54 protein-coding genes and 2 riboswitches (2 of these 56 only partly in view) are annotated in these 55,894 nt (G+C 76.2%); of the genes, 20 read left to right on the top strand and 34 right to left on the bottom strand.

The genetic code is table 11. The features are described 5' to 3' along the window. Both DQ240_RS05065 and DQ240_RS05060 read left to right on the top strand, forming a co-directional pair. Positions 1–206, top strand: partial view of a MerR family transcriptional regulator gene (locus DQ240_RS05065; RefSeq protein WP_113838507.1) — the 3' portion only. It extends 190 nt beyond the left edge of the window; only the last 206 of its 396 coding nucleotides appear in the window; its start codon lies off the left edge, out of view; its stop codon occupies positions 204–206. Between the two features lie 121 nt (positions 207–327). Further along, positions 328–1,338: an ATP-dependent DNA ligase gene (locus tag DQ240_RS05060; RefSeq protein ID WP_113838592.1), complete on the top strand. Its 1,011-nt coding sequence runs from the start codon at positions 328–330 to the stop codon at positions 1,336–1,338. Positions 1,339–1,364: 26 nt separating this feature from the next. On the opposite strand, the gene DQ240_RS05055 is transcribed toward DQ240_RS05060, so the two are convergent. From DQ240_RS05055 to aceB, 7 genes are all read right to left on the bottom strand, one after another. Further along, entirely contained in the window at positions 1,365–1,877 is a 513-nt protein-coding gene (locus tag DQ240_RS05055; RefSeq protein WP_113838506.1) for a MarR family winged helix-turn-helix transcriptional regulator, read from the bottom strand. Between the two features lie 7 nt (positions 1,878–1,884). Beyond that, positions 1,885–2,718, bottom strand: a complete 834-nt coding sequence (locus tag DQ240_RS05050; RefSeq protein ID WP_113838505.1) for an SDR family oxidoreductase — start codon at positions 2,716–2,718, stop codon at positions 1,885–1,887. A 63-nt stretch (positions 2,719–2,781) separates the two neighbouring features. Further along, complete coding sequence (locus tag DQ240_RS05045) at positions 2,782–3,801, bottom strand: sensor histidine kinase (RefSeq protein WP_158548537.1); 1,020 nt, start codon at positions 3,799–3,801, stop codon at positions 2,782–2,784. Positions 3,802–3,966: 165 nt separating this feature from the next. After that, complete coding sequence (locus tag DQ240_RS05040) at positions 3,967–9,069, bottom strand: SpoIIE family protein phosphatase (protein ID WP_113838503.1); 5,103 nt, start codon at positions 9,067–9,069, stop codon at positions 3,967–3,969. A 60-nt stretch (positions 9,070–9,129) separates the two neighbouring features. Next, the gene (locus DQ240_RS05035) at positions 9,130–9,810 is read right to left on the bottom strand and encodes a DUF5701 family protein (protein ID WP_113838502.1); all 681 of its coding nucleotides are present in this window, start codon (positions 9,808–9,810) and stop codon (positions 9,130–9,132) included. Between the two features lie 113 nt (positions 9,811–9,923). Then, on the bottom strand, positions 9,924–11,138 hold the full coding sequence (locus DQ240_RS05030; RefSeq protein ID WP_113838501.1) for an aldolase: 1,215 nt from the start codon (positions 11,136–11,138) through the stop codon (positions 9,924–9,926). Next, positions 11,138–12,709 (bottom strand): malate synthase A, encoded by a 1,572-nt coding sequence (aceB, locus tag DQ240_RS05025; protein WP_113838500.1) that lies wholly within the window; start codon positions 12,707–12,709, stop codon positions 11,138–11,140. Before aceB ends, DQ240_RS05030 begins: the two co-directional genes overlap by 1 nt. Positions 12,710–12,750: 41 nt before the next feature. On the opposite strand from aceB, the gene uraD reads away from it, so the two are divergent. The 3 genes from uraD to pucL all read left to right on the top strand — a co-directional run bounded on the left by uraD (position 12,751) and on the right by pucL (position 14,544). Next, positions 12,751–13,251 (top strand): 2-oxo-4-hydroxy-4-carboxy-5-ureidoimidazoline decarboxylase, encoded by a 501-nt coding sequence (gene uraD / locus DQ240_RS05020; protein ID WP_113838499.1) that lies wholly within the window; start codon positions 12,751–12,753, stop codon positions 13,249–13,251. Beyond that, a complete protein-coding gene (gene uraH / locus DQ240_RS05015; RefSeq protein WP_113838498.1) occupies positions 13,248–13,565 on the top strand; it encodes a hydroxyisourate hydrolase in 318 nt (105 codons plus the stop codon). Before uraD ends, uraH begins: the two co-directional genes overlap by 4 nt. Before the next feature lie 88 nt (positions 13,566–13,653). Continuing rightward, positions 13,654–14,544, top strand: coding sequence for a factor-independent urate hydroxylase (pucL, locus tag DQ240_RS05010; protein WP_113838591.1), 891 nt, complete (start codon positions 13,654–13,656; stop codon positions 14,542–14,544). 1 nt (position 14,545) lies between these two features. On the opposite strand, the gene DQ240_RS05005 is transcribed toward pucL, so the two are convergent. Next, the gene (locus tag DQ240_RS05005; RefSeq protein WP_147261940.1) at positions 14,546–15,007 is read right to left on the bottom strand and encodes a hypothetical protein; all 462 of its coding nucleotides are present in this window, start codon (positions 15,005–15,007) and stop codon (positions 14,546–14,548) included. 83 nt (positions 15,008–15,090) lie between these two features. On the opposite strand from DQ240_RS05005, the gene DQ240_RS05000 reads away from it, so the two are divergent. Together DQ240_RS05000 and DQ240_RS04995 are read left to right on the top strand one after the other, a co-directional pair. After that, the gene (locus tag DQ240_RS05000; protein WP_113838496.1) at positions 15,091–15,630 is read left to right on the top strand and encodes a dihydrofolate reductase family protein; all 540 of its coding nucleotides are present in this window, start codon (positions 15,091–15,093) and stop codon (positions 15,628–15,630) included. 46 nt (positions 15,631–15,676) lie between these two features. After that, a complete protein-coding gene (locus tag DQ240_RS04995; protein ID WP_113838495.1) occupies positions 15,677–16,171 on the top strand; it encodes a phosphoribosyltransferase in 495 nt (164 codons plus the stop codon). 57 nt (positions 16,172–16,228) lie between these two features. On the opposite strand, the gene DQ240_RS04990 is transcribed toward DQ240_RS04995, so the two are convergent. From DQ240_RS04990 to msrA, 3 genes are all read right to left on the bottom strand, one after another. Then, positions 16,229–17,812, bottom strand: a complete 1,584-nt coding sequence (locus tag DQ240_RS04990) for a methyl-accepting chemotaxis protein (protein WP_113838494.1) — start codon at positions 17,810–17,812, stop codon at positions 16,229–16,231. Between the two features lie 115 nt (positions 17,813–17,927). Further along, the gene (locus DQ240_RS04985) at positions 17,928–19,055 is read right to left on the bottom strand and encodes a class I SAM-dependent methyltransferase (RefSeq protein ID WP_113838493.1); all 1,128 of its coding nucleotides are present in this window, start codon (positions 19,053–19,055) and stop codon (positions 17,928–17,930) included. Between the two features lie 62 nt (positions 19,056–19,117). Further along, the gene (gene msrA, locus DQ240_RS04980) at positions 19,118–19,774 is read right to left on the bottom strand and encodes a peptide-methionine (S)-S-oxide reductase MsrA (protein ID WP_113838492.1); all 657 of its coding nucleotides are present in this window, start codon (positions 19,772–19,774) and stop codon (positions 19,118–19,120) included. 33 nt (positions 19,775–19,807) lie between these two features. Between msrA and DQ240_RS04975 the strand changes: the two genes are divergently transcribed. From DQ240_RS04975 to DQ240_RS04965, 3 genes are all read left to right on the top strand, one after another. Further along, positions 19,808–20,830: an NADP-dependent oxidoreductase gene (locus DQ240_RS04975; protein WP_113838491.1), complete on the top strand. Its 1,023-nt coding sequence runs from the start codon at positions 19,808–19,810 to the stop codon at positions 20,828–20,830. Beyond that, on the top strand, positions 20,827–21,537 hold the full coding sequence (locus DQ240_RS04970) for an alpha/beta hydrolase (RefSeq protein WP_113838490.1): 711 nt from the start codon (positions 20,827–20,829) through the stop codon (positions 21,535–21,537). The genes DQ240_RS04975 and DQ240_RS04970 overlap by 4 nt, the downstream gene beginning before the upstream one ends. 96 nt (positions 21,538–21,633) lie before the next feature. Further along, positions 21,634–22,077, top strand: coding sequence for a rhodanese-like domain-containing protein (locus DQ240_RS04965; RefSeq protein ID WP_113838489.1), 444 nt, complete (start codon positions 21,634–21,636; stop codon positions 22,075–22,077). Here DQ240_RS04965 and DQ240_RS04960 read toward each other — a convergent pair. Together DQ240_RS04960 and DQ240_RS04955 are read right to left on the bottom strand one after the other, a co-directional pair. After that, positions 22,061–22,630 carry a GNAT family N-acetyltransferase gene (locus tag DQ240_RS04960; protein ID WP_233498505.1) on the bottom strand — a complete coding sequence of 190 codons (570 nt, stop codon included), beginning with the start codon at positions 22,628–22,630 and terminating at the stop codon, positions 22,061–22,063. The two genes, DQ240_RS04965 and DQ240_RS04960, sit on opposite strands and share 17 nt — an antisense overlap. 58 nt (positions 22,631–22,688) lie before the next feature. Further along, complete coding sequence (locus DQ240_RS04955) at positions 22,689–23,201, bottom strand: VOC family protein (protein WP_113838488.1); 513 nt, start codon at positions 23,199–23,201, stop codon at positions 22,689–22,691. Between the two features lie 181 nt (positions 23,202–23,382). On the opposite strand from DQ240_RS04955, the gene DQ240_RS04950 reads away from it, so the two are divergent. Next, complete coding sequence (locus tag DQ240_RS04950; protein ID WP_113838487.1) at positions 23,383–24,675, top strand: Nramp family divalent metal transporter; 1,293 nt, start codon at positions 23,383–23,385, stop codon at positions 24,673–24,675. Here the strand turns inward: DQ240_RS04950 and thiD are convergent. The 5 genes from thiD to DQ240_RS04925 all read right to left on the bottom strand — a co-directional run bounded on the left by thiD (position 24,668) and on the right by DQ240_RS04925 (position 28,316). After that, positions 24,668–25,486: a bifunctional hydroxymethylpyrimidine kinase/phosphomethylpyrimidine kinase gene (gene thiD / locus DQ240_RS04945; RefSeq protein WP_113838486.1), complete on the bottom strand. Its 819-nt coding sequence runs from the start codon at positions 25,484–25,486 to the stop codon at positions 24,668–24,670. The two genes, DQ240_RS04950 and thiD, sit on opposite strands and share 8 nt — an antisense overlap. Continuing rightward, on the bottom strand, positions 25,483–26,118 hold the full coding sequence (gene thiE / locus DQ240_RS04940) for a thiamine phosphate synthase (RefSeq protein ID WP_113838485.1): 636 nt from the start codon (positions 26,116–26,118) through the stop codon (positions 25,483–25,485). The genes thiD and thiE overlap by 4 nt, the downstream gene beginning before the upstream one ends. Next, positions 26,115–26,912 (bottom strand): hydroxyethylthiazole kinase, encoded by a 798-nt coding sequence (thiM, locus tag DQ240_RS04935; RefSeq protein ID WP_113838484.1) that lies wholly within the window; start codon positions 26,910–26,912, stop codon positions 26,115–26,117. Before thiM ends, thiE begins: the two co-directional genes overlap by 4 nt. After that, a riboswitch (TPP riboswitch) is annotated at positions 26,902–26,995 on the bottom strand. Its footprint overlaps the gene before it by 11 nt. Before the next feature lie 107 nt (positions 26,996–27,102). Next, positions 27,103–27,723: a TenA family protein gene (locus DQ240_RS04930; protein WP_113838483.1), complete on the bottom strand. Its 621-nt coding sequence runs from the start codon at positions 27,721–27,723 to the stop codon at positions 27,103–27,105. Continuing rightward, positions 27,720–28,316 carry a TenA family transcriptional regulator gene (locus DQ240_RS04925; protein ID WP_113838482.1) on the bottom strand — a complete coding sequence of 199 codons (597 nt, stop codon included), beginning with the start codon at positions 28,314–28,316 and terminating at the stop codon, positions 27,720–27,722. Before DQ240_RS04925 ends, DQ240_RS04930 begins: the two co-directional genes overlap by 4 nt. A gap of 47 nt (positions 28,317–28,363) precedes the next feature. Next, positions 28,364–28,476: riboswitch (TPP riboswitch) on the top strand. Between DQ240_RS04925 and DQ240_RS04920 the strand changes: the two genes are divergently transcribed. The 6 genes from DQ240_RS04920 to DQ240_RS04895 all read left to right on the top strand — a co-directional run bounded on the left by DQ240_RS04920 (position 28,467) and on the right by DQ240_RS04895 (position 33,040). Beyond that, a complete protein-coding gene (locus DQ240_RS04920; RefSeq protein ID WP_113838589.1) occupies positions 28,467–29,804 on the top strand; it encodes a cytosine permease in 1,338 nt (445 codons plus the stop codon). It overlaps the preceding riboswitch by 10 nt. Further along, positions 29,801–30,922: a glycine oxidase ThiO gene (gene thiO / locus DQ240_RS04915; RefSeq protein ID WP_113838481.1), complete on the top strand. Its 1,122-nt coding sequence runs from the start codon at positions 29,801–29,803 to the stop codon at positions 30,920–30,922. Before DQ240_RS04920 ends, thiO begins: the two co-directional genes overlap by 4 nt. Before the next feature lie 4 nt (positions 30,923–30,926). Continuing rightward, positions 30,927–31,127, top strand: a complete 201-nt coding sequence (gene thiS, locus DQ240_RS04910; RefSeq protein ID WP_113838480.1) for a sulfur carrier protein ThiS — start codon at positions 30,927–30,929, stop codon at positions 31,125–31,127. Position 31,128: 1 nt separating this feature from the next. Next, a complete protein-coding gene (locus DQ240_RS04905; RefSeq protein WP_113838479.1) occupies positions 31,129–31,899 on the top strand; it encodes a thiazole synthase in 771 nt (256 codons plus the stop codon). Next, complete coding sequence (locus DQ240_RS04900; RefSeq protein WP_199589072.1) at positions 31,896–32,495, top strand: thiamine phosphate synthase; 600 nt, start codon at positions 31,896–31,898, stop codon at positions 32,493–32,495. The genes DQ240_RS04905 and DQ240_RS04900 overlap by 4 nt, the downstream gene beginning before the upstream one ends. A 122-nt stretch (positions 32,496–32,617) precedes the next feature. Beyond that, positions 32,618–33,040, top strand: a complete 423-nt coding sequence (locus DQ240_RS04895) for an ATP-binding protein (RefSeq protein ID WP_113838478.1) — start codon at positions 32,618–32,620, stop codon at positions 33,038–33,040. Between the two features lie 64 nt (positions 33,041–33,104). Here DQ240_RS04895 and DQ240_RS04890 read toward each other — a convergent pair whose 3' ends face one another. Further along, positions 33,105–35,222: a SpoIIE family protein phosphatase gene (locus DQ240_RS04890; RefSeq protein WP_113838477.1), complete on the bottom strand. Its 2,118-nt coding sequence runs from the start codon at positions 35,220–35,222 to the stop codon at positions 33,105–33,107. Between the two features lie 680 nt (positions 35,223–35,902). Then, positions 35,903–36,820: a hypothetical protein gene (locus DQ240_RS04885; protein WP_113838476.1), complete on the bottom strand. Its 918-nt coding sequence runs from the start codon at positions 36,818–36,820 to the stop codon at positions 35,903–35,905. Positions 36,821–37,147: 327 nt separating this feature from the next. Here DQ240_RS04885 and DQ240_RS04880 point away from each other — a divergent pair, with 327 nt between their 5' ends. Together DQ240_RS04880 and DQ240_RS04875 are read left to right on the top strand one after the other, a co-directional pair. Further along, a complete protein-coding gene (locus DQ240_RS04880; protein WP_113838475.1) occupies positions 37,148–38,491 on the top strand; it encodes an APC family permease in 1,344 nt (447 codons plus the stop codon). A 14-nt stretch (positions 38,492–38,505) separates the two neighbouring features. Next, complete coding sequence (locus tag DQ240_RS04875; protein WP_233498504.1) at positions 38,506–39,453, top strand: nucleoside hydrolase; 948 nt, start codon at positions 38,506–38,508, stop codon at positions 39,451–39,453. A 6-nt stretch (positions 39,454–39,459) separates the two neighbouring features. Here the strand turns inward: DQ240_RS04875 and DQ240_RS04870 are convergent, their stop codons facing one another. Next, complete coding sequence (locus tag DQ240_RS04870) at positions 39,460–40,146, bottom strand: GAF and ANTAR domain-containing protein (RefSeq protein ID WP_113838473.1); 687 nt, start codon at positions 40,144–40,146, stop codon at positions 39,460–39,462. A 135-nt stretch (positions 40,147–40,281) separates the two neighbouring features. On the opposite strand from DQ240_RS04870, the gene DQ240_RS04865 reads away from it, so the two are divergent. After that, positions 40,282–40,779, top strand: coding sequence for an ATP-binding protein (locus DQ240_RS04865; protein ID WP_113838472.1), 498 nt, complete (start codon positions 40,282–40,284; stop codon positions 40,777–40,779). Between the two features lie 69 nt (positions 40,780–40,848). On the opposite strand, the gene DQ240_RS04860 is transcribed toward DQ240_RS04865, so the two are convergent. The 13 genes from DQ240_RS04860 to DQ240_RS04800 all read right to left on the bottom strand — a co-directional run. Then, on the bottom strand, positions 40,849–41,355 hold the full coding sequence (locus DQ240_RS04860; RefSeq protein ID WP_147261939.1) for a hypothetical protein: 507 nt from the start codon (positions 41,353–41,355) through the stop codon (positions 40,849–40,851). A gap of 208 nt (positions 41,356–41,563) precedes the next feature. After that, positions 41,564–41,743: a hypothetical protein gene (locus DQ240_RS04855; RefSeq protein ID WP_147261938.1), complete on the bottom strand. Its 180-nt coding sequence runs from the start codon at positions 41,741–41,743 to the stop codon at positions 41,564–41,566. 162 nt (positions 41,744–41,905) lie between these two features. Next, positions 41,906–43,492: a GTPase gene (locus DQ240_RS04850; RefSeq protein WP_113838469.1), complete on the bottom strand. Its 1,587-nt coding sequence runs from the start codon at positions 43,490–43,492 to the stop codon at positions 41,906–41,908. Next, positions 43,489–45,189 (bottom strand): ABC transporter, encoded by a 1,701-nt coding sequence (locus DQ240_RS04845; protein WP_113838468.1) that lies wholly within the window; start codon positions 45,187–45,189, stop codon positions 43,489–43,491. The genes DQ240_RS04850 and DQ240_RS04845 overlap by 4 nt, the downstream gene beginning before the upstream one ends. Positions 45,190–45,232: 43 nt before the next feature. Next, positions 45,233–45,871 (bottom strand): PilZ domain-containing protein, encoded by a 639-nt coding sequence (locus DQ240_RS04840; protein WP_113838467.1) that lies wholly within the window; start codon positions 45,869–45,871, stop codon positions 45,233–45,235. A 111-nt stretch (positions 45,872–45,982) separates the two neighbouring features. Further along, complete coding sequence (locus DQ240_RS04835; protein WP_113838466.1) at positions 45,983–47,209, bottom strand: diguanylate cyclase; 1,227 nt, start codon at positions 47,207–47,209, stop codon at positions 45,983–45,985. A gap of 77 nt (positions 47,210–47,286) precedes the next feature. Beyond that, positions 47,287–47,964, bottom strand: coding sequence for an NYN domain-containing protein (locus tag DQ240_RS04830; RefSeq protein WP_233498503.1), 678 nt, complete (start codon positions 47,962–47,964; stop codon positions 47,287–47,289). A gap of 98 nt (positions 47,965–48,062) precedes the next feature. Further along, entirely contained in the window at positions 48,063–50,150 is a 2,088-nt protein-coding gene (locus DQ240_RS04825; protein ID WP_113838465.1) for a bifunctional diguanylate cyclase/phosphodiesterase, read from the bottom strand. A gap of 146 nt (positions 50,151–50,296) precedes the next feature. Continuing rightward, positions 50,297–51,916 (bottom strand): acyl-CoA dehydrogenase family protein, encoded by a 1,620-nt coding sequence (locus DQ240_RS04820; protein ID WP_113838464.1) that lies wholly within the window; start codon positions 51,914–51,916, stop codon positions 50,297–50,299. Between the two features lie 44 nt (positions 51,917–51,960). Next, on the bottom strand, positions 51,961–52,344 hold the full coding sequence (locus DQ240_RS04815) for an SRPBCC family protein (protein ID WP_113838463.1): 384 nt from the start codon (positions 52,342–52,344) through the stop codon (positions 51,961–51,963). Between the two features lie 10 nt (positions 52,345–52,354). Next, on the bottom strand, positions 52,355–53,632 hold the full coding sequence (locus DQ240_RS04810; RefSeq protein WP_233498516.1) for a competence/damage-inducible protein A: 1,278 nt from the start codon (positions 53,630–53,632) through the stop codon (positions 52,355–52,357). A 51-nt stretch (positions 53,633–53,683) separates the two neighbouring features. Next, on the bottom strand, positions 53,684–55,270 hold the full coding sequence (locus DQ240_RS04805) for a serine/threonine-protein kinase (RefSeq protein WP_113838461.1): 1,587 nt from the start codon (positions 55,268–55,270) through the stop codon (positions 53,684–53,686). 134 nt (positions 55,271–55,404) lie between these two features. Further along, positions 55,405–55,894: the end of a protein kinase gene (locus DQ240_RS04800; RefSeq protein ID WP_158548531.1), read on the bottom strand. 953 nt of this gene lie beyond the right edge of the window; 490 of the gene's 1,443 nt are visible here — the last part of the coding sequence; its start codon lies beyond the right edge, outside the window; the stop codon is at positions 55,405–55,407.

The raw sequence follows: 55,894 nt of genomic DNA, 5'->3' as shown, positions 1-55,894 counted from the left end.
TCGAGGAGATGCGCGAGCTGCTCACACTCGTCGACGACCTCGCCGTCGCCACCGGTCCCGAGCGCGACCGGCTGGTCGACCGGCTGCGGATGTTCCACGAAGCGGCCCGGGTACGCGTGGAGGCCCTGCGGACCGAGCTCGCCGTCGCCGAGGACTTCGCCGCGCACCTGGCCGGGCAGCTCTCCGCCGTGCCCGACCGCCCGTAGGAGCGTTTCGCGCGCGGAAGTCCATGGGGGACGACGCGGAGCGTGGCGACCCTCCACCGAACGGGTGATCCGGTCCGCGGGGGCGCTGCGGCGGTCCCGGTCAGCCCGCAGGCTGGCCGTCGTGCCCTCGACCGCCGCCGGCCTGCCGGACCTGCCGCCGGACCTGGCCGGCCCGGTGGCGGTGCAGCTGGCCAAGCCGGCCCGGACCCTGCCCGCGGCGGCCGGGCTGCCCGGCGGCTGCCTGTACGAGCCCAAGTGGGACGGCTACCGGCTGGTCGTCGTCCGGAGCGCGCGCAGCACCCGGCTGTGGTCGAAGCAGGGCCGTGACCTCACCGACCGCTTCCCCGACGTCGCCGCCGCCGCACTGGTCCAGCTGCCCGCCGGCACCGTCGTCGACGGCGAGGTCGTCATCTGGCACGACGACCGGCTGGACTTCGGCCTGCTCCAGAAGCGGATGGTGACCGCGCCCGGCCGCATCGCCGCGCAGGTCGCGGCCGCACCGGCGTCCTACGTGGCGTTCGACCTGCTCGCCGCCGGCGGCACCGACCAGCGCCGTCGCACCCTCCGGCAGCGCCGCGCGGAGCTGGAGCGGCTCGCGCAGCGCTGGGCGCCCCCGTTCCAGCTCTCCCCCGTCACCGCCGACCCGGCCGAGGCGCAGCAGTGGTCGCGCGACTTCCGCGTCGCCGGCGTCGAGGGGCTGGTCGCCAAGGGCGCCGGCACCCGGTACGCGCCCGGCCGGCGGGAGTGGGTCAAGGTCAAGTCCTGGGAGACGACCGAGGTGGTCGCCGGCGGCGTCATCGGCCCGATCGACCGGCCGAGCCAGCTGGTCGCCGGCCGGTACCGGGACGGCGAGCTGGTCGTCGTCGGCCGCACCAGCCCGCTGACCCCCGCCGCCGCCGCGGAGCTGGCCGCCGTCCTCTCCCCCGCCGACGCCGACCACCCCTGGCCGGACCGCATCGGCACCGGCCGCTTCGGCGGCGGGCGGCTCAGCGTCCCGCTCACCCGCGTGCGCCCCGACGTCGTCGTCGAGGTCAGCGCCGACGCCGCGCTGCAGGCCGGCGTCTTCCGTCACCCCCTGCGGTTCGTGCGGACCCGCCCGGACCTGCGCCCGGAGGACGTCCCCGGGCTATGACGTCGCGGGCCTCCGGGCCCCGCTCGTCACGGACGCTCCGGCAGCCGGCCCAGCGAGACCAGGAACCGGCGCAGCAGGCCCGCCAGCTGCTCCAGCTCGGCGGCGGAGAGGCCGGCGAGGAGCCGGCGCTCGGTCTCCAGGTGGTCCGGCAGCGCGGCGTCCAGCGCCTCGCGCCCGGCGTCGGTCAGCGTGACGACGACGCCCCGGCCGTCGGACTCGCTGCGGGTACGGGTGATCAGCCCGCGCTCCTCCAGCCGGTCCAGCCGCTGCGTGATGGCCCCGGAGGTCACCAGCGCCGTCCGCATGAGCGCGGTGGGCGTGAGCTGGTACGGCGGCCCGGCGCGGCGCAGCGCGGCGAGGACGTCGAAGGCGGGTGCGTCCAGGTCGTGGCGGGCGAAGGTGGCCCGCTGCGCGAGGTGGACCTCGCGCTGCAGCTGGGTGATCCGGCCGATGACCCCCATGGGCGAGCAGTCGAGGTCGGGCCGCTCCCGCGCCCACTGCTCGAGGATCAGGTCGACGGAGTCGGCCGGTTCGCTCATGCGCTGATCATGCAGATGCCAGCACGTCCGCCAGGTGCTCGGCGTACGAGCGGGGCGGTCGGCCCAGGAGCGCGGTCGCCACGCGGGGGCTGCCGACGAACCCGTGCGCGCGGTAGTGGTCGAGCATCAGCCGGCGGCAGCGCGCCCGGTAGGAGACGGGCACGTCACCGGCAGGGATCACGTCCTCGGCGACGACCTCGCGTCCGAGCGCCTCGCCGATCAGCTCCGCCATCCGCGGCGCGGTGAGGGGCTCGGGGCCGGCGACCTCGAAGGTGCCGCCGTCCAGACCGTCCTCGGTGAGCAGCACGGCCGCGGACTCTCCGACGTCGGCGACGTCGACCAGCGACTGCGCCGTCCGCAGCCCCCAGAAGCTGCGCAGGACGCCGGTGTCGGCGGCCCGCTGCACCTCCTCGTCGAGGTTCTGCGCGTACGCGCACGGCTGGAGCACCCGCCAGGCGACGCCCGCGCGGTCGAGGGCCTCCTGGGCGCGGTCCTTGGCCGTGTGGTGCGGCATCGAGTGGGCCTGCGGGCGCAGGACGGAGTGGTAGACGACGCGCCCCACCCCCGCCCGCCGGGCCTCGGCGAACAGGGCGGTCGCACCCTCGGCCTCGTCCGGGTCGAAGTTGGGCCAGATCAGGTACAGCGCGTCGGCCCCGGCGAGGACGCCGCTCCAGGCCAGCGGCTGGGTCAGCTCGGCCACGACGACGTCGGCGCCGAGCTCCTCCAGCTCCGGACGGGGCCCCCGGCGCCCCACCACGGCGCGCACCGGGAGGTCCCGCGCCCGCAGCGCGCGGACGACGGCCCGGCCCGTCTGGCCACCGGCGGCCGTCACCACGATCACGCCGCTAGCTGAACAGTGCGCGACCACCGGGGTCAAATCACGGGCAGGGCCCGGCGCGGCGGCTCAGGAGCGGGCGGACGGGACCAGCGCGGTGCCCAGCCGGACGGTGAGCCCGGGCCCGCCGGGCAGCAGGTCGACGGAGTCCCAGAGCTTGCGGGCCAGCCACAGGCCCATGCCGCCGTGCGCGAGGTCGTCCCCGTGGGCGGGCTGGAACCCGGCCAGCGGGTCGTCGTAGCCCCGCCCGGAGTCGGTGACCGTGCAGATCAGCCGCCGCCGGTCGCCCCACAACCGCACCGACACCGGCGGGCGCCCGTGCCGGAAGGCGTTCGCCATCACCTCGGCCACCGCCAGCAGCAGGTCCTCCCGCTGGTCGACGTCGGGCACCGCGGTCTCCAGCGCCGTCCGCACCCGTCCGCGCAGCTCGGCCAGCGCCGTGGCACCGTCCACCGCCAGCAGGGGGGCCAGGTCCTCGACCGGCTCCCGCGGCACCGGCAGCGCGCGCAGGTAGGACGTCGGCTCGCGGTAGCCGCGGTTGTCCACGACGTCGCTGCCGGTCATCAGCTGTGGGTGGGCGGCGACCGCCTGCGCGAGCAGCGGGCCGGACACGACCGCGGTGTCCAGCACGCACAGCACCGACAGCGCCGAGCCGGCGAGGACGGCGTTGCACGACACCTCGTAGCGCAGCCACTCCCGTGCCCCGCCCGGCACCTCGGCCACGGTGCTCTGCCCGATCACCCGCAGCCGGCCGGACGGGGTGTCCGCGGCGCGCCGCAGGCCGCGGCGGACCGCCACGTAGGCCTCGGGGATCCGGGTGCCGTGCAGGCACAGGCGGGGATCCTGCTCGATCGGCGCGGCCCGCATGCCCAGGGGCGCGGTCACGGTCTCGGCCAGTTCCGGCGAGCAGGCCAGGACGACGAGGTCCCCGGCCCGCAGCCCCTCCTCCAGGAAGGGGGTGGTCGCCGCGAGCAGGGTGTCCGCCGAGTCGTACAGCGCCGCGGCGTGCCCCTGTCCCGCGGCGGCACCGGGCCAGCCGCGGGCCGGGGGCGCGGCGCGCGTCACGCCGTCCTCAGCGGTTCCGTTCACCTGTTCCTCGACACCTGCAGGGCCGGGTGTACCGGCCGACCGGAGAGCATTCTGCGACACGGACCGGGCGCAGGAGGCACCAGGTCCGCATCGCCGTCTGCCCGGGGCCGTCCGTGCCGAAACCGGACGCGCGGCTGCGTCCACCCGTCCGGGGGAGCCGCGCGGTCAGTCACCGTCCCCCACGAGGCCGTCCGGCAGCCCCGACAGCCGCAGGACCCGCTCCGCGGCGCTCCCGGGCATCGTGCGTACGTGGACGCGACCGCCGGCGGCGCGCACGGCCGCCGCGGTCTCCAGCAGCAGCCCGACCCCGGCGCTGGCCAGGTAGCCCACCCGCCGGAGGTCGAGCTCCAGCACCCCGCCGGCCCCCGCGGCGGCGGCGAGGACGTCGCCGCGCAGCCGGGACACCGCGGCGAGGTCGAGCTCGCCGGCGAGCTCCAGCACCGGGCCGGGGCGCACCGCGAGGGTCGCCTCCCCGTCCTCGGGGACGGGTTCGGCAGGCGGCGGGTCCACGACGGCGGCGTCCGCCGGTGCGGGGACGATCCGGAAGAGGACCTCGGTGCCGCCGCCCGGCGCCGGCCCGATGCCGACGTCGGAGGCCAGCGCGCCGATCAGCTCGAGCCCGCGTCCCCGGAAGCCCTTGTCCGCCGGCGGCGGCCGCCAGGTGCCGTTGTCCCGCACCCGCACACGGATCGAGCCGTCCGGGTCCCGGTCCAGCGAGTACTCGCACTCGCCCTCCTGGCCCGACCCTGCGTAGGCGTGCTCGACGGCGTTGGCCAGGGCCTCGCCCAGGGCGAGCTGCAGGTCGTCGACGCTGTCGGCGGGCACGCCGGCGGCCGCGGTCCACGCCGTGACGGTGCGGCGGATCCGGCTCAGCCGCGCCGGGTCGGCGGCCAGCCGCTCCGCCAGCGGCGGCGGCAGGACGCGGGCGGCGATGACGGCCACGTCGTCGGGCCGGTCGGTGTCGGCGAGGACGTCGGCGAGCAGGTGCCGGACGAGCAGCTCCGGATCGTCCGCGGCGTGCCGCCCGGCGGCGTCGGTGATCCGCGCCAGGCCGGCGTCGAGCGACTCGCCGCGGCGCTCGACGAGGCCGTCGGTGTAGAGCACCAGCGTCGTCCCCGGCGCGACCTCGGCCGTCCCCTCGGTGTAGGCCGCCCGGTCGGGGACGCCGAGGACCGAGCCGGACCCGGCGCCGTCCAGCGGCGTCACGCCCTCCCCGGTCACCAGCAAGGGCGGCGGGTGCCCCGCCCGGGCCCACCGGACCCGGCCGGCGGCCCGGTCGACGACGAGGCAGGCGGCGCTGGAGGCGAGCGCGCCGGGCAGCCGGGCGGCGAACCGGTCGAGCAGCTCCAGGGCGGCGGCCGGCGGGCAGCCCTGCAGGAGCGCGGCGGACAGCGCGCTGCGCAGCTGCCCCATGACGGCTGCCGCCGAGGGCCCCTGGCCGACGACGTCGCCGACGGCGATGGCCACCCGGTCGGCGTCGAGCTCCACGACGTCGTACCAGTCCCCGCCGGCCGAGCTGCCCACGGCGCCGGGCAGGTACTCGGCGGCCAGCGCGAGCCCGGCCAGCGGCGGGAGCGCGGCGGGCAGCAGGCTGCGCTGCAGCGTGGTGGCGATGTCGAGCTCCGCCCGGTACAGGCGGGCGCGGTCGAGGGCCAGCGCGATCTGCTCCGCCACGGCCAGCAGCAGGTCCCGCTCCCTGTCGGGGAACGAGTGCGCACCGCGGAACGCCAGACCCAGCACCCCGAGCACCCGCCCACCCGCGGTGAGCGGGACCGCCGCCGCCGCGGCGAGGGGGGCGGCCAGGATGCTGCGGACCTGGCCGTCGGTCAGCCCCTCGCGCTGCACCAGCCGCTCGTCGGCCGTCTCCACCCACTGCGGCCGGCCGGTGGTCACGGCGGTGGCGAGCGCGATCGGTGAGCTCAGCGGGATCGCGGTCCAGGCGGCCCGTTCCCCTGTGTCGTCGCTGGTCCCCCCGCTCATCGCGAGCGCGACGAGCGCCCGCTGCGCGGGGTCGACCTCGTAGACGCCGACCCGTCCGCCGTCGGTGGTCAGGCCGGTGAGCGCGGAGGCGGCCACCCCGGCGACCTCCGCCGGCGTGGTCGCCGCCGAGAGCTCGGCGGTGACCCGCTGCAGGACGGCCAGCCGCCGGGCCGTGGCCCGCTCCTCGGCGAGCAGGAGCACGTTGTCCACGGCCAGCGCTGCGCGGGCCGCGACCTCCTCGACCAGGGCGCGGTCGTCCTCGTCGAAGGGGAGGGAGTCCGCCTGCCGGGCCAGGCCGAGGACGGCCAGGACCCGCCCGCCGGCCGACAGCGGCACGGCCATCCCCGAGCCCACGGCCACCGCGTCGGCGACGTCGGCCCGGCCGGGCGGCGGCCAGGGCAGCTGGGCGGCGAGGACGGTCCGACCGGTCCTGATCACCTCGGGGCCGAAGCCCGTCTCCGGGCTGAGGCTCGCGACGGCCGCCTCGGCGGCGGGATCGAGCCCGGCGATGCCGGCGAACCGCAGCCGGCCCTCCTCGTCGACCACTCGGGCGGTGGCCACGTCGGCGATCCGGCGGTCGACGAGCAGCCGGGAGAGCGCGGACAGCTGCCCGTCGACCGTGCGCTCCCGCTCCAGGACGCCGCCGACCTCGGCCAGCAGCGCCAGCCGCTCGGTCTCCCGGTGCCGCGCGCTGATGTCGGTGCAGACGCCGACGTAGCCGGCGGCGGCCCGGCCGACGCCGATCGGGACGGCGCGCTCGAGCAGCCAGGCGTACGCGCCGTCGGCGCGGCGGAGCCGGAACTCCACCTCCCAGCCGCGCTCCTCGGCCCGCGCGGCGGTCACCTCCGCGCGGTACCGCTCGCGGTCGTCGGGGTGCACCCCGACCGCCCACCCGTCGCCGAGCTCGGCGCCGGCGTCGCGGCCGGTGAAGGCGGTCCAGCCGGCGTTGACCAGCAGCCGCCCGCCCTCGCGGTCGGACACCCAGATGAGCGCCGGCGCCAGGTCGGCGATCGCGGTGAACCGCTCCTCCGCCTCGCGGCGCGCCCGCCCCAGGTGCACGTGCGCGCCGACCCGGGCCAGCAGCTCCTGGGCGGCGAAGGGCTTGACCAGGTAGTCGTCGGCCCCCGCGGCGAGGCCCTCGACGGCGGCCTCCTCGCCGGCGCGGGCGGAGAGCAGCAGCACGGGCACCCGCGAGGTCCGCGGGTCGGCGCGCAGCTCGGCCAGCAGCTCCATCCCGTCGAGCACTGGCATCATCACGTCGCTGACGACGAGGTCCGGCGGCGCGGCGCGGGCGGCGTCGAGGGCCTGCTGCCCGTCGGCCACCGCGGTGACCGCGTAGCGGGGGGCGAGCAGCCGCACCAGGTAGCCCCGCATGTCGGCGTTGTCGTCGGCCACGAGCACCCGGCCGGCCGGCGCGGCCGCTGCGCCGTCGGGCACCTCGGGCCGCGGGGTCTCGTCGGCGTCGTCGGCCGCGGGCAGCCAGCGCAGCGCCTCGGTGACGAACGGGGTGGCCGCCCCCGAGACCGCGGGCGCGTCCGGCGTGGGCGGGGCGAGCCGCTCCTCGGGCAGGTGGGCGGTGCCCACGGGGAGGGTCACCGTGAACGTCGTCCCGGCGCCGGGCGAGCTCTGCGCCGTCACGGTGCCGCCGTGCAGGCCCACGAGCTCCCGGACCATCGCCAGCCCGATGCCGCTGCCCTCGCCGGACCGCGAGCGGGCACCGGCGACCCGCGTGAAGCGCTCGAACAGGCGGGGCAGCTCCGCCTCGGGGATCCCGATGCCGGTGTCGGCGACGGTGAGCACCGCCCCCTCGGCGCCGGCGCGGAGCCGGACGGTGATCCCGCCCTCGAAGGTGTGCTTGAGCGCGTTGGAGAGGAGGTTGAGGACGACCTTCTCCCACATGTCCCGGTCGACGTGCACCGGCTCGGGCAGTGGGGCGCAGTCCACGACGTAGTCCAGGCCGGCCCGCGCGACGGCGGAGCGGAAGACGCTGGCCAGCTCGCTGGTGGCCGCGGCGAGGTCGACGGGCTCGAAGCGGGCGTCGATCCGGCCGGCCTGCAGCCGCGAGAAGTCCAGCAGGGTGTTGACCAGCTTGCCCAGCCGCTGGGCGTTGCGCTCGATGACCTCGAGCTCCTCGCGGACGCGGGAGGCCGAGAGGTCCTCGGCGGCCCGCAGGTCGGCGATCGGGCCCATGATCAGCGTGAGCGGGGTGCGGAACTCGTGGCTCACGTTGCTGAAGAAGTCGGTCTTGGCCCGGTCCAGCTCGGCCAGCGCCTCGGCGCGCTCGCGCTCGGCCTCGTAGCTGTCGGCGTTGATCAGCGCGGCGGAGATCTGGTGGGCGACGAGCCCGACGAAGCCGGCGTAGCCCTCGTCGTACGGACGGTGCGGGTTCAGCCCGACGGCGAGGAAGCCGGCCAGGTCCTCCGGCCCCTGCCCGGACGTCGTCAGCGGGACGACGGCGGCCCGGTCCGGAGCGCGGTCCCAGGCGCCGGAGGGCAGGTCCGGGAAGCGGGCGCGGAGACCGTCGACGACGAGCGGGGAGCCGGCGCGCAGGGTCGACTCGGGGTCGCGGCGGGGGTCGTCGAGGGCGAGGACGGTCGGCAGGATCCCGGCCTCGGGATCGATCCCCGCGGTGGCGCCGAGGCGGGCGGTGCCGTCGTCGTCGTACAGGTAGACGGCACTGAAGGGGAGGTCGGCGAGGTTGTCGGCGAGCTGTCCGCCGGCCGCCGCGAGGACCTGCTGCCGGGTGCGGGCCGGGGCCAGCGCCGCGGAGAGGTCGCGCAGGGTCGCCATCCGCCGCTCGCCGATGACCTGGTCGGTGGTCTCGGTGACGACGCAGAACAGACCCTCGGTGCGACCGTCGTCGCCGTCCAGGGGGCTGTAGGAGAAGGTGTGGTAGGTCTCCTCGGGGAAGCCCCTGCGCTCCAGGAAGAGCAGCAGGTCCTCGTCCCAGGTGGCCACCCCGGTGTCGAGCACCGACCGCACGCGCGGCTCGATGTCGTGCCAGATCTCGGCCCAGACCTCCGACGCCGGCCGGCCCAGCGCCCACGGGTGCTTGCTCTGCAGGGTGTCCCGCAGGTAGGCGTCGTTGTAGAGGAAGGCCAGCTCCGGGCCCCAGCCGGCCCACATCGCGAAGCGCGACGTGAGCATGATCCGGACGGTGTTGCGCAGCGCCGCGGGCCACTCCTCGGGAGGTCCCAGGGCGGTCTCGGCCCAGTCGCGGCCGGCCATCGCCTCGCCGAGGTCTCCGCCACCGGCGAACAGGCTCCGGCGCAGTGCGTCGTCCGTCACCGGGGCATCACGCAGGGATCGTAGGCAGACCCGACGGCGACCCGCCCGGGTGCCGCGCGATCAGGTCGACGCGCCGGACCCGCGCTCGGCCGGCGCCGGTCCGCCGGTGACCCGTGCCGACGCCGAGGCGGTGCCCAGCCCGGTGTGCGGCGCACCCTCGTGGCACCAGCCCAGCCGTGGGCGCTCCCCGTCGAGGCACAGCGCCGGCACCCGCTCGTCGCCCGCACGGGATCCCAGCAGCGAGTAGCAGCCGCGGGAGCGGAGCACCCCCGGATCGGAGACGAGCAGGGCCAGCCCCTCGGCCAGGGTGAGCGGGGTGCGGCCGGCCACGGCGAGCCGGGGAGCGACGTCGCGCGGCGGCACGTCGAGGGTGTCCGCGCCCACCTCGACGTCGACCAGGAGGTAGGGGACGGGTGGCACGGCCAGCCCCGGCAGCGGCCGGAAGCGGGCGAGGTCCGCGGCGTCGATCGTGCTGGACCCGCCCCCCTCGGCGGTCGGCACCGCGGCGAGGACGTCGAGCACCGGCACGTCGGGGACGACGACCACGAACGGGACGCCGGTCCCCCGTGCCGTCTCGGGCAGGACGTCGCGCAGCGGCTCGCAGCAGGCCCGGAAGCACTCCTCGGCCAGGCCCAGCAGCGCCGGCAGGCCGGTGGCGACCAGGGCGTGCACCTGCCGGTCGAACTCGAGCTCGACGGCGGTGGCGGGAGGGAGCGCCGGGAGTGCGGGAAGCGCGGACACGGGGTCTCCTGCTCGTGGACGACGACGGTGCGCCGGCGTCCTGCTCCCCCGACCGGCGCGTCCCCCTGCGGCCGTGGAGTCTGCCCCACCGCGACCCTCACGTCACGGCCAGGTCACGACCGGCCGGGCGGGCGGCCTCCCACCGCGGCGAGGTCGGCCACCCGGCGCTCCGTGGCGGCCTCGACCTCGGGCACGTCGAGGGCGCCGCAGTCCAGGCCGCGCAGCACGACGCCGGCCAGCGCACGAGCGGTCGCCGGCTCGTCCAGCACCCCGCCGTCCACCCGGTCCAGGTAGGCGGCCAGACGGGCGGCGGCGGCCGGCAGCGCGGCCCGGAAGAAGGCGTAGGTGGCGGCGTAGCGGGTGACCAGCTGGGCCGGGTGCAGGTCCCACCCCTGGTAGAGCCCGCGTTCCAGCGCGCGCCGCACCAGGCCGGCGTGCAGCCGCCAGGCCGCGTGCACCTGCTCCGTCGTGCCCACCGGGAGCACGTTCGTCGAGCCGTCGACGGCGACCGCGCCGGTGCCGGCGACCGCGACCTGCATGAGGTCCTTGGCGAGGTCGGCGGCGGGGTGGTCCGAGGCCTGGTGGGCGGCGGCGATGCCGAGGGCGGCGCTGTAGTCGTAGGTGCCGTAGTGCAGGCCGGTCAGCCGCGGGCCGGCGGCGTGCGCCATCCGGGCCAGCGCGACCGTGCCGTCGGGGGCGAGCACCGCCTGCGGGGTCTCGATCTGGAGCTCGAGGTCGAGGACCGTGCCGTGCGCGGACTCCAGCGCGTCGAGGACCGGGAGGAACGCCCGCACCTGCTCGACGTCGGTGACCTTGGGCAGCGTGACCGTGACCCGGGTGCCACGGGGCAGCCGGCCGAGGAAGAGGTCGAGGGTCCGGACGCCGCGGCGCCGGGTCGCCTCCTCCAGCGACTTGGCGCGGATGCCGACCGACGCCGGGGCGGCACCGGCCGCCAGGTCCGCGGCGACGACGTCCGCGGCGGCGCGCACGTCGTCGTCCTCCCGCTCGGGCCCGCCGCGGTAGCCGTCCTCGGCGTCGACCCGCAGGTCCTCGACCGGTTCGCCGGCGAGCTTGGCGCGCACCCGCGGCTCGACCTGCTCGGCCAGCTCCGGGTCCAGCCCGAGGTCGGGCAGGCCGTGCTCGTCGAGCGCGGCGAGGGCGGCGGCGCCCCACGTGGCCGCGAGCCCGGGGACGACGGCGTCGGCCGGGACGTAGCAGGTGTGCACCGGCTGCCGGCCCGGCCGCGCGCCGGGGTAGGCGGCCAGCCGGGCCGCGTCGACCGGGGCCAGCCGCCGGTCCAGCTCGGCGTAGACGTCGTCCCCGAGCATCAATCGACCAGCTCGTAGGCGGGCAGGGTGAGGAAGTCGGGGAAGTCCTCGGCCAGCGCGACCTGCTCGAACAGCTGCCGCGCGTCGTCGAGGTGCGGCAGCTCGCCGATGCCGGCCACCTCCTCGCCGACCACCCGGCGGACCAGCTCCCGGGTCACGGTGTCGCCGGTGTCGAGGACGACCTCGTTGTGCACCCACTGCCACACCTGCGAGCGGCTGATCTCGGCGGTGGCGGCGTCCTCCATCAGCCCGTGGATGCCGACCGCGCCGTTGCCGCCCAGCCAGGCCGCCAGGTAGCGGATCGCCACCTCGACGTTCGAGCGCAGCCCGGCCATCGTGCGGTCCCCCGGCACCCCCTCCACGTCGAGCAGCTGCGTCGGGGTCACGCTCACCTCGGGGCGCTGGCGGTCCAGCTGGTTGGGCCTGTCGCCGAGCACCGCGTCGAACGCCTCCCGGCAGACGGGGACCAGGTCGGGGTGGGCGACCCACGACCCGTCGAAGCCGTCGCCGGCCTCGCGGGTCTTGTCCTCGCGGACCTTCGCCAGCGCCCGCTCGTTCGCCTCGGCGTCGCGCCGGCTCGGGATCGCCGCGGCCATCCCACCGATCGCCATGGCGCCGCGCCGGTGGCAGACCGCGACGAGCTGGTCGGTGTAGGCGCGCATCATCGGCGCGGTCATGGTCACCGCGCCGCGGTCGGGGAGGACGAAGTGCGGCCCGGCGTCGCGGAAGGTCTTGATGACGCTGAACAGGTAGTCCCAGCGGCCGGCGTTCAGGCCGGTGGCGTGGCTGCCCAGCGCGTGCAGCATCTCCTCCATCTCGAACGCCGCCGGGATGGTCTCGATCAGCATCGTGGCGCGGATCGAGCCGCCCGGGAGCCCGAGCGCCTGCTCGGCGTGGTCGAAGACCAGGGCCCACAGCCCCGCCTCGAGGCGGCCCTCCATCTTCGGCAGGTAGAAGTACGGGCCGCTGCCGCGGTCGAGCTGCTCCCGCGCGTTGTGGAACAGGTACAGCCCGGCGTCGACCAGGGCGCCGACCGTGGGCTCGCCGTCGACCAGGAGGTGCCGCTCGGGCAGGTGCCAGCCGCGCGGGCGGGGCACGATCGTGGGCAGCCGGCCGTCCTCGCGCAGCCGGTACTCCCGGCCCTCCGGCGTGGTGAACGCCAGCGTCCGGCGGACGGCGTCGCGCAGCACCACCTGCCCGCCGACGACGTTGCGCCAGTGCGGGGTGTTGGCGTCCTCGAGGTCGGCCAGCCAGACGTCGGCGCCGCAGTTGAGGGCGTTGACCGCCATCTTGGGCTCGGTCGGGCCGGTGATCTCGACGCGCCGGTCGACCAGGCCCGGCGGCGGCGGGGGCACCCGCCAGTCCCCGTCCCGGATCTCCGCCGTCCCGGGGCGGACGTCGACGGTGCCGGCGGCGGCGATCTCCGCACGCCGGGCGTCCCGGGCGGCGAGCATCGCGTCGCGCTGCGCGCCGAAGCGGGTCTGCAGGTCCGCGACGAAGGCCAGCGCCTCCGGGGTGAGCACCTCCGCCGAGCGGTCGACGTCCGGTCCGACCACACGTACGTCGGTCATCAGGCCTCCTGTAGCCGAGCCGGGCTGGCATCCTCGCAACCGTGCCCAGCCTGGACGAGTTCAACTCCCAGCCCGCCGACCGTGCCGTGGAGGCATTGCGGTCCTGTAACGCGGCCGCGCGCTTCGCCGCCGAGATCGCCGCGGGCCGGCCCTACCCGGACGCGGAGACGCTGGTCCGCCGGGCCGGGGAGGTGGCGCGGGGGCTCTCCTGGGACGAGGTGTCGATGGCGCTGGCCGCCCACCCCCGGATCGGGGACCGGGTGTCCGAGGACTCCGCCGAGGCCGAGTCCTCCCGCCGCGAGCAGGCCTCGATGGGCGGCGCGGAGGAGTCGGTGCGAGCCGAGATCGAGCAGGGCAACCGGGCCTACGAGGAGCGCTTCGGGCACGTCTTCCTCATCCGGGCGGCCGGCCGGTCGCCGGAGGAGATGCTGGCCGAGCTGCGCCGCCGGCTGGACGCCGACGAGACCGCCGAGCAGGCCGAGGTGACCGAGCAGCTGGCGCAGATCACCGAGCTGCGGGTGCGCGGGCTGGTGGACGCATGAGCGTCTCGACGCACGTGCTCGACGCGGTGGCCGGCCGCCCGGCCGCGGGGGTCGCGGTGCGGCTGCTGGCCGGCGAGGAGGTGGTCGCCGAGGGCGTCACCGACGACGACGGCCGCTGCCGGCTGGTCGAGGGCCCGACCGCCGCCGGCACCCACCGGCTGGTCTTCGACACCGGCGCCTGGTTCGCCGCGCAGGAGGTGGCGACCTTCTACCCCGAGGTGACGCTGACCTTCGCCGTCGTCGAGGCCGCCGCGCACCACCACGTGCCGCTGCTGCTCTCCCCCTTCGCGTACTCCACCTACCGCGGGAGTTAGCGGAGTCGCTCGAGTGCGGAAACCGCACTCGAGCGACTCCGTTCCACGTGCAACACCGCCGCAACGTCGATCAGCGAGGGTGTCCGCCATGGCGATCAGGCTCGGAGCGAACCAGTACGGCAAGGCGGAGGTCCGCGTCGTCGCGGTCGACCGGAGCTCCCCCCGGCACGAGATCGTCGACCTCAACGTGTCCAGCGCCCTGCGCGGGGACTTCACCGCCGCGCACACCGCCGGCGACAACGCGCACGTGCTCAGCACCGACGCGCAGAAGAACACCGTGTTCGCCTTCGCCCGCGACGGCGTCGGCTCCCCGGAGGCGTTCGGTCTGCGGCTGGCCCGGCACTTCGCCGGCGCCTACCCGTGGATCACCGGGGCGCGGGTGGCCGTGGAGTCCTACGGCTGGGAGCGCATCGAGGTGGGCGGGGCGCCGCACGACCACGCCTTCCGGCGGCCCGGCGGCGAGGTGCGAACGGCGGTCGTCACGGTCGACGGCGCCGACGTCCACGTGCTGGCCGGGTTGACCGACCTCGTCGTCCTCAAGACGACGGGATCGGAGTTCTGGGGCTTCCCCCGCGACCGGTACACGACGCTGGCCGAGACGACCGACCGCATCCTGGCCACGGCGGTCACCGCGCGCTGGCGGTACACCTCGACAGACCTGGACTGGGACGCCACGTTCGCCGACGTCCGGACGACGCTGCTGGAGACCTTCGCCGCAACGCACTCCCTGGCGCTGCAGCAGACCCTCTACGCGATGGGCGAGGCGGTGCTGGAGCGCTTCCCTGCCGTGGCCGAGGTGCGGATGTCGATGCCGAACAAGCACCACTTCCTGCAGGACCTCTCGGCGTTCGGCCTGGACAACCCGGACGTCGTCTACCACGCCGACGACCGGCCCTACGGCCTGATCGAGGCCGCGGTCGTGCGGGACGACGTGCCGCCGGCCGAGGTCGCCTGGCAGGGCACGCCCGGCTTCTGCTGACTCAGGCTCGTTCGAGGGCGATGCCCGCCGCCCCCACGACCGCGTGGACCCGCAGGTCCGCGCCGCGCTCGTCGTCGGTGTGCTCGAGGCGGGGATCCACCGACACCGTGCCCGGGCCCGCGGAGTGCAGCCACACGCGCCAGTCGCCGGGCACGCGGATCTCGGCGCCGGCCAGGAACGCGCGGACCGTGAGGTCGACCCCGCCCGGCACCCGCGGCACCCGGCCGAGGTCCACGTCGGCGCCGGCCATCACGAGGTCGAGGCGCAGCCGGGAGAGCGCCGGGTTGGTCGGGCGCAGCTGCGTCCCGCCCGCGAGGCGGAACCGGCGGATGCCGGCGGATCCGTCGTCCCCCTCGTCGGAACGCCGGGCCAGCACGCGCCCGGTCAGCGCGAGCCCGCCCTGCACGACCACTGCGCCTCCCAGCCAGGGGAGCGCCCGACGCAGCACCGGGGGAACGTCCATGCCTCCAGCCTGCACTGCGGAACCGGCCGATGAGTCCGGGCGCTGCGCGCGGTCCTCCCCCCGACGACGACGGAAGGGACCCGATGCGCGCGGTCACGCTGTACACCCTGCTCTCCCTGGACGGGGTCGCCGAGGAACCCGGCGACTGGCTCTTCGAGGCCGACGACGCCCTGGTCGAGAACCTGGGCCGGGTGATCGGCCGCCAGGACGACGTCCTGCTCGGTCGCGGCACGTACGACTACTGGGCCGGCTACTGGCCGACCGCCGACGTCCAGCCGTTCGCCGACTTCATCAACGGCACGCCCAAGCACGTGTTCACCTCCCGCCCGCTGACGCCGGACTGGGCGAACACGACCGTGGTGGGCTCGCCGGCCGAGCAGTACGTCCGCGACCTCCGGGCCGGCGACGGCGGCGACATCGGCGTGCACGGCAGCATCACGCTGGCCCGGTCGCTGGTGGCGGCCGGCCTGGTCGACGAGCTGCACCTGGTCGTGGCGCCCACCCTCGCCGGCCGCGGGCGGAGGCTGTTCGACGGCGGCGACGAGCTGCGGCGGGCGGAGCTGCTGTCGGCGCGGAGCACGCCGGCCGGGCTGCTGCTCCTGGACTACCGGCTGCGCCCCTGACGTCCCGAGACGTGCCGGCAACAGGGGGCTGGCACGATCGGCGCCCGTGACCGACGAGCGGGAAGTCCTGACCTACGAGCTGTTCGGCACCGCCGCCCGGGAGCTGGCCGAGCAGGTGGCCGCCGACGGCTTCGAGCCCGACCTGGTCCTGTCGATCGCCCGCGGCGGGCTGTTCCTCGGCGGGGCCCTGGGCTACGCGCTGGACGTGAAGAACCTCTTCGTGATGAACGTGGAGTTCTACACCGGCGTCGACGAGCGGCTGGACCTCCCCGTGGTCCTGCCGCCCACGCTGGACCAGGTCGACATCACCGGCGCGAACGTCCTGGTCGCCGACGACGTCGCCGACACCGGCAAGACGCTGGAGCTGGTCCGTGACTTCTGCACCGGCTACGTCGCCGAGGTGCGGACGGCGGTGATCTACGAGAAGCCGCGGTCCCTGGTCCGGTGCGACTACGTGTGGCGGCACACCGACCGGTGGATCGACTTCCCGTGGTCCTCGCAGCCGCCCGTCCGCTCCCGGAGCGACCGCCCCGCCCATTAGGCCCCGGTGCAGGGGCCCGCGCCGAGCGTGCGAGGCGTGGGGGGCACCGGGGTCCTCTCAATAGCGGAAGTGGGCCACCGACGCCTGGAGCGAGGTGGCCATCCGGGCGACCTCGTCGATGGCGACGCGGGCGTCGTCCATCGCGCGGGTGGTGGCACTGCCGGCGTCGGCGACCGCGGTGATGCTCTCGGCGATCCGGCCGGCGGAGACCGCCGCCTCACCGACGTTGCGGTTCATCTCCGTCGTCGTCGCCGTCTGCTCCTCGACCGCGGCGGCGATGGTGCCCTGCGCGTCGTTGATCGTCGCGATGATCGCGGCGATCTCGCGGATCGCCTCGACCGCGCCCGCGGTGTCGCCCTGGATGGCCGCCACGCGGGCGGTGATGTCCTGGGTCGCCGTGGCGGTCTCCTGGGCCAGTTCCTTGACCTCGTTGGCCACGACGGCGAAGCCCTTGCCGGCCTCTCCCGCGCGGGCCGCCTCGATCGTCGCGTTGAGGGCCAGCAGGTTGGTCTGCTCGGCGATGCCGGTGATGACCCGCACGACGTCGGCGATCTCCACCGACGACTGGCCGAGCTTGGCGACGGTCGCGGTGGTCGCGTCGGCCACGCCGACCGCCCTGCCCGCCACCCGAGCCACCTCGGCGGCGTTCTGCGCGATCTCGCCGATCGAGGCGCCCATCTCCTCGGAGCCGGCGGCGACCGTCTGCACGTTGACCGACACCTGCGCGGCGGCGCCGGCCACCGCCTCGGACTGCGCGGAGGACTCGACGGAGAGCCGCCCGAGGTCCTGCGCCGAGGCCGACAGCTCCTCGGTGGCCGAGGCCAGCGTCGTGGAGCTGTCCCCGATGGCGGTGAGCACGCCGCGCATGCTGGCCATGGAGGCCTCCAGGGCGACGGCCATCTGCCCGACCTCGTCGCGGCTGTCCACGCCGGCCGAGCCCCGCAGGTCGCCGTCGGCGAGCGCGGCGACGAGCACGCCCACCCGGCGCAGCGGCCCGACGACCGAGCGGGTGACGACCCAGCCGAGGAGGGCGAGGGCGACCACGCCGCCGAGCGCCACCGCGATCGCGAGGGTCCGCGCGGTGGCGCGCTGGTCCTCGGAGGCGGCCGCGGCGGCGTCGCCGAAGGCGGTGACGGCCTCACCCAGCGCGGGCAGCTCGTCCTCGAGCTGCCCGAACGCCTCGGCGAAGTCCGGGTAGGCCGCCTCCGCCGCGACCGGGTCCTGCCCGGCCAGCTGGACGATCCGCCCCGCGCTCGCGAGGTAGGCCTCGATCTCGGGGACGACCTCGTCGAGGGCGGCCACCACCTCGGGGCTCAGCCGGTCGGCCCGGATCTCGTCGACCAGGTCGGTGAAGACGCCGGTGTGCTCGGCCAGGTCGGCGGACGCACCGGTGTGGAGCGGCCCGGTGCCGTCGCTGACCAGCGCCTGGAGGACGTCGCCGCGGACGGCGTCGTGCATCATGTCCGTCAGCCCGGCGTCCTGGACCGCCTCGGTGCTGGCGAGCAGCTCCTCGGCGGTCTCCCCCGTCCCCGCCAACGCCTGCAGCGTCACGACGGCGAAGACCCCGAGGGCGAGCGCGCCGGCCGCCACGAGGGCGGCCAGCTTCACCCCGAGCGGACGGTCGGACCAGTAGCGCGCCATGCGGAGCTCCGGGAGGCGTGGGGACGACGACCGTGAGCACGGTCACTCGCCGCCCTTATCGGCTCGCGGGTGGAGTGACTCCAGTCGAAACGGCGCCCACGTCGGGGAGCCGAGGTCAGCGCCTCGACGCCGTCACCGTGAACTGCCGGCCGGCGTCGACGACGCGGGTGGGTCCGACCAGCCGGCGCAGCGCGGCGCGGTGCGGCAGGCGGTTGTTGTAGACCGTCCACAGCTCGCCGCCGGGCCGCAGCACCCGCGCGGCCGCCACGAACAGCCGGTCGGCGGCCGCGGTGACCACGGACGTGCCCAGGTGGAACGGCGGGTTGCAGACGACGAGGTCGACCGATCCGTCGGGCACGCCGGCCGCGGCGTCGTCCCGGCCGATGCCCACCCGGTCGGCGACGCCGTTGGCGGCCGCGGTCGCCGTCGCCGAGGCCACGGCGGCCGCGGACTGGTCGGAGGCCAGCACCGCCAGGCCGGGGCGGGCGGCGGCGAGGGCCACGGCCAGCACACCGGTGCCGCAGCCGAGGTCGAGTGCGGTGGTCGCGTCCGGGACGGCGCCGTCCAGCGCCCGCAGCAGGGCCCGGGTGCCGTCGTCCACCCGCGTCCCGGCGAACGCGGCGCCGTGCGCGCACACGGTCAGCCCGGTGGCGTCGTCCCGGCGGCAGCGCGGGAAGGACGACGGGACGTCGCCGCGCGGGCCGCGGGCCACCAGCAGGCGGGACTTCTGCCGTGCCAGGCTCGCCGTGACGTCGGTGAAGCCGATCCGCAGGACGTCGTTCATCCCGTGGGTCATGTGCTTGACCCGCCCGCCGACCAGCAGCGTCACGTCGGGTGCGGCGTGCGCGGCGACGAGCTCGGTCAGCTCGCGCAGTGCGTCGAGGGCCTTGGGCGCCTTGGCCAGGACCACGCGGGCGCCGGCGAACAGGTCGCCGTCCAGCGGCAGCGACCGGTACGCGCCGGCCAGGCCGGTGCGGTCGGCGTTCGCCGCCAGCGCCAGCTCGCCGACCAGCAGGTCCTGGTGCACCCGCACGTCCCGGGCACCGTGCAGCGCGACCGCGCCGAGGGTCAGCGCGCCGTGGGAGTCGTCGACGACCACCACCTCGCCGGGACCGGCCGCCGCGAGCAGCGGCGCGGCCTCGTCGAGCAGCAACCGGTCGGTGGCGTCGACGGCGACGAGCTCGGGCGCCTCGACGTCGGGCTCCCTGCGGAGCTGGTCGAACAGCGCGCTGGCGTCGGGCATGGGAAGCGATCCCCACGGCTGGCGCTGGAGGACGTGGGGATCGCTTCCCATGCCGCGGCCGCTCAGACGCCGGGGAGGCCGACGGGGCAGGAGACGCCCGTCGAGTGCACCGGGCAGTAGCCGTTGGGCACCTTGTACAGGTACTGCTGGTGGTAGCCCTCCGCGTAGAAGAACTCGCCCAGCGGCGCGATCTCGGTGGTGATCTCGCCGTAGCCGGCCGCGCGCAGCCGCTCCTGGTACGCGTCACGGGTGGCCCGCGCCGCCGCCTCCTGCTCCGGACCGTCGTGGTAGATCGCCGAGCGGTACTGGGTGCCGACGTCGTTGCCCTGGCGCATGCCCTGGGTGGGGTCGTGGTCCTCCCAGAAGGCCTTCAGCAGCTGCTCGTAGGAGGTCAGCGCCGGATCGAAGACGACCAGCACGACCTCGGTGTGCCCGGTGCGCGCCGAGCAGACCTCCTCGTAGGTCGGGTTCGGGGTGAACCCGCCCGCGTAGCCGACCGCGGTCGAGTAGACGCCGGGCAGCTCCCAGAAGACCTTCTCGACGCCCCAGAAGCAGCCCGCGCCGAACACGGCGGTCCGCATGCCGTCGGGGAACGGCGGCTGGATGCGGTTGCCGGTGACCGCGTGCAGTTCCGGCACGCCCGGGAGGGCGTGGGTGCGTCCGGGCAGCGCGTCCTCGCGCGTCACCGGCTGGGTCGTGGACCGCGAGAACAACGACATGCCCCCAGGTTAGTGAGCGGGCAGGATCGGCCCATGCCCGTCAACGCCCGTGAGTGGCACCTCGCCGCGATCCCGCACGGCGAGCCCACGCCGGAGGACTTCCGGCTGGTCGAGGTGGAGCACCCCGACCCCGCCGACGGACAGGTCGTCGTCCGGATGACCGCCATGTCGGTCGACCCGTACATGCGCGGGCGGATGCGCCCGGAGCCCTCCTACGCGCCGCCGTGGGAGGTCGGCGAGGTCATGAAGGGCGGCGCGATCGGCCGAGTCGTCGAGTCGCGGTCCGACGACGTCCCGGTGGGCGCGCTGGTGCTCACCGACGCCGCGTGGCGCGACGTCGCCGTCCTCGGCGCCCGGGAGGTGCGGGTGCTGCCCGAGCTCGAGGGCGTCTCCCCGACCCACCACCTCGGCGTCCTCGGCATGCCGGGACTGACGGCGTACGCGGGCCTGTTCCGGGTGGCGGAGTTCGTGCCCGGCGACGACGTCTTCGTCTCCGGAGCGGCGGGGGCGGTGGGCAGCGCGGTGGGCCAGTTCGCCCGGCTGCGCGGCGCCGGCTCGGTGATCGGCAGCGCCGGCAGCCCGGAGAAGGTGGCCTGGCTGACCGGCGAGCTCGGCTTCACCGCGGCGTTCGACTACCACGACGGGCCGGTCTCCCGGCAGCTGCGCGCGGCGGCGCCGGACGGCATCAGCGTCTACTTCGACAACGTCGGCGGCGAGCACCTGGAGGCGGCCATCGGGGCGCTGCGGGTCCACGGCCGGGCCGCGCTCTGCGGCTCGATCTCCGGCTACAACGCCACCGAGCCGCCGCCGGGGCCGCGCAACATGAGCCTGATGGTCGGCAAGCGGCTGACCCTGCGCGGCCTGCTCGTGGGCGACCACACCGACCTGCGCGCGGAGGCCACCGAGGCGATCGCCGGCTGGCTGCGCTCGGGTGAGCTGGTCGCCCGGGAGACCGTGTACGAGGGGCTGGACCAGGCGGTGCCGGCGTTCCTGGACCTCCTGCGCGGGGCCAACACCGGGAAGATGGTCGTCCGGCTCGCGCCCGACGAGTCGTGACCTCGCCGGGACTCGACCACTCCCCCGCGCCGGTCCCGACCCGCGCCGTCGCGCTGTTCTGCCACGGCGGCACGGTCGAGAGCGTGCAGCCGCCGCGCGAGCGCGCGCTGTCGCTGCTGCGGATGCGCGCCATCGAGGAGTTCGTCCGCCGCAGCGTGGGCCCGCGCGGCCTGGACACCTACCTGCTGCGCTACCGGGTGGCCGGCTGGAACGGGCTGGCCGCCGACGCGTTCGCCGACGTCCGGTGGGCGCTGGACCGGATCCGCACCGAACACGGCGAGGACCTGCCGATCGTGCTGGTGGGGCACTCGATGGGTGGCCGGGCGGTGCTCCGGGCGGGCGGGGAGCCGGGGGTGGCCGCGGTGTGCGGGCTCGCGCCCTGGACGCCGCCGGGCGAGCCGGTCGCGCACCTGCGCGGGCAGACCGTCGTCCTGCTGCACGGCCGCGGCGACCGGTGGGTGCCGACCCGGCTGTCGGCCGAGTACGCGGTGCGGGCGCAGCGGGCCGGCGCGCGGATCGCCCGGTTCACCGTGGCCGGCGGGCACTCGATGGTGCGCCGCTCGGGCCTGTGGCACGCGCTGGTCCGCGACGTCGTCCTCGCCGGGGCGGGCTTCGCGCCGGAGCGGGACGACGTCCGCGCGGCCCTGGCCATGCCGCCGCCCGACGGCCTGGCCGTGCCGCTGGACCCCCCGCGCCGCCGCCGCTGAGGGGCTTTCGCGCGCGAGGCTCCTTGGCAGGATCGATGCGGAGGACGGCGGTCCTGCCGCTCGTCCGGAGGACGCCGGACCCGGAGCATCGTCGTCATGAGCCTGGACTGGACGACCGACCCCGCCGACGCCGCCGCCCACTTCGCCCGCCGCCTCGCGGTCGAGACCGACGTCAGCGACGTGCACGCGGCCCTGGAGTCGGGCGCGCCGGGTTTCGTCCTGCTCGACAGCCGCAGCGCCGAGTCGTGGGCGCAGGGGCACGTGCCCGGCGCGGTGCACCTGCCCGGCCGGCAGATCACCGCACGGGTGGGTGAGCTGGACCGGTCCGTCCCGGTGGTCACCTACTGCTGGGGGCCGGGCTGCAACGGCGCCACCCGGGCGGCGCTCGCGCTGGCCACGCTGGGCTTCCGGGTGCGGGAGATGATCGGCGGCTTCGAGTACTGGGCCCGCGAGGGACTGCCGGTCGAGACGGCGGACGGCGTGCACCGCCCCGCCGTCGACCCGCTCCCCGCCCCGGCCGGGATCAGCTGCGGCTGCTGAGCGCCGGCGGCGGGTCGTCGGCCAGCCGGGCCCAGAGGAACTGGTCGAGCTTGACACCGGCGTAGCGGTGCGACCGGCGCAGCCGCCCCTCCCAGGTGAAGCCCGCCTTCTCGGCGACCCGGCCCGAGGCGACGTTGGCGATCGCGTGGAAGAGCTCGATGCGGTCCACGGTCGTCGTCGCGAACAGCCGGCGGCAGACGGCGTCGACCGCGACCGGCGCCAGCCCCCGGCCGCGGTGCGCCGGAGCCGTCCAGTAGCCCACCATCGCCTGTCCCTCGTCGAGGTCGACGAACGAGAAGCCGGCCGAGCCCGCCAGGGCACCGGTCGTGGTGTCGACGACGGCCCAGCTCACCCGGTCCGGGGCCGGCTCCAGGCGACGGTCGAGCCAGGCGACGACGTCCTCCCGGGACTCGACCACCGGGCCACCCCACCGGCGCACCTGCTCGTCCTGGAAGACGTGCCAGGCGTCGTCCACGTCGTCCGCACGCCACGGTCGCAGCCGCAGCTCGCCGACCTCGAGCTCGACGGGTTGCAGAGGCGGATCGGAGTGCACGGACGTGATCCTGCATCGGAGTCGCTCGAGTGCGGTTCCCGCACTCGAGCGACTCCGCTCAGACGGGGATGGAGACGCCGACGCCGCCGCGGGTCTCCGCGCCGTAGCGGGCGATCTCGCGGGGCAGGTCCAGCCGGCCGATGCGGGCCCGCGCCTCCGACACCTCGGGCGTGATCAGCTCGGCCGGCACCAACCAGGACACCTCGAACTCGAGACCGTCGGGGTCGTGGGCGTAGAGCGCCTTGGTGGTGCCGTGGTCGGAGGCACCCGACAGCGCCCCGGCCCGCAGCAGTGCGTCCTGGACCCGCTGCAGCTCAGCGAGCGTGTCGACCTCCCACGCCAGGTGGTAGAGCCCGACGGTGCGCCGTCCCGCCTCCGATGCCCCGGCGCGGTCGCCGATCGCGAACAGCCCGAGGTCGTGGTCGTTGGTCGACCCCTCGGCCTGCAGGAAGGCGGCCCGGCCCGGGATCTCCATCACCGGCCGGAAGCCGAGGACCTCGCGGTAGAAGGCGACGCTGCGGTCGACGTCGCGGACGTAGAGGACGGCGTGGTTCAGGCGCTGGACGGGCACGGCGGGCTCCGATCGAGGTGGTGTGCGCCCAGTGTGCGCCCAGATAGATGAGAGTTCAAGTACTTAGGTGGCTGAGGCGAGGCTCACCTCGGCCCGCGGGGGCCACGGGATGGCCCGGGGGTGACACCCCTGCCGGGCAGGAGAGGAACGCCAGCCCACCCACCGCCCCTGCGAGGCCGCCGTGTACCTCTCCAAGACCGAGGCCGCCGTCCTGCCGACGACGCTCGTCAGCGCCCCCCGACCGACGCCAGCCCCGGCTCCCGGGAAGCGGCGGATCTGGCCGATGCTGGGCCCGGCCTTCGTGGCCGCGGTGGCCTACGTCGACCCGGGGAACTTCGCGACGAACTTCTCCGGTGGCGCGGCCTTCGGCTACACGCTGCTGTGGGTGATCGTCGCGGCCAACCTCATGGCGATGCTCATCCAGTCGCTGACCGCGAAGCTGGGCCTGGCCACCGGTCGCGACCTCGCCACGCTGTGCCGCGAGCGGATGCCGACGCCGGTGACCCGGATGCTGTGGGTGCAGGCCGAGGCCGTGGCCATCGCCACCGACCTGGCCGAGATCGTCGGCGGCGCGGTCGCGCTCAACCTGCTGTTCGGGGTGCCGCTGCCGATCGGCGGGATCATCACCGCGATCGTCGCGTTCCTGCTGCTAGGCGCGCAGTCGCGCGGGCACCGGCCGTTCGAGCGGGTCATCACCGGGCTGCTGCTGGTGATCGGCGGCGGGTTCCTCTACACGCTCATCGGCTCTGGCGTGGACCTCGGCGGGGTGGCCGGTGGGATGGTGCCGAGCTTCGAGGGGCCCGACAGCCTGGTGCTGGCCGCGGGAATCCTCGGCGCCACGGTCATGCCGCACGTGATCTACGTGCACTCGGCGCTGACCCCTGGCCGCTACGGCGACGTCGTCACCGCGGGGCGCACCGAGGCCGGCCGGCGGCGGCTGCTGAAGGCGCAGCGGCTCGACGTCCTCCTGGCCATGGGGCTGGCCGGGCTGGTCAACGCGGCCATGCTGGTGATCGCCGCCCAGCTGTTCACCGGTGGCGACCAGGCGGACTCGCTGGAGTCGGTGCACGCCGGGCTGGGCGACCAGCTGGGCGCCGGGGCCTCCATCGCCTTCGCGCTGGCGCTGCTCGCGTCGGGCTTCGCCTCGTCGTCGGTCGGCACCCACGCCGGCCAGGTCGTCATGGCCGGCTTCCTGCGCCGGCACATCCCGGTGCTGGCCCGCCGCCTGATCACCCTGGCCCCCGCGCTGGCGGTCCTGGTCCTCGGCGGTGACCCGACGACCGCGCTGGTCTGGTCACAGGTGGTGCTGAGCTTCGGCATCCCGTTCGCGCTGGTGCCGCTGCTGTGGCTGACCAGCCGCAAGGACCTGATGGGCGGCTGGGTCAACCGGCGGATCACCACGGTGGCCGGCAGCGTCGTCGCCGCGCTGATCATCGGCCTCAACGCCCACCTGCTCATCGGCTTCGTCAGCTAGCCGGCCACCAGCGGACGAAGTGGTGCACCGGGCCGTGCCCCGAGCCGATGCCGAGCGACTCCCCCGCCGCGAGCGCCTCCTGCAAGTAGTCGCGGGCCTGCTCGACCACCGGCTCCCACTGCCCCGGCCCGCCGACCCCGCGGGCCACCAGCGCGGCGATCGCCGAGGAGAGCGTGCAGCCGGTCCCGTGGGTCGACGACGTCGCCACCCGCGGTCGCCGGGTGACGACGACGCCGCCCGCGGAGGCCAGGACGTCGACGCTCTCCGCACCCCCCAGGTGACCGCCCTTGAGCAGCACCGCCCCCGGCCCGAGCGCCAGGAGGGCCTGCGCCTGGTCGACCATCTCCTCCTCCGACGTCGCCGGCGGCCCGTCGAGCAGCGCCGCGGCCTCGGGCACGTTCGGGGTGATCAGCTGGGTCAGCGGCAGCAGGTCGGTGCGGATGGCGGCGACGGCGTCGGGCCCGACCAGCCGGTCCCCGCTGGTCGCCACCATCACCGGGTCGCAGACCACCGGCCCCGGACGGCGCTCGGCGATCACCGCCGCCACCTCGCGGACCACCTCCGCGGTGCCGAGCATCCCGAGCTTGGTGGCACCGACCGGGACGTCGTCCAGCAGCGTGCGCAGCTGCTCGCCCACGAACGCCGCCGGGACGGCGTGCACGCCGGTCACGCCGCGGGTGTTCTGCGCGGTCAGCGCCGTGAGCACCGCGGTGCCGTAGGCGCCGAGCGCGCTGAAGGTCTTCAGGTCGGCCTGGATGCCGGCGCCGCCGCTGGGGTCGCTGCCGGCCACGGTGAGCGCGACGGCGGTCATGCGAGCACCGACCTGATCTCCCGGGCCGCGGCCCCGGCATCGGCCGCGGCGCAGATCGCGGAGACCACGCAGACGCCGTCCACCCCGGTCACCGCACCCGCGTTGCCGGCGGAGATGCCGCCGATCGCCACCGACCGCAGGCCGGCCGCCCGGGCCTGCTCGGCGAGCGCCGCCGTCCCGGCCGGCCCCAGGCCGGTGCCGGCGTCGGGCTTGGTGGGGGTCGCCCAGACCGGCCCGATGCCGACGACGTCGACCGTGCCCGGCGGGAGGGCCAGGGCGACCGCCATCTCCTCCGGCGTCCCGGCCGAGAGCCCCAGCAGCCGGTCGGGGCCGATCAGCGCGCGGACCTCGGCGGGCGGCAGGTCGTCCTGGCCGACGTGCACGCCGTCGGCACCGGCGAGCAGCGCGACGTCCACCGCGTCGTTGACGAACAGCGCGACGCCCGGCGGCAGCACCGCACGCACGGCCAGCGTCAGCTCGTACAGCTCCCGGCGCGACGCGTGCTTGTCCCGGACCTGCACCGCGGTCACCCCGCCGGCGACCGCGGCCCGCACGACGTCGGGCACGGTGCGCGGACCGGAGAGCGCGGTGTCGGTGACCAGGTAGAGGGTCGGGTCGAACGCCGGCCTCACGACTCGTCCCGGACGTCGGCGCGGCCCAGCTCCTCAGGGGTGACGGCGTCGAGGGCGTCCACCCACGCCGCGGCGAACGTCCCGGGCCCGGCGGACACCGCGGCGGCGGCCTCGGCGGCCAGCGCCACGTGCGCGTGCGCGGCGACCGCCCCGGTCAGCCGGTCGCCCGTCGCGGCGACGTAGGCGGCGGTCAGCGCCCCGAGCGCGCAGCCGGCGCCGGTGGTCCGGGTGAGCAGCGGCGACCCGCCGCCGACCCGCACCACCCGTGCCCCGTCGGTGACGACGTCGACCGGCCCGCTGACCGCGACCACCCCGCCGGTCCGGACGGCGAGGGCGACGGCGGCCTCGAGCGCGTCGTCGGCGGTCGCGGTGGAGTCCACGCCGCGGCCGCCGGACCCGATGCCGGCCAGCGCCATGACCTCCGAGGCGTTGCCCCGGACCACGGCCGGGCCGCTCGCGGTCAGCTCGACGGCGAGATCGGTGCGGAAGCGCAGCCCGCCCACCGCCACCGGGTCCAGCACCCACGGCGTGCCGGCCGCGTCGGCCGAGCGGACGGCGATCCGCATGGCCTCGGCCGACTGCCCGTGCACCGTGCCGACGTTCACCAGCAGCGCCGAAGCGATCGCGGCGAAGTCGCCGGCCTCCTCGGGCGCGACGACCATCGCCGGGGCGGCGCCGACCGCGAGCAGCACGTTCGCGGTCAGGGTCTGCACGACGGTGTTGGTGAGGCAGTGCACCAGCGGCGCGCCCTCGGTGAGCGCCGTCCGTGCCGAGGCGAGCGCGGTCGCGTCCACGTGACATCCCTTCGCCAGCATGACCTGGGCAGGTTCGACGGGTGTCATCTCAGCCCGGCCGGCGGGCACCCCGTGTCGGTGCCGAACGTAGCAAGCACCGTGCCCGAGTGCCGCCGTCGCGGGGCGACCGCCGCGCTGTAGCGCGGCACCGGCACCCGTACCGCGGCAGTGCCGCGGTACGGGAGGCGCGTCAGGTCCCCGCGGCCCAGGCCGACTCGAAGAAGGCCAGCTCGAGCTCCATCGCCCGCCGGTAGGCCCGCGGCACGACCGGGCCGTCGTCGGCGTACCGGTCGAGCAGCCCCTCCAGCGTGGCGGCCAGCGCCTCGAAGCCGGGGTCGGCGTAGGCGGTGACCCAGTCGGCGTACGGCCCCGGCGCGGACCCGGCCAGCGAGCGTCCCAGGAAGGCGTAGAGCCGCATGCACGGCGTCATCGCCGCGCAGATCTCCCCCAGCCCCCCGGTCGAGGCGGTGGCCAGCAGGAAGTCGGTGTACGCCGACGTCGCGGGGGCCGGCTCGACGGCGGCCAGGTCGATGCCCTCCCGCGCCGCCACCGCGTCGTGCAGCCGGAGCTCGTCGCGGACCCCGGCCAGCAGGTCGGCGAAGGCCTCCAGCCCGGCCCGGTCGGGGCTGCGGACGACGGCCATGGCGTAACCGCGGGCGAAGGTCTGGAGGAAGAACGCGTCCTGGGCGAGGTACCCGGTGAAGCGGTCCCGCGGCAGCGTCCCGTCCGCCAGGCCCTGCACGAACGGGTGCGCGAGAGCCGCTCCGGCCAGGTCCGCGTTGTCCGCCCACAGGCGGCGGGCCAGGCTCACCGCGCACTCCCGACGGCCGTGTCCCAGAAGGCCACCTCGGCCTCGAGCACCGCCAGGACGACGTCGTCGTGCCGGCCGCCGAGGGCGTCGGCGGCGTCGCCCAGAGCGGAGACGTACCCGGCGAAGCCCGGCGTCGTCCAGTGCGCGACGAACTCCGCGAACTCCGGCGCGCCGGGCGAGGCGACGGTCCAGGCGTCGAGGTAGACCCGCTCGATCGCCCACAGCCCGGTCAGCGCGGACGGCACGTCCGCACCGTCGAGGCGCTCCAGGAGCTCCGCGTACGCGGCGGTGGCGGGCAGCCGCGGCGCGTCGAGGTCCAGGCCGCGGCGGGCGGCGACGTCCTCGAACCAGTCCAGCTCCTCGACCAGGGCCACCGCCCCGGCCGCGAGCACCGCCTGGGCCGGGCGCGGCGCCCGCGCGAGCAGCCGGGCCTGGAAACGCAGCAGGTCGGCCACGTAGTGCCGGTCCTGGACCAGCCAGGTGTCGAAGGCCCCGGCGGGCAGGTCGCCGTCGCGCACGCCGAGCAGGAACCGGTGCCCGGTGGCGTGCGCCCAGGCGTCGGGGTGGTCGCGGAGCAGGTCGGAGACGGGCACGGCGAGACACCGTACGGGCGGGGCTACAGTCGGCCCCGCACGTGGCAGGCCACGTGTGCGGGAGCTCGGGCGTACCGGGCTGAGAGGGCGGCTGACCGCGCCGCCGACCGCTGGAACCTGTCCGGGTAATGCCGGCGTAGGGAGCTGGTCATGAGCACGTCCGACGTCGTCCGCCCGTCCTCCGCGGACGCGCCCCTCACCCTCGACGAGCGGCCGGCCCGCTCGCTGGGCCTCCGGGACTCCCTCGGGTTGTGGGGCAACCTCGGGGTCAGCCTGCTGCTGCCGGTGGCCGCCGTCTTCGTCGTCCTGCCGGGGCGGCCGCTGGCCGAGACGCTGGGCGCCGTCGTCGTCGGCGCGGTGATCGGCGCGCTGCTGCTCGGCATCGGGGCGGCCGCCGGGGCCCGCGAGGGCGTGCCGGCGATGGTGCTGCTCCGCGGCCTGCTGGGCCGGCGCACGTCCTGGCTGCCGACGGCGTTCAACCTCGTCCAGTGCGTCGGCTGGGCCACGTTCGAGATCGTGATCATCGCCGAGGCGGCGTCCCGGGTGCTCGACGCGCCGCGCTGGCCCTTCGTCCTCGGCGCCGGTGTCCTCGCCACGCTGATGGCGCTGCGCCCGCTCGGCGTCGTCCGGGTGCTGGCCCGGTACGCGATCTGGGCGGCGCTCGCGGCCCTGGTCTACCTGTTCGTCGAGGTGCTCGCCGAGCCGCTGCCGGAGCTGACCCAGGGCGCCGCGACGTCGTTCTGGACCGCCACCGACATCGTGATCGCGCTGCCGATCTCCTGGTTCGCGCTCGCCGCCGACTACACCCGGCACGTGCGCAGCCCCCGGGCGGCCTTCGCCGGCGCGAGCATCGGCTACGGCGTGGCCACCGTCGTGATGTTCACCCTCGGCGTGCTGGCGCTGGCCGCCTACGGCAGCGCCGGCTTCGACGTCATCGACGCGCTGCTGGCGGTGCCGCTCGGCGCGCTGGCCGTGCTGGTGCTCGTGGCCGTCGAGCTCGACGAGGCGTTCGCGAACGTCTACTCGACGGCGGTGTCGGCGCAGAACGTCGTCGCGCGTGCCGACCGGCGGGTGCTCGTGGTCGTCGTCGGCGCCGTCGCGACCCTGCTCGCGCTGAGCTTCGACATCGCCGCCTACGAGCCGTTCCTCTTCCTGATCGGCGCGGTGTTCGTCCCGCTGGTGGGCGTCTTCGCCGTCGTCTACGCGCTCACCCCGCGCGGCGCCTGGGACACCTCCGACACCGCCCCCGCCCGCCCGGCGTTCCTGCTGCCGTGGGCCGCCGGCTTCCTCGCCTACCAGCTCACGCTGCCGACCTTCTTCAGCGGACCGGGCGCCGGGTGGACGACGTGGTGGACGGCCCGGCAGACCGACCTGGGCATCGACCCGGCCAACGGCTGGTCGGCCTCCCTCATCAGCCTCGCCGTCGCGGCCGTGCTCACCGCGCTGCTCTGCCTGCCCGCGGTCCTGCGGAGGCGGGCCGCCCGGTGAGCACCGGCGTCCCCGTCGATGTCGCGGTCGCCGGCGGCGGGCTGATCGGGCTGTCGGTCGCCTGGCGCGCGGCCCAGCGGGGCCTGTCGGTGACCGTGGTGGACGACGCCCCGGGCGGCGGGGCCTCGCGCGCCGCCGCCGGCATGCTCGCGCCGGTCTCGGAGGCCGGCTACGGCGAGGAGGCGCTGCTGCGGCTGTGCCAGGCCTCGCTGGGGCGCTACCCGGGCTTCCTCGACGACCTCGCCGTTGCCACCGGCACCCGGGTGGCCCTGCGCCCCGCCGGCACCCTCGTCGTCGGCTTCGACGACGACGACGCCCGGGCGCTGGCCGACCTGCACGGGTTCCACGTGGAACTCGGCCTCGAGGTGCACCGGCTGACCGGACGCGAGGCCCGTCGCCGCGAGCCCTCCCTCACCCCGCGGGTGCGCACCGGGGTGCACGTCGCCGGCGACCTGTCGGTCGACCCGCGCGAGCTGCACCCCGTCCTCCTGGCCGCCGCCGAGGCCGCGGGCGTCCGCGTGGTCCGATCACGGGTGGCGGCGCTGTGCACCGACGAGGGCCGGGTCACCGGCGTCGCGCTCCAGAACGGCGGCGAGGTGCGCGCCGGCACGGTCGTGCTGGCCCTCGGCGCGCACAGCGGCGCGCTGCCCGGCGCCCCGGCGGTGCCGGTGCGGCCGGTGAAGGGCCAGATCCTGCGGCTGCGCGGAGCCGCCGGCCTGCTCGACGGCACCGTGCGCGCCCTGGTGCGCGGCCGCTCGGTCTACCTGGTGCCCCAGGGGGACGACGGCCTCGTCGTTGGTGCCACCGTCGAGGAGCGGGGCTTCGACGCGACCGTCACCGCCGGCGGGGTGCACGATCTGCTGCACGACGCGATCGAGGTCGTCCCCGGGGTGACCGAACTCGAGCTGACCGAGACCCTGGCCCGCTGGCGGCCGGGGACCCCCGACAACGCCCCGGTTCTCGGCCCCTCCGGCACGCCGGGGCTGGTGCTGGCCGCCGGCCACTTCCGCAACGGGGTGCTGCTCACCCCGCTCACCGGGGAGCTGGTGGCCGAGCTCCTCGTCTCCGGCGAGGTACCCGCGCTCGCCGCTCCCTTCGACGTCCGGAGGTTCGGGTGAGGACATGCAGGTGAGGGTCAACGGGACGGCGGTCGACGTCGCCGACGGCACGACGGTCGCCGGGCTGGTGGCTGCGCGCACCGAGGGCCACGGCCGGGTCGCCGTGGCACGCAACGGCGACGTCGTGCCGCGCAGTACCTGGGAGACGACGACGCTGGCCGCGGGGGACGTCCTCGAGGTGCTGGCCCCGACGGCAGGAGGCTGAGGTGACGGACATCTTCGAGCTGGCCGGGGAGACGTTCGACTCCCGGCTGGTGCTGGGCACCGGCGGGATCACGAGCATGGAGACGCTGGACCGGACCGTGCGCGCCTCCGGCACGCAGATCGTCACGGTGGCGCTGCGCCGGGTCGAGGCCTCCGCGGACGCGGCGATGATGCAGGTGCTGGACCGCTGCGGCGTCCGGCTGCTGCCCAACACCGCCGGCTGCCGGACCGCCCGCGAGGCCGTCCTCACCGCCCGGCTCGGGCGCGAGGCGTTCGACACCGACTGGGTGAAGCTCGAGGTCATCGGGGACGAGCACACGCTCCTGCCCGATGCCGTCGAGCTGCTCGACGCGGCCGAGCAGCTCGTCGCCGACGGCTTCCGGGTGTTCGCCTACACGACCGACGACCCCATCCTCGGCCGCCGGCTGGCCGACGCCGGCTGCGCCGCCGTGATGCCGCTGGGATCGCCGATCGGCAGCGGCCTGGGCATCCGCAACCCGCACAACATCGCGCTGCTGCGGGAGGCCGTGCGGGTGCCGGTCGTGCTGGACGCCGGGATCGGCACCGCCTCCGACGCCGCCCTGGCGATGGAGCTGGGGTGCGACGCCGTCCTGCTCGCGTCGGCCGTGACCCGCGCCCGCGACCCGGAGCGGATGGCGCTGGCCATGCGGCAGGCCGTCGAGGCCGGCCGGCTGGCCCGGGGCGCCGGGCGCATCCCCCGGCGCTGGCACGCCGAGGCCTCCACGCAGTTCGAGGGCCTGCCCGACCTGTGACCGGCCCCGCCCCGCTGCCCCGGCTGCTCGTCCTGACCGACCGCACCCAGGCCGGCGCACCGCTGCCGGAGGTGGTGGCCGCCGCGGTCGCGGCCGGGGCCCGCGCGGTGGTGCTGCGGGACAAGGACCTGCCGCTCCCCGAGCGGGCGGCGCTGGCCGAGGAGCTGGCGGCGATCCTCGACCCGGTCGGCGGGCTGCTCGTGTGGGCCGGCCTGGCCGGCTCCGCGGGCCGCGGCGCCGTCCACCTGTCCGCCGCCGACGCGTTCCCCGCCGTGCGGCCGGCACTGGTCGGGCGCTCCTGCCACGACGCCTCCGAGATCGCCCGCGCGGCCGCGGAGGGGTGCGACTGGGTCTTCGTCTCGCCGGTGAACGCGACCGCGTCCAAGCCCGGTCACGGACCGGCACTGGGCGCTCCCGGCCTGGCCCGGCTCGTCCCGGGTGCTCCGCCGGTCTACGCCCTGGGCGGGATCACCCCCGCCGACACGGCCGGGTGCCTGCGCGCCGGTGCCGTCGGGATCGCGGTCATGGGCCCGGTCATGCGGGACCCGGCGCTGGTCGCCGAGCACCTCGCCGCCCTCTCCGCCGCGCCCGGCTGACGCGGCGCGCCGACCGTCGCGGTGACTCCGGTCACCCGGGCGTTTAGGCGTGGTGACGGCGGCGCATACGCAGGTGTTCGGTCCAGACGACGGCCGGCGCGAGGATGCGAGGTAGCACGGGCGTGACACGCGAGCCGGCCAGGTCCATCTGGCTGCCCGCGACCCCGCCACCGTCCTCCGGCGGCCGCGTGTGGGAGCTGTCGGAGATCGCCCAGCTGCCCCAGGTCCGCGCCGAGCTGCGCCAGCTCCTCGGCGACGCGGCCGACCCCGAGCTGCGCGACCGGCTGGTCCTCGCCCTCGACGAGATGTCGTCCAACGCCCTGCGGCACGGCGGTGGGAGCGTGCGCGCCGCGGTGCGCCGGGCCGACGCGGCGTGGCTGCTGGAGGTCTCCGACGGCGCCGCCGCGGAGCCCCCCATGCCGGCCGTCGGGCGCGACCCCAGCGAGGGCGGCCTGGGCCTGTACCTCATCGCCGAGCTCTCCAGCGCCCACGGCTGGTACGTCGAGGGCGACGCCAAGCACGTCTGGGCGGTCCTCCCCGCCTGAGGAAGGGCCCCATCGCCCCCCACGCCTCGCTGCGCTCGCCGCGGGCCCCTGCGACGGGGCCGAACTAGGCGCCGGGGACGGGCGGGACGTGCTCGAGGCCGGCCTCGGGCGGGCGCGGGCGGTCCTCGGGGTGCAGCCGGACGGCGACCAGGGCGACGTCGTCGGCCACGCCGTGCGGGCGCAGCCGGGCCAGCAGCCCGTCGCACAGCTCCGCCAGCGGCCGGTCGGCCAGGTCCGTGAGCGCCTCGCGCAGCGCCGTGATCCCCTCGTCGAGCAACTGGTCCCGGGCCTCGACCAGGCCGTCGGTGTAGAGCAGCACGGTGGCCGGCCGGTCGACGGTGACCGCGGAGTCGGTGCGCCGCGCCGTCGGGTCCACCCCGAGCATCAGCTCCGCCCGCGGGCCCGACAGCTCCTCGACCCCGCCGTCCCCGCGCAGCAGCAGCGGGGGCGGGTGCCCGGCGTTGGACCAGCGCAGCGTCGTCGTCCCGGCCGCCCGCTGCTCGGGGGTCTGCTCGATCCGGGCCACGATCGCGGTGGCCATCGTGTGCATCTCCAGCCCGTGCACCGCGACGTCCAGGTCCGCCAGGACGGTCGCCGGCGTCGCGCCCTCGCGGAACGCGATCCCGCGGACCAGTCCGCGCAGCTGGCCCATGGCCGCCGCCGCGGCGATGTCGTGGCCGACGACGTCGCCGATGACCAGCATCGTGGCGCCGCCGGGCTGCAGGAACGCGTCGTACCAGTCGCCGCCGACCTGGGCGGCCTCCACGGCCGGCAGGTAGCGGACGACGACCTCGGCGTGGTCCGGGCGCGGCGGCGCGGTGAGCATGCTCCGCTGCAGCTCCTCGGCCAGCCGGCGCTGCTGGTCGTGCAGGCGGGCGTTGTCCAGGGCGAGGGCGACCCGGTCGGCGACCTGACGGGCCGCGGCGACGTCGTCGGCGTCGGCGGCCCGCCCGCCGTCGGAGCGGTACAGGCTCAGCGCGCCCAGCGTCCGGCCGTGCGCGGTCATGGGCAGGGTCAGCGCGGTGTCCGGTGCCAGCCGGTCGAACACCTCGCGCACCTCCCCCGCGGGGAGGGTGGGGCCGATGACCGCGCGGACGTCCTCCACGGTCAGGACCTGGCCCGAGCCGAGGGCCTGCAGCACCGGGGCGTCGTCCTGCACGGAGGCCAGGCGTAGCTGCGCGTAGCGGGCCGTCGTCTCGCGCAGGGCCGGGTCGGCGTGCCAGCTGGCGACGTCGCGCATCCGGCCGTCCTCGTCGACCAGCGTGGCGATCGCCCAGTCGGCGAAGACCGGCACGACCGCCTCGGTCACCCGCTGCAGGGCCCCCCGCTCGTCCCGGCCACGACCCAGCTCCTCGACCATGGCGGCGCTGATCTCGGCCAGCGCGCGGAGCCGGGCGGCGGACTCGCGCGCCTGCGTCTCGGCGCGGCGACGCTCGGTGACGTCGAGGAAGTACACCGACAGCCCGTCGGGGGTGGGCCAGGCCCGCACCTCGTACCAGGCGTCCAGCGGCTCGGGGTAGTGGGCCTCGAAGACGCGCTCCTGGCCGGTGGCGACCGCCCCGCGGTAGTGGGTCTCGAAGTCGCTGCCGACCGCGTGCGGGAACAGCTCCCAGATGTCGCCGCCGACCAGCGCGGCCCGGGGCCGGTCGAGCACCTCCTCGGCCCGCCGGTTGACGTAGGCGAAGCGCCACTCGCGGTCGAGGGAGAAGAACGCCTCGTTCATCGCCTCGAGCACGCGGGCGACGTGCTGGTCCGCGGCGCGGGCGCTGGTGGTGTCGTAGGCGGCCCCGAGGAGGCGCACCGCCACGCCGCTCTCGTCGCACAGGGCGCGACCGCGGCCGCGGACCCAGCGCGTCTCGCCGGAGGGGAGGGCCACCCGGAACTCGGCGTCGTAGGCACCGCAGGTGTCGATGGCGTGCTGGAGGGCGGCCATGGTGGCGTCGACGTCGTCGGGGTGCAGCCGGGCGGCGAACGCCTCGATCCGCTCGCCCCACTGCTCGCGGGAGTAACCGAACATGTCGAGCAGGCGGTCGTCCCAGTCGAGCTGCCCGGTGACGAGGTCCCAGTCGAAGCTGCCGATGCCGGCCGCCTCGACCGCGAGCTCGAGGCGCAGCCGCTGGGCGGCGTCCGCGGCACCCGGCGGGCCGTCCTGGGGGACCGGACGGGGCGGGTGCGGTCTCACCGAGAAGCGCCTCGCCCGTTCATCCCGTCCTTTCTCTCACAGCCTCCGCCCGACGGCCAACCGGGTGTGGGCGAGGACACCGGTCGCGCGGCCCCGAGGACGCCGATGGCGGGCGCCGCCCGGGGAGCCCGACCGGAGGAGGTCGATCGGGGTCCCGGGCGAGCGCCCGCCAGGGGTTCGGTGCGGACGGGGCTCCGTCCGCGGCCTCTCCCCGTTCGCCGTCCGGGGCACCTCCCGCCGGGACCGGGGCGAGCGGCGACCGGTCTGCGACGAGCTCCTCGCGTCCCCGTGCACCGCGCGTCACCGGCCGGCCAGGTCGGAGCCGGTCGGAGACCCGATCACGGGCACCGGCTGGACCTGTGGACCACTCCGCGGACCGGTCCGCGCTGCCACCGGTGTCCGCTCCGCCGTGGCGTCTGCGCCTCCCTGGAGGGTCCGCGCGCCGCTGCTCGGGGCAGGGTCGGCGGGAGGTCGAGGCGCGTACGTACTGCGGTGCGGTCTGAGGTGGCGGTGCGGGGTGCACCGGGAGGAGTGGGCCGGGGGCGCCTGGCGGACGGCCAGGGGGAGGGGAGGAGTCGGCGACGCGGGTCGTCGGTCGCGACCGCGGGTGCGGCCGGTTCCGGCGGTGCGGTGCCAGGTGGACGACGGCCGGGGTCGGCCGGATCTGCTGACGGAACGGGTCAGGGAGGAGAGCCCCGGACCCGGCACGCCGGCGGGTCGCCGCGGGTCCGGGCGCGGCCCGGGCCGCGTGCGCAGGCCCGGGAGCCCGGTTCACGGATCGGCCAGCCGGACGGCGCTGGCAGTGCGGGGCAGGGCTCCGGTCGGATGGCGGGCCATCCGGTGGGCTCCGATGCCCGAGGCTGCGACGCCCGGGGAGGCCGGGCCGCAGCCCGGGGGGTGAGACCGGCCGCCCGGAGGTGGAGGGCCGGGATGAGGGCCGCGACGGGGGAAGACGTCGCGGGCCGGATCGTGGGGGTGCTGGGCAGCGCGGTGAGCCGCACGGCCGAATGGGTCGGGTGCACCGGGAGGCGGGCGGAGTAGACCCGCGGCGGGGTCGGCACGTTCCAGGCCAGGTGCTGGCCGTCGACGCCGGCGCCCCAGAGCGCCAGCCGGCGGACGCCGCGCCGCAGGCGGGCGACGGCCGTCCCGCGCCGCGCGGGCTCCGGGACGGGAGCGGGCGCGGGGACGAGCGAGGTGGGCCGCGGCCGGTTCCACGCCAGGTGCTCGCCGCCGGCACCGGCGCCCCACAGGGCCAGGCGCCGGACCAGACCGGCCCGTCGCACCGGGCGGGCCGGCGGCGGGACCGGGGCGGGCGACGCGAGCAGCGCCGAGCGCCACATGACCGGGGCCGGGGTCGCCGCCCGCTGCGGGAGCGCCGGCTGCGCGGCCGGGCGGGGACGCGGCGCGGGGAGCGGCCGGGCGGCGGCCGGCACCCGCTGACCCCGGGGACCCGGGCCGGCGTGCAGGACCGCACGGCGGGGGCGCGGACGCCCCGCCGACGGCAGCGCCTCGGCCCGCTCCAGCACCGCGAGCAGGCCGCTCAGCGTGCGTTCGCCGGAGGACGACGACGAGGCCCGGGGGGTCTGTCGGTTCGTCATGTCGCCTCCTCACGTAGTGGCCGCGGCAGCGGGGGAAGGTGCCGCGGACAAGGAGAAAGGTAGGGAGCAACGGGTCCCGGGGAGCCGTTCCGGGACACCGCCGGCGGGGCGCGTGACCGAACCGTTGTGCCAGGTCGGCGGCGGGGTCGACGACCCATCCGTCACACCGGTCCCTTGTCGACAAGCGGCGCCTCCCCGAGCGTGGGAGACGCCGACCGACCCGTCGGTCGTCCCGCGACACGCCCCGGCGCGCCCGCGTGTCGGCCGTCCGGGGGACGTCGCCGGGCCCCGGTTGCCGCCCCCCTCCGGCCTCCGGAGACTCGACCGGTGACGCACCCCGAGGACGCCGCGACCGGCACGCAGGAACCCGACACGAAGCTGCGCCGGTCGGTGAGCGGCCGGCTGCTCTACCTCTTCGTCCTGGGCGACGTCCTCGGTGCCGGGGTGTACGCGCTGGTCGGGGCGATGGCCGGGGAGGTCGGCGGCGCGATCTGGGTGCCGCTGCTGGTCGCGCTGCTGCTGTCGCTGCTGACCGCGGCGTCCTACGCGGAGCTGGTGACCAAGTACCCGCGGGCGGGTGGCTCGGCCGTCTTCGCGGAGAAGGCGTTCCGCCGGCCGGAGATCGCCTTCCTCGTCGGCTTCTGCATGCTCGCCGCCGGCGTGACGAGCGCGGCCGGCCTGGCGCTCGCCTTCGCCGGTGACTACCTCGAGGTCTTCCTCGACGTCCCCGCGGTGCCGGCCGCGCTGGTCTTCCTCGCGCTCGTCGCGGCGCTCAACGCTCGCGGCATCCAGGAGTCCATGCGGGCCAACATGGTGATGACCCTGGTCGAGTCCTCGGGTCTGGTGCTGATCGTGGTGCTCGGTGCCGTGGTGCTCGGCCGCGGCGACGGCGACCCGGGCCGGGCCGTCGAGTTCCCCGAGGGGGTGTCGGCGGCGTCGGCCGTGCTCGCCGCGGCGGTGCTGGCCTACTACTCCTTCGTCGGGTTCGAGACCTCCGCCAACATGGCCGAGGAGGTCCGCGACGTGCGCCGGGTCTACCCGCGGGCGCTGTTCGGTGCGCTGCTGACCGCGGGCGCGCTGTACGTGCTGGTCGGGGTGGCGGCCGCCGTCGTCGTCGACCCCGGGCGGCTGGCCGACTCCAGCGGCCCGCTGCTGGAGGTGGTGCGCGCCGCCGACGTCGGCATCCCCGACCGGGTGTTCAGCGCCATCGCCCTGGTCGCCGTGGCCAACGGCGCCCTGCTGACGATGATCATGGCCAGCCGGATGGCCTTCGGGCTCGCCAAGCAGCGGCTGCTGCCCGCCGCCCTGGGCCGGGTGCTGCCCTCCCGGCGCACCCCCTGGGTCGCGATCGTCGTCACCACCGCCGTGGCGATGGTGCTCACCTCGACCGGGGACGTGGCGGCGCTGGCCAACACCGTCGTCCTGCTGCTCCTGCTGGTGTTCCTCAGCACGAACACCGCGGTCCTCGTGCTGCGCCGCGACCCGGTCGCGGCCGACCACTTCCGCGCCCCCACCGTGCTGCCCTACCTGGCCATCGCCTCCTGCGTGCTGCTGCTCACCCGGCAGACGGCGGAGACCTGGCTGCGCGCGGCGGTGCTGCTCGCCGTCGGCCTGGTGCTGTACCTGGTCAGCCGGGCGGCCACCCGGCGCGAGGAGCGCCCGGCGGCGTGACGAGGATGGGAGGCGTGGAGCAGCCGACCCCCCTCGTCATCGACACCGACCCGGGCATCGACGACGCGGTCGCGATCCTGCTGGCGCTGGCCAGCCCCGAGGTGGACCTGCGCCTGGTGACGACGGTGCACGGCAACGTCGACCTCGCCCAGACCACGGAGAACGCGCTGCGGGTGCTGCACCTGGCCGGCCGGTCCGACGTGCCCGTGGCCGTCGGAGCCCGCGGTCCGCTGGTGCACCCGATGGCCGAGCGCGCCGGGCACGTGCACGGGGCCGCCGGTCTGGGCGGCGTGCAGCTCCCGCCCTCGCCGGCCGCGGTCGACCCGCGCCCCGCGGTGGTCGCCCTCGCCGACCTGCTGACGACGGCGGAGCAGCCCGTGACCGTGTGCGCGATCGGGCCGCTGACCAACATCGCGCTGCTGCTGGCCGTGTACCCGGAGGCCGCGGCGCGGATCGGCCGGCTCGTCGTCATGGGCGGCTCCGCCGGTGCCGGAGGCAACGTCACGCCGGCCGCCGAGTTCAACGCCTGGGCCGACCCCGAGGCCGCCCAGGCGGTCTTCTCCTCCACCGTGCCGACGGTGATGGTCGGCCTCGACGTCACGCTCCCCACCGTGCTGGGCGCCGACGGCGTGGAGCGGTTCGCCGCGGCCGGCCCGCTCGGGGAGACCGCGGGAGCGATCCTGCGGCAGTACATGGACCACGCCCGCCGGACCTACGGGGTGGACGGCGTGGTGGTGCACGACGCGCTGGCAGTCACCGAGGCGGTCGTGCCCGGGACGCTGACGACCGTGCCGCGCGACGTCGTCGTCGACACGGGGCTGGGCGCCACCCGCGGGCTCACGCTCGTCGACCGCCGCGAGCCGTCGGGCTCGGCCACCGCGGTGCAGGTGGCCGAGGGCGTGGACAGCGCCGCGGCGGTGGAGTTCCTGGTGTCCCGGCTCGCCGCGCTCGCGGCGGGCTGAGCCGGGCTACTGCGGCTGGGTCGAGGCGACGACCCCCGTGGCGACCTCGCGCAGCTTGCGGTTGGCCCGCTGCGAGGCGGCGCGGAGGATCTCGAAGGCCTGCTCGGCGTCCACGTGCTGCTGGGCCATGAGCACGCCCTTGGCCTGCTCGATGACCGCGCGGGAGTCCATGGCGATCCGCATGTTGCGGGCCTGCTCGCCGAGCTCGTGGTGGGCCTCGGCGTTGGCGACGGCGACCGCGATCGCCTCCGCGACGTCCGTCCCGGCCGCCAGCGACTCCGGGGAGGCGAACGCGCCGGGCTGCGACGAGTAGTTGTTGAGCGCGCCGATCACGCCACCCTGGTAGGGCAGCGGCACCGACAGGGAGCTACGGACGCCCAGGTCGACCACGCGGGCGACGTAGTCCGGCCACCGCTGCTCGGTGCGCATGTCGTCGATCCGGAGGACCACACCACCACGGCCGGCGTCCAGGCAGGGGCCGTAGCCCTCGGCGTACTGGAGCTCGTCGGCCGCCAGGGCCATCTCCCCCTGGTAGGCGGCGGTCCACGCCTTGTCTCCGCGGACCAGGGTGATCGACGTGGACTCCGAGCCGGGGATGCCCGCGGTGGCGATCGCGGTGATCTCCTCGAGGACCTCGCCCAGCGCGCGCCCGGCCAGGACCACGCGGCTCAGGTCCCGCAGCAGCTGCTCCATGGGCGCGAGTGTGCCCGACGGGGGGCCCCCTGCCTCCGGTCCCCGCCCCTGCCGCTGCGGGACCGGCCGACGTCGGTCAGGATGGGCCGACCAGAGCACCGGTCGAGAAGCGGCCGGCGGACCCGAGGGAGAGCGATGGGCCAGCAGGCGTGGCCGCAGTCCGCGGTGCCCTCCGTCGCGGGCGACGTCTGGCACTGGCAGATCGACGCCATGCACGTCATCTCGCGCGTCCGGGCCGACCTCCGCGCCCGCATCGCCCACCCGTCGGTCTCCTCCACCTCGACGGAGGACGCGCGGGACGGGTTGCTGCTGGTCTTCGAGGAGCTGGCCTCCAACGCGCTCCGGCACGGCGGGGGCGCCGTCCGCGCCCTGGTGGTCGCCAACGACGAGGGCTGGCTGCTGGACCTCAGCGACGAGGCGCCCGAGAAGCCTCCGGTCCCGGCGGTCGACCGGGATCCCTCGCTGGGCGGCATGGGCCTGCACCTAGTCGCGCAGCTCTCCGTCCAGTACGGCTGGGAGTGCCGGCCGGGCCGCAAGCACGTGTGGGCGCGGCTGCCCTCCGGGCTGCGCTCCGTCCAGCCCGCGTCCGACCGGGTCCCCGAGCCCCGCTCCCCCCGCCTCCCCCAGGACTAGTCGCCTCTGGCGCCTGAGAGTCTGTCCACCACAAGTAGAACAAGCACACGGTGAAGCTCTCCGCGCTGACTACCACCTGGAGAAGGTCGCCGGATACTCCTCTGAATCCACACCCGGTGCGGAGTCGACAGCCCAGCCGAGGTCTCGAAGCACCTGCGCCGTCTCTTCCTGGGCATCGCGGACCGTCGCCCTCAGCTGGCGATGACGCCAGAGCTCTCGTCCGCGCTCGATGACATCGAGCCAGCCCGCACGGCGGTCCACTCCGCACTCCTGCACGAGGAACTGCAACAGGTCCTCCAGACAAGGACGAAACCGCTCGCCGCCAACCGGGATGTGCAGGGAAGACAAGTCATGGGGCTTCCCGACCCGGCTGGAATCAACAGCGTTCGCCCGGGCCAGCAAGTGGGAGAAAGCACCGCGCTCGGCGTGTACCTGCCAGTGCGAGCTCGGAGCTCTGCCCATGTCGGCCCGATAGTCCAGCCTGATGAGCGGCGTACGGTCCAGGGTCGACTTCACAGCAAAGTCCGACCGAACGGTCTTGAGGTAGGTACCGCTGCGATCCAGCCCGAGGAACATGGACAGGCTCAGGGTCGCAAGCGGCTCCCCGCCTACCAACAGAGGTACGCCTTCTCGGTCCCTGGGCCCGACGATGTAGCGCTCGAGGTTCGGTGCCCGGCGGGAGACGATCTCCGTCCTACCTGGGAGCACGCCATCCAACGTCTCTTGGATGGCCGTTGCGAATCCTGCTGACGCGACCTCGAGGGACCCCGCTGGCTCGCCGGCGCTACTCACCGAGGAGGAAGGCGATCTCGTCCAGCTCTTCCTTCACATCGAACTCGTGACCGGTCAGCGTCCGCGTCTCGGCCAGAGCCCTGAACTCGTCGAGCGAGAGCCCGAGCGCTGCCAGCAGCTCACGGCGTCGCTCTTCGAGCTTCGATCGCTCGACCGTGACCACTGGCGACATGCCACCCTCCACACCTTCTCCACATCGATGCGCGACTTACGCACAACGCTGTCTACAGGCTTCCACTGACACAAACCGCACGCCACGTAAGCCGTCGTCACGAGATCGAGTGAGCCGTCCTGGCAGAAGGAGCCAGCCGAGAGGAGGTCGCTCCGATGGCCGTCAGGCGGCGCGGGCGAGGGCGGCGGCGAAGCGGTCGGAGTCGGCGCGGACGCCGGCCATCGGCGCCAGCAGCTCCTCCTCCCCCACCGCGGCGACCGCGGCCCGCAGCCGGAGCTCGGCCCGCCGTCGCCGTCGTCGCGCGCGGAGCCGCACGAACGGCCGGGCCAGCAGCGCCAGCAGCGCGCCGCCCAGCAGGCCGCCGACCAGCAGCAGCGTCGGCAGCGGGATGCCCTCCACGCGGGGCATCGGCACGACGTCGTCCAGCTGGAGCAGCCCGAGCCCGGCCAGCGCGAGCAGCCACAGGACGCCGACCAGTGCCACCCCGGCCAGCAGCCACTGGAGGCCGCCGACGGCGCGCTGCCACAGCGGTGTCCGGTCGACGCCGAGGTCCGTTCCGGCGACCGCCGCGTCGAGCCGGTCGGCCAGCCGGTCCTCGCTGACCGCCACCTCCCGGCGCAGCGCCTCGGCCCAGGGGTGGGCCAGGCCCGCACCCGCGGTCTCCCGTGCGGCCCGGACGGCGGTGCTGAGGGCGGCCTTCTGCACCGCGCCGGCGGCGGGCAGGGAGGTGCGCGCCGAGGAGGCCTCGCCGAGGTGCAGCCGGCGCAGCGGGTCCGGGCGCAGCTTCCGCGTCCAGCGGACCAGCGGCCAGCCCGTGGCCGCCGCGCCGTCCCGGCGGACCGAGCGCTCCACCGCCGCCCCGACCACCGGCACCCCGGCGGCACCGGCCAGGGCGTCGGTCAGCCGCTCCCGGTCCCCGCGCCCCACCCGGGAGTCGCCCGCCTCGGCCGCGCAGCAGTCCCGCAGCTCGGCCACGGCCGCCGAGACGTCCGCCCCGAGCCGCTCGGTGGCCGCCTTGCGGGCGGCGACCCGCTGCACGAGGTCGGCCCGCAGCTCCCCGAGCCCGGTGCCGGTGCGCCCCGAGACGGCGAGCAGGGGCGTGGACGCCAGCCCCTCCCGGTCCAGGAGCCCGCGCAGGTCGGTCAGGCAGGCCCGGGCAGCGGCGGGGTCCAGCCGGTCGACCTGGTTGAGCACCACGAGCAGCACCCCGGCGTGGCCGGCCAGCGGCACGAGGTAGCGCTCGTGCACCGCGGCGTCGGCGTACTTCTCCGGGTCGAGCACCCAGACCAGCACGTCGACGAGGCCGACCAGCCGGTCGACCTCCAGCCGGTTCTCCAGCCGGATGCTGTCGTGGTCGGGCAGGTCGAGGAGGACCAGTCCGTCCAGCGCCGGGTCCCCGGGGTGCCGGTGCCGGCGGGGCACCTCCAGCCAGTCCAGCAGGCGGTCCTGCGGATCGGCGCCCCAGACGGTCGCGTGCGCGACGCCGGTGGTCGGCCGGCGCACCCCCGGGCTGCTCACCTCGGCGCCGGACAGCGCGTTGAACAGCGTGGACTTGCCGCTGCCGGTCGCGCCGGCCAGCGCCACGACCGTCGCCTCGCCCAGCGCCGTCCGCGCGCCGGCCTTGGCCAGCAGGGACCGGGCGCGGCCGAGCGCCTCCGTCTCCGGACCCTCCAGCCGGTCGGCGGCGACGTCGACGGCCTCCCGCAGCGCCGCCAGCCGGTCCGCCAGCGGCACCTCGCGTGCCCTCATCGGCCCGCCCGGACCGCGGCGACCAGCTCGGCCGCGGCCGCCCGCAGGCCCGAGGCGACCCCGTCGGCCGGTGCAGCCGCGGCGATCCGGGCGTCGAAGCGGTCGCGCTCGGTCTGCAGGAGCCGGTCCGTGCGGCTCAGGAGATCCTCCCGGGCCCGGTCGGCCAGCGAGCGGACGGCGGAGTCGCCCAGCACCGCCTCCAGCAGTCGTTGACCCAGCGCCGTCGTCCCCCCGGCGACGGCGACCTCCGCCCCGGACAGGCCGCCGGTCGAGGCGAAGACGGCGACCATGACCACCGCGCCGGCGCCGTTCACGCCCCAGGAGGTCAGCCGCGCGCGGGTGCGCTTGTCCGCCCCCTGGTCGCGGACCAGGTCGAGCACCCCGCCCTGCCAGTCGCGGACCTGCGCCGCGGCGGCCTCGGGGAAGTCCGGCGAGACGCGCGAGAACCCGTCGGCGTCCTCCGCCAGCAGCGCGGCGCCGCCGGGCAGCGCGCGCCAGGTCCCGACCGTCCGCTCGGCGGCGCGGTCGGCCTCGGCGCGCAGCAGGGCGGCGACGCCGGTCTCCAGGGCGCCGGAGAGGTCCTCGGCGGGCGTGGGGCGCCCGGTGAGCGCGGCGGCGAGCCGGTCCCGCAGCCGGCCGACCGAGCTCTGCAGCGAGCGCATCCACTCGCCGGTCCCGACGAACTCCTGCCAGCGGGCCAGCACCTCACCGCGCAGCAGCGCTCCGCCGCGGACACCCTCGTCGATCGAGGCGCAGGCGTCGGCGTAGGCGGCGTGCGCGGACGCCGACAGCTCCCGGGCGGCGCGGTCCTGCTCGTCGACGGCGGCGGCGACGTGCCCGACCCGGTCCTCGAGGCTGGCCAGCGCACCGCCGAGGGTCTGCCGGACGACGGCGGCGCGCTGCTCGCGGTCGGCGGCCAGCGCGTGCAGCCAGCCGCGCAGCGGGGCCACCTGCTCCTCGGGCAGCAGCCCCCCGGCCAGCGGCCCCTCCTCGACGACGAACAGCCGGGCACTCGCCAGGCCGGCGCGCTGCAGCATCCCGGTGAGATCCGCGGCGACCTCCGCGGCGGCCTCGGGCGGCACCCGGTCGAGCACGACGGCCAGGGCGGTGCCGCGCTCCTGCGCCGTCCGCAGCAGGTCCCACGGGACGGCGTCGGCGTAGCGGGCCGCGGTCGTGACGAAGACCCACAGGTCGGCGGCGCCGAGCAGCTGGGCGGCGAGGTCGCGGTTGGAGGCGACGACGGAGTCGACGTCCGGCGCGTCCAGCAGCGCCAGGCCCGGGGGGAACCCCTCGTGCGGGACCAGCTCCAGCGTGCCGGGGCCGCCGGGACCGCCGGTGACGCGGGCCAGGCCGGGCAGCACCCGGTCGCCGGCGAAGGACGCGGCGTCCCCGGGCGAGCAGACGAGCACCGGCGAGCGCGTGGTGGGGCGCAGCACCCCCGAGGTGGTGACCGGTGCCCCGACCAGGCTGTTGACCAGCGTGGACTTCCCCGCGCCGGTGGACCCGCCGACGACGGTGAGCAGCGGGGCGTCGAGGTCGAGCAGCCGCGGCAGCAGGTAGTCGTCGATCTGGTCGACCACCGCGCGGGCGGTGCGCCGGGCCTCGTCCCGCCCGGCGGTGGCCAGGCCGAGGGGCGCCTGGGCGAGCCGGTCGCGCACCTCGCGGAGCGCCTCGGGCAGGCGGGCGGGGAGCGTCACCGGGGCGGGATGCCCCGAACCGCCCCCGGCTACCCGCCCGTCGTCAGTCGATGGCGCTACGCGCCCGCTCCTCGCGCAGCTCCTGGAACACCCGGCGGCGCAACCGGTCCTGCTCGCGCTCGGGCGGGTCGACGAAGCGCAGGCTCATCACCCAGTCCGGACCGCGGGTCTGGACCCGCACCACCTCGGCCCGGTACCAGACCGCGCCGTCCTCCAGCTGCACGGTCACCCCGAGCACGCTGCCCGTTTCGGGCACGGTGCCGTACCCGTCGACGGTGACGCGGACCCCGGCCTCGCTGAGGTCCGAGGACTCCCCGGCGAGGTCCAGGCCGTACATCGTCACGGTCACCGGCAGGCTGAGCCGGCAGCGGACGGCGATGCGGCGCTGGCGGTCGACCGCGGCGCCGGTGACCGTGAGGTACCAGCGCGGAACGGCGCCGAACTCGACGCGGGCCACCACGGCGCGCAGCGCGCGACCGCCGGCCGGGCCCTGCCAGAAGACCTCGACCTCCTCGCCGACGGCGACGATCTCCTGGCCGACGAAGTCCCCGACCGAGGGGCGGACGACGACCGCGTGCTCGTCGGCCCGCTCGACGCGCACGTTGACCGACAGCCCTCGCCCCACCGACGTCACGTCGGCGGCGGTGTCGGCCACGGGGTGGTCGACGTGCGGATCGTTCATCGTTGCGTCCTGGTGGTGCTGGAGAGCGGCGCCCCCATGGGCCGGGAAGAGGACCGTAACCGCTCGCGGAACGAGTTCGGCCGTTGCGGGCGGGTGTCTCACCCCGCCGGGTCAGCGGCCGGCGTCGGCCGTCTCGTGCGGCGCGCGGGGACGCGGCAGGGGTGTGCCGACGGCGTTGCGGGTGGCCTTGGCGGCGTACAGGCGCTCGTCGGCCCGGCTCATCAGCTCCGCGGGGCCGAGCCCGGTGCCGGCGGCCACGCCGAGGGAGAGGGTGAGCTCACCCGCGGTGAACCCGGGCAGGACCAGGGCGGCCACCGCACGGCGCAGGTCCTCGGCCAGCTCGGTGGCCCGGTCGGCGTCGGACCCGGGCATGAGGACGGCGAGCTCGTCGCCGCCGATCCGGGCGACCAGGTCACCGGACCGGACGCGGCGGATGAGCAGGCGGGCGACCTCGCGCAGCGCGGCGTCCCCGCCGGCGTGCCCGTGCCGGTCGTTGACCTGCTTGAAGTGGTCGACGTCGATGACGACCACCGCCACCGGGTCGCTGCCGGCGCCGGCCGCGTCGCAGGCGGCCTCGAGCTCGGCGTCCCAGCGGCGGCGGTTGGCCAGGCCGGTGAGCGGGTCCTCGTGGCTGAGCCGCTCGAGGCGGTCCAGCAGGAGGCGGGTGCGCTCGCGCTCGCGGAGCAGGTGCACGCGGGTGGACAGCTCGTTGGCACCCAGGGTGTGGCGGACGGCGTGCGTGACGGTGGCGACGACCGTCGCGGTCGCCAGCCAGAAGGCGATCGCGGCCACGTCGCCGTCGGAGATCGGGACCGGGGCGAAGGCGATGGCGGCGCCGAGACCGGCCCACGTCACCGCGCTCAGCGCCACGGTCCAGCGCACCTGGGCGGCCAGGACACCGCCCACGCCGTAGATGGCGAGGGACAGACCGGAGGCGTAGGACTCGGTCTCCTCGACCTGGGCGACCATCCAGCAGATCGACAGCTGGACGAACACGAGGATCACCAGCGTCAGCTGCTCGGGTCGCCGGTGGCCGAGCGGGGACCGCCACAGCAGGTAGAGGCAGATCAGCATCGGGATCTCGGCGAGCGCCCGGACGACGAGGAACTGCCCGGCGAGCTGCGGTTCGAGGTAGCGGTCCAGGAACGCCCAGGCCGGGAAGACGACGACGGACACGAGGCCGACGACGATGCCCGAGGCGCGGGCCCGGCGCAGCTGCTGCGCGGCCACCTCCGCCGCACCGCCGGGGTCCCGGTCGACCGCACGACCGCCGTCGGACGCCGGCGCGTCGCCGGCGAGCAACGCGCCGACGAGGCGGCGGACGACGGAGGTGGGCACACCCGACCATCGGCACCGCGGGACACCGACCTTCGGGGCGGTCGACCCCACCCCCCTCAGGGGGGTGAGACGGCCGGTCAGCCGCCGCGGCGGGCGGTGAAGCCGGCGACGAACTCGCGCAGCCCCTTGGTGGGCCGCAGCCAGGCGCCGTCGGGCGGGAGCGCGTCGAGCCGGACGCGGTCCAGCGGGGCGGCGAAGGCCCCCGGCACGTCCTCGATGTCGATGAACTCCAGCAGCTCCGAGCCGATCGCGTAGCCGGCGACCTCGCTGAACGCGACGACCACCACCTGGGTGCCGGCCCGCACCAGCTCCTCGAGGGGCTCGGCGAAGTTGCGCCCGTCGCCGGAGAACACGACCAGCCGCCGCAGCCGGTGGCTGTGCGCCCGGACGGCGATGTGGTCGAGCATGTCCTGGTCGATGTCGTCGTCCGGCTGCGTCTTGGGCCGGGCGAAGACCGAGTAGCCGAAGCCGCGCAGTGCCTCCACCCAGCCCCGCATGCTGCCGACCACCGGCGGGATGTTGGCGAACACGCACGCCTCGACGTCCGGGGCGTCCGGAGCCGCCGGATCCCCGGCCGCGTCGACGAACCAGGCGGCGATCGCGTCGAACCGCGGACGCGAGGCCGCGGTGGGCCGGGCGCCGATCACCGTCGACAAGGTCATGTCGATGTTCGGCGCGTCCCAGATGAGCAGGTCCAGCGCCGGGCGCTGCCGGTCCTGCGCTGGGGCGGCCGCGGGCTCGAGCAGTTCCGTCACGGGGGCAGTCTGCCCGGCGACCGGCGCCGACGCCGAGAGGGAGGCCGCCGGCTGCTGCGGCGACCCGCCCGGCGAGCGCGCTCTCCTGCGCGGCGCGCTCAGCGCAGCGATCCCGCGAGGGCCATGGCGCAGGAGTCGCCACCACCGGCACGCACCCGGCCGGCCCACCGCCACACGTCGCTCGCCGGCATGGGACGCGCCAGCAGGTAGCCCTGCGCCAGGTCGCAGCCGGCCTCCCGCACCATGCGCAGGTGCTCCGGGGTCTCCACGCCCTCCGCCACCGAACGGATGCCCAGGGTTCGGGTGAGCGCGACGATCGCGGCCAGGACCGCGCCGGTGCCCCCGGCGGTCAGCCGCTGGGCGGCGATCAGCAGCGAGCGGTCGATCTTCAGCGTCCCGATCGGCAGCGCCATGAGCTGGGCCAGGGACGACCAGCCGGTGCCGAAGTCGTCGATGGCCACCCGGACGCCGGAGTTGCGCAGCACCGAGAGCTGGTCCTCCGCGCGCGTCGGGTCCTCGGCGACGCTGGTCTCGGTCAGCTCCAGGACCAGCTGGTCCGGCGCCAGCCCCGAGTCGTGGAGCGCGACCCGGACGTCGCGGACCAGCGTCTCGGCGGAGAAGTGCCGGGCGCTGATGTTCACCGACATCCGCAGGTCCAGCCCCTGGGCGGCCCACTCGGCGGCCTGCCTCGTCGTCTCGCCGAGCAGCCACCGGGTGATCGGGATCAGCTGCCCGGTCTCCTCGGCCACGGAGAGGAAGGCGTCGGGCGTGAGCAGGCCCCGCTCGGGGTGCTGCCAGCGCAGCAGCGCCTCCACGCCGTCGATCGCCCCGGTGTCGACCCGCACGACCGGCTGGTAGTGGACGACGAGCTGGTCCAGCGCGCCGTCGCGCAGCGCGTTGGCCACCTCCAGCCGCCAGCGGGCCGCGTCGCGCAGGCCCGGCGAGAAGAGGTGGATGCGGTCGCGGCCCGAGCCCTTCGCGGCGTAGGCGGCCGCGTCGGCGTCGCTGAGCAGCTGGTGCGCCTGGCGCTGTCCGGGCTGCCCGACGGCGACGCCGATGCTGGCCGACAGCGGGACGGAGATGCCCTCGGCGACGAACGGCTGGACGAAGGACTGCTGCAGCCGGAAGGCCAGTGCCGCGGCCTCGGAGAGGTCGCACTCGCGGGCGAGGACGAGGAACTGGTCCCCGCCCAGGCGGCCGACCGCGTCCGAGGGGCGGACCTGCGCCGCCAGCCGGCTGCCGACCTCCCGCAGCAGCTCGTCGCCGACCTCGTGGCCCAGCGAGTCGTTGACCGTCTTGAAGCCGTCGAGGTCCAGGAAGAGCAGCGCGGTGCGGGTCGGCTCCTCGGCCAGCGCCTCTCCGGTCAGCTGGAGCAGCCGGCCGCGGTTGGGCAGCCCGGTCAGGTCGTCGTGGGTCGCCCGCCAGAGCAGGGCCTCCTGGTGGCGCACCCGCTCGGTGATGTCGGTGTGCGTGACCACGACCTGGCCCGAGTCCTCGACCCGGGCCGCCTGCATCCGCCACCACAGGGTGCGGTCGGCGTAGGTCGCCGAGTAGTCGAGGACGAAGGCCGGACCGGGGGCCTCGAGGAGCTGTCGCAGCCCCTCCTCGATGCGCCGCACGTCCTCGGGCGAGAGGGCCTGCGCCATCAACTGGAGGTAGTGGTCGCCCACCCGCGCCGGGCGGAAGCCGTCCCCACGGGCGGCGTCCGCGGCGAGTGTCCACACCCGGTTGGTCGTGAGGATCCGCCAGTCGGCGCCGATGAGCACCGTGGGCGGCGGCACCGCGTCGAGCACGGAGGTGAGCTGCCGGATCTCCTCGGCCTGCTCGTCGCGGACACGACGCTCGGTCTCGACGTCGCGCAGGAAGACCGCCAGCCCCAGGGAGTCGGCGAAGGCACGGACCTCGAACCAGCGATCGACCGGCTCGTAGAGGTATTCGAAGCTCCGCGGCTGGCCGTCGGCGAGGACCGCTGCCAGCTGGCTCTCCATCTCCGTGCCGCGCAGGGCCGGGAAGGCCTCGAAGAGGTCGTGGCCCAGCAGGTCCTCGGCGCGCCGCCGGACGAGCTCCTCCACCGCCGCGTTCAGGTAGGTGATCTGCCAGTCGCGGTCGAGGTGGTACACGGCGTCGGGCACCGTCGCCAACAGATCGCGCTGCGTGGCCGTGGCCCCACCGTCGTCTCCGTGCACTGGCCCGCTTTCTTCTCCCCCTGCGGAGCTCCGCCCCCGTGCTCCGGGAGCCGCCGTGCCGGAGCACCGCGCCACCCCCACGACGGCACGGAGTCCGGCGCACGTCCGAGAGTAGTGGCACGCCGCGCCTCGGGGCAGGGGTCGTGTCAGGCGGGCGCGACGACCGCCCGCTCGACGATCCGGCCCACCGGGGTGCCCGCCGGGAGAGTGCCCAGGACAGCGCCCCAGTCGCCGCCCAGCCGGGTGGCGCAGAAGGCGTCGGCCACCGCCGCCGGGGCGTGGCGCAGCAGCAACGAGCCCTGCAGGCACAGCGCCAGGAGCCCGGCGATCCGCCGCGCGCGCAGCTCCAGCCCCGCGGGGTCGCCGAGCTCGGCCTGCAACCGCGTGACGGCGTCGTCGTAGCGGGCGTCGGCGCCGCGGGCGAGCTCCAGCTCGGCGCTGACGGCGGCCAGCGACTCCGTGGACCGTCCCAGCGCCCGGAGGACGTCGAGGGCGATGACGTTGCCCGACCCCTCCCAGATGGAGTTGAGCGGTGCCTGCCGGTAGAGCCGAGGCATCCCGGACTCCTCGACGTAGCCGTTGCCGCCGAGCACCTCGAGGGCCTCGGCGACGACCCCGGGCGTCCGCTTGCAGACCCAGAACTTCGCCGCCGCGCCGGCCAGCCGCAGGAACGCCGACTCCCCGCCGTCGACCGCGGCCGCCAGCCGGACCGCCAGCGCCGTCGCCGCCTCGCTCTCCACGGCGAGGTCGGCCAGCACGTTCTGCATCAGCGGCTGGTCGCACAGCAGCGCCCCGAACGCCCGCCGGTGCCGGGCGTGGTGCAGCGCCTGCGTCAGCGCCGCGCGCACCGTGGCCGCCGAGCCGATCACGCAGTCCAGCCGCGTGGAGTTGACCATCTCGATGATCGTGGGGACGCCGCGGCCGGGCTCCCCCACCAGCCAGGCCGTCGTCCCGTCGAACTCCACCTCGCTGGAGGCGTTGGCCCGGTCGCCGAGCTTGTCCTTGAGCCGCTGCAGCCGGAGGACGTTGCGGGTGCCGTCGGGCAGCACGCGCGGCACGAGGAAGCAGGAGACGCCCTCGGGCAGCTGGGCGAGCACGAGGAACAGGTCGCTCATCGGGGCCGAGGTGAACCACTTGTGGCCGGTCAGCCCGTACGTGCCGTCGCCGTTCGGGACCGCTCGGGTGGTGTTCGCGCGGACGTCGGAGCCGCCCTGCTTCTCGGTCATGCCCATGCCGGCGACCAGCCCGGCCTTGCCGGTGGGCGCCCGCAGCCCGAACTCGTACCCGCGGGCGGTGAGGCCGGGCTCGTAGACGGCGGCGAGGTCGGGAGCAGCGCGCAGCGCGGGGACGGCGGCGTAGGTCATCGTGACCGGGCAGCCGTGGCCCATCTCGACCTGCGTCCAGCCGAGGTAGCCGACCGCGCGGCGGACGTGCGCGTGCGACGCGGGATCGGTCCACGGCGCGCCGGCGAGGCCGTGCTCGAACGCCGTCCGCATGAGCTCGTGCCAGGCCGGGTGGAACTCCACCTCGTCGATCCGGTGCCCGTAGCGGTCGTGGGTCCGCAGCACCGGGCGGTTCTCGTCGGCCAGCCGGCCCCACTCGCGGGCCTGCTCGCTGCCGGCCACCGCGCCGAGGCCGGCCAGCGAGGCCAGCGTGTCGGCGTCGGCGTGCCGCACGCAGGCCTCGGCGAGGGCGGCGTCCCCGGCGATGGGGTCGTGGCCGGTCAGCGGCGGGACCTGGTTGGTGACCTCGTGGGTGACGCTCATGGGTCAGGACGGTAGGACGCCGGTGGGTTCCACGTGGAACCCGCTCAGCGGACGAGGCGGTGCAGCGCCCACTGCGCGAGCGGGGCGTAGGCCAGCACCAGCGGCGCCGGGCCGGTCGTGCGCAGGCCGGTGGTGGTGCCGCCGTCGGGGCCGTCGGTCACCCAGTGGTGCAGCTGCATCCGCAGGGGGCCGACGCCGACCGACCACGACCACGACCGCGCCTGCGGGTCGACCGCCTCGATCGTGAAGGGAAGCGGGACCCCGAGGCCGCGCACCCGGCCGCGGGCGCCGGCGGTCAGGAGCCGATGGTCGCAGTCGACGCCGGTGATCTGCGGCGCCCACTCGGACCAGCGGTCGAGGTACCGGTAGCGGTCCCAGGCCCGGTCCGGGGAGAGCGGGCCGGTGGCGTGCAGCGTCGTCGTCGTCATGCCGTCCTCCTCATGCCGGGGGCCCGCCCAGCAGCAGCTCGCGGAGCATCTGCACCGCCAGGACGACGGAGCGCTCCCGGACCGCCGACCGCGAGCCGGGCAGCCGGACCGACCGCGCGACGACGCCCTCGGGACCCGCCACGCACAGGTGCACCGTGCCGACCGGCTTGTCGGCCGTCCCGCCACCGGGCCCGGCGATCCCGGTGATGCCCACGCCCACGTCGGCGCCGAAGCGCGACCGCGCGCCGTCGGCCAGTGCCCGGGCGACCTGCGGGCTCACCGCACCGTGCTCGGCGAGCATCTCCGCCGGGACGTCGACCATCGCCTCCTTGGCCGAGTTGGCGTAGGAGCACACCCCGCCCAGCACCCACGCCGAGGAGCCGGGCCGCTCCGTGAGCCGCGCGACCAGCAGCCCCCCGGTGCAGGACTCCGCCGTGGCGATGGTGAGTCCCTGTGCCTCGAGCGCGCCCGCCACGAGGTCGTCGACGGTCGGGCCGGTGGAGTACAGGGTGTCGGGGTACTCGGCGGCGAGCAGGGCGGCCAGGCGGTCGTGGGCCGGCTGCGCGTCGGGGGCGAAGCGGGTGACGATCTCCAGCTCGCCGTCCCGCAGGCAGGTGGTGATCTCCAGGCCGGCCAGCTCCGCGTCGTGGTCGCGCAGCGTGGCGGCCAGCTGGGCCTCCAGCGTGCCCCACAGCCGCACCGTCTCCTGACGCAGCTCGCCCCCAGCGGCGAGGACGGCGGCGACGGCAGCGGCCTCCAGCGCGGCCGGCCACATGCCCTGCAGCTCCGGCGGCGGGCCGGGGAGGACGACCACCGGCGGGCCGCTGCGGCCCTCCGCCGGGGGGACGACGAGGCCGGGCGCGGTGCCGACCGGCTCGAGCACCGTGGCGCCCGCGGGCACCCGCGCCTGCTTGGCCACGCCCGCCGCCTGGGCCGCAGGGTCGACCCGCCACCCGCGGCGGGCGGTCAGGCGGGCGACGATCGCGGCGATCCGCGACTCGAGCTCCGGGTCGACCTCCGACGGCCGGCCCTGCCAGTCCCCGACGACCTGGGCGGTGAGGTCGTCGGCCGTGGGGCCCAGGCCACCGGAGGTGATCAGCAGGTCCACGCCCGCTCCGGCGAGGAAGTCCAGGGCCGCCCGCAGGTCCTCGGGCCGGTCGCCCACGACCACGACCGAGGCGACGTCGAGCCCCTGCCGGCGCAGCTGCTCGGCCAGCCAGGGTCCGTTGCGGTCGGCCACCCGGCCGGTGAGGACCTCGGTCCCGGTGACGACGATGCCCGCGCGCATACCCACGGGGCCGACCCTAGGTGGGCCGGCCGGGACCCGCCGTCCGCTGGCTCAGGCCGCGGGCGTCCCGGTGGGGGTGCTCGTCGTCGGCGCGCTGGGGGTCGGCGTCGAGGTCGTGCTCGTCGGCGACCCGGTGTCCGTCGCCGGGCTGCTCGACGGCGTCGACGTGCCGGTCGGGTCCGGCGTGCCGGAGGCCGGCGGCGGAGCGGTGTCCGTCGGCAGGGCGGGGGTGGTCGACGGGCTGGGGGCGGCGTCGCTCACGACCGGCTCGTCCCCGTCGACCACGGCGACGCCACCCCCACCGCCACCACCACCGCCGCTGGGCACCCGGTCGGCCTGGGGCGCCACGGCGTACCAGACCGTCACGTCGTCGCCCGGTCGCAGCGCGCGCCCGGTGGGGCTGATCCGCGTCACCGTGCCCGGCTCGACCCCGACGGCGACCTCCCCGCGGCGGAACACGCTGAGCCCGAGCGCGGAGAGCTCGCTCGCGACGTCCTCGATCGACCGGTCGACGTAGTCGCCGGCGGTGAGGACGACCGTGTCCGCCTCCTGCGTCTGGGCGGCGGCGACGGGGGTCGACGGCGGCGTGCTGGACAACGCGAGGAAGACCCCGGCGGCCGCGGCGGCGCCCAGCAGCAGCGCCACCAGGGGGACGAGAACCGCGCTCGCCCGGCGCCGGACCGGGGGTGGCGGGGTGCGGCGCGCGCCGACGAGAGCGGTGTCGGGGCCGGTGTCGGAGCGACCCGGCGGCGGGGCGAGGGGCACCGCCCGGAGCCCGGTGTCGCGCGGCTCGTCGGCCGGCGCACGACCGGCACGGACGGCCGCGACGGCCTCGGCGAAGGCCCCGCCGTCGGGCATGCGCGCGGCCGGGTCCTTGGCCAGCGCGCGGGTGATGATCGTGCGGACCCCGGTCGGCAGGTCCGCCGACAGCGGCTCGGGGTCCTCGCGGAGCTGCTTGAGCGCGATGGTGACGGCGTTGTCGCCGTCGAACGCCGGGTGGCCGGCCAGGCACTCGTAGCCGACCAGGCCCAGCGCGTAGACGTCGCTGGCCGGGGTGGCGAGGCGGCCCTCGGCCTGCTCCGGCGACAGGTACTGCGGGGTCCCGATCACCTGACCGGTGCGGGTCAGCGGCACGCTGCCGGCCGACCAGGCGATGCCGAAGTCGGTGATCTTCACGCTGCCGTCGGGGCAGACCAGGATGTTGCCCGGCTTCACGTCCCGGTGGACCAGCCCGACCCGGTGCGCCTCGGAGAGGGCCGCGGCCGTCTGCTGCAGCACCGACAGCGTGGTCGCGGTGTCGAGCGGGCCCTCGCGGCGCAGCACCGCCGAGAGCGGCTCGCCCTCGACGAGCTCCATGACGAGGTAGGCGAGCGTCTCCCCGTACTCCGACCGGGTCTCCCCGTAGTCGAAGACGCTGGCGATGTTGGGGTGCGACAGCGCGGCGGCGTGCTGCGCCTCGGCGCGGAAGCGGGCCAGGAACGTGGGGTCGCCGGTGTACTCGCTGCGCAGGACCTTGACGGCGACCGGCCGGCCGAGCAGCACGTCGGTGCCGCGCCAGACCTGTCCCATGCCACCGGAGGCGATGAGCTGGGCGAGCTCGTACCGCTCGCCCAGGTTCTGCCGCCCCGGCTCCACCACCGCGGTTCCCCCTCGCCTACGAGCCTCGTGCACGACCAGGAGGCGCCGGTGCCCGGCCCCCCGGATGTCCACCGCCGTCGATCCCTACACATCCTCCCAGGCGACCGCGTCCCGGGGAACGGGCCCCACCCGACTCATCCGTCACGTCCGTGTCGGTCCTGCCACGCCTCCCACTCCGAGCGCAGGCGATCCTCCACGGCCTGCCACCACTGGCGGAGCTGCTCGCGCGGGTCCGGGGTGGTCACCACGGGCGGAGGGGCCGGGAGCGGGACCGGAGCCGGAGCAGGGGCCGGAGCAGGGGCCGGGAGGGGTACTGGAGCAGGAGCCGGGAGGGGTGCCGGAGCAGGGGCCGGGGCTGGAGCGGGCGCGGCAGCCGGGGCAGGGGTGGAGCTCGGCGTGCGCTGCGGGACGGCGGCCGGTGCGGACGGGGACGCGGGGGGCACGGAGGACGAGGTCGGAGCAGCCGCGTCCGGCGACGAGAGGGCCGGCGAGATCGGGGGCGGCTCGGGGACCGGAGGAGCGCCGGTGTCGGTGGGCGCTGCGGAGACCTGCGCCTCCGGGAGGAGGGCGGCAGCCACCTCGGCAGACGTGGGGGCGGCCGCCGCGGAGTCGCCCCCCGGGGCC

It is taken from the genome of Blastococcus sp. TF02A-26 (genome assembly GCF_003319125.1).
Lineage (GTDB): Bacteria > Actinomycetota > Actinomycetes > Mycobacteriales > Geodermatophilaceae > Trujillonella.
The sequence above is the reverse complement of the archived record's forward strand: the minus strand, read 5'-3'. Positions and strand labels throughout refer to the sequence as shown.

Excerpts from the sequence above, each read along its gene's own strand:
- DQ240_RS05055 (WP_113838506.1), bottom strand. The coding sequence starts at position 1,877 with ATGAGCGAACCGGCCGACTCCGTCGACCTGATCCTCGAGCAGTGGGCG.
- DQ240_RS05030 (WP_113838501.1), bottom strand. The coding sequence starts at position 11,138 with ATGCTCGGGGACGACGTCTACGCCGAGCTGGACCGGCGGCTGGCCCCG.
- aceB (WP_113838500.1), bottom strand. The coding sequence starts at position 12,709 with ATGACCGACGTACGTGTGGTCGGACCGGACGTCGACCGCTCGGCGGAG.
- uraH (WP_113838498.1), top strand. The coding sequence starts at position 13,248 with ATGAGCGTCTCGACGCACGTGCTCGACGCGGTGGCCGGCCGCCCGGCC.
- pucL (WP_113838591.1), top strand. The coding sequence starts at position 13,654 with ATGGCGATCAGGCTCGGAGCGAACCAGTACGGCAAGGCGGAGGTCCGC.
- DQ240_RS05005 (WP_147261940.1), bottom strand. The coding sequence starts at position 15,007 with ATGGACGTTCCCCCGGTGCTGCGTCGGGCGCTCCCCTGGCTGGGAGGC.
- DQ240_RS05000 (WP_113838496.1), top strand. The coding sequence starts at position 15,091 with ATGCGCGCGGTCACGCTGTACACCCTGCTCTCCCTGGACGGGGTCGCC.
- DQ240_RS04990 (WP_113838494.1), bottom strand. The coding sequence starts at position 17,812 with ATGGCGCGCTACTGGTCCGACCGTCCGCTCGGGGTGAAGCTGGCCGCC.
- DQ240_RS04985 (WP_113838493.1), bottom strand. The coding sequence starts at position 19,055 with ATGCCCGACGCCAGCGCGCTGTTCGACCAGCTCCGCAGGGAGCCCGAC.
- msrA (WP_113838492.1), bottom strand. The coding sequence starts at position 19,774 with ATGTCGTTGTTCTCGCGGTCCACGACCCAGCCGGTGACGCGCGAGGAC.
- DQ240_RS04975 (WP_113838491.1), top strand. The coding sequence starts at position 19,808 with ATGCCCGTCAACGCCCGTGAGTGGCACCTCGCCGCGATCCCGCACGGC.
- DQ240_RS04965 (WP_113838489.1), top strand. The coding sequence starts at position 21,634 with ATGAGCCTGGACTGGACGACCGACCCCGCCGACGCCGCCGCCCACTTC.
- thiD (WP_113838486.1), bottom strand. The coding sequence starts at position 25,486 with ATGACCGCCGTCGCGCTCACCGTGGCCGGCAGCGACCCCAGCGGCGGC.
- DQ240_RS04920 (WP_113838589.1), top strand. The coding sequence starts at position 28,467 with ATGAGCACGTCCGACGTCGTCCGCCCGTCCTCCGCGGACGCGCCCCTC.
- thiS (WP_113838480.1), top strand. The coding sequence starts at position 30,927 with ATGCAGGTGAGGGTCAACGGGACGGCGGTCGACGTCGCCGACGGCACG.
- DQ240_RS04885 (WP_113838476.1), bottom strand. The coding sequence starts at position 36,820 with ATGACGAACCGACAGACCCCCCGGGCCTCGTCGTCGTCCTCCGGCGAA.
- DQ240_RS04870 (WP_113838473.1), bottom strand. The coding sequence starts at position 40,146 with ATGGAGCAGCTGCTGCGGGACCTGAGCCGCGTGGTCCTGGCCGGGCGC.
- DQ240_RS04865 (WP_113838472.1), top strand. The coding sequence starts at position 40,282 with ATGGGCCAGCAGGCGTGGCCGCAGTCCGCGGTGCCCTCCGTCGCGGGC.
- DQ240_RS04860 (WP_147261939.1), bottom strand. The coding sequence starts at position 41,355 with ATGTTCCTCGGGCTGGATCGCAGCGGTACCTACCTCAAGACCGTTCGG.
- DQ240_RS04855 (WP_147261938.1), bottom strand. The coding sequence starts at position 41,743 with ATGTCGCCAGTGGTCACGGTCGAGCGATCGAAGCTCGAAGAGCGACGC.
- DQ240_RS04850 (WP_113838469.1), bottom strand. The coding sequence starts at position 43,492 with ATGAGGGCACGCGAGGTGCCGCTGGCGGACCGGCTGGCGGCGCTGCGG.
- DQ240_RS04840 (WP_113838467.1), bottom strand. The coding sequence starts at position 45,871 with ATGAACGATCCGCACGTCGACCACCCCGTGGCCGACACCGCCGCCGAC.
- DQ240_RS04820 (WP_113838464.1), bottom strand. The coding sequence starts at position 51,916 with ATGAGCGTCACCCACGAGGTCACCAACCAGGTCCCGCCGCTGACCGGC.
- DQ240_RS04815 (WP_113838463.1), bottom strand. The coding sequence starts at position 52,344 with ATGACGACGACGACGCTGCACGCCACCGGCCCGCTCTCCCCGGACCGG.
- DQ240_RS04810 (WP_233498516.1), bottom strand. The coding sequence starts at position 53,632 with ATGCGCGCGGGCATCGTCGTCACCGGGACCGAGGTCCTCACCGGCCGG.